At 34.9% G+C, this 57,671-nt stretch carries 48 protein-coding genes, 1 pseudogene and 1 riboswitch (2 of these 50 running past the window's edge); of the genes and pseudogenes, 46 read left to right on the top strand and 3 right to left on the bottom strand.

The features are described 5' to 3' along the window. The 9 genes from F7O84_RS06860 to F7O84_RS06820 form a co-directional block, all read left to right on the top strand. Positions 1-1,965 carry the 3' portion of a beta-galactosidase gene (locus F7O84_RS06860; RefSeq protein ID WP_192451680.1) on the top strand. It extends 96 nt beyond the left edge of the window, so the window shows 1,965 of its 2,061 coding nt (coding positions 97-2,061); the start codon falls outside the window, past its left edge; its stop codon occupies positions 1,963-1,965. 83 nt (positions 1,966-2,048) lie between these two features. After that, positions 2,049-2,957, top strand: coding sequence for an amidohydrolase family protein (locus F7O84_RS06855; protein ID WP_151143370.1), 909 nt, complete (start codon positions 2,049-2,051; stop codon positions 2,955-2,957). 73 nt (positions 2,958-3,030) lie between these two features. Further along, entirely contained in the window at positions 3,031-4,293 is a 1,263-nt protein-coding gene (locus F7O84_RS06850; protein WP_151143367.1) for a D-alanyl-D-alanine carboxypeptidase family protein, read from the top strand. Positions 4,294-4,370: 77 nt separating this feature from the next. Beyond that, the gene (locus F7O84_RS06845; protein ID WP_151143364.1) at positions 4,371-4,991 is read left to right on the top strand and encodes a hypothetical protein; all 621 of its coding nucleotides are present in this window, start codon (positions 4,371-4,373) and stop codon (positions 4,989-4,991) included. Between the two features lie 182 nt (positions 4,992-5,173). Next, positions 5,174-6,025 (top strand): metallophosphoesterase, encoded by an 852-nt coding sequence (locus F7O84_RS06840; protein ID WP_151143362.1) that lies wholly within the window; start codon positions 5,174-5,176, stop codon positions 6,023-6,025. A gap of 22 nt (positions 6,026-6,047) precedes the next feature. Beyond that, the gene (locus tag F7O84_RS06835; protein ID WP_151143359.1) at positions 6,048-6,788 is read left to right on the top strand and encodes a segregation and condensation protein A; all 741 of its coding nucleotides are present in this window, start codon (positions 6,048-6,050) and stop codon (positions 6,786-6,788) included. 23 nt (positions 6,789-6,811) lie between these two features. Further along, positions 6,812-7,381, top strand: coding sequence for an SMC-Scp complex subunit ScpB (gene scpB / locus F7O84_RS06830; protein ID WP_151143357.1), 570 nt, complete (start codon positions 6,812-6,814; stop codon positions 7,379-7,381). A 100-nt stretch (positions 7,382-7,481) separates the two neighbouring features. Further along, the gene (locus F7O84_RS06825) at positions 7,482-8,390 is read left to right on the top strand and encodes a carbohydrate kinase family protein (protein WP_151143353.1); all 909 of its coding nucleotides are present in this window, start codon (positions 7,482-7,484) and stop codon (positions 8,388-8,390) included. Between the two features lie 165 nt (positions 8,391-8,555). Then, positions 8,556-9,875 carry an aspartate kinase gene (locus tag F7O84_RS06820; RefSeq protein ID WP_151143351.1) on the top strand — a complete coding sequence of 440 codons (1,320 nt, stop codon included), beginning with the start codon at positions 8,556-8,558 and terminating at the stop codon, positions 9,873-9,875. Positions 9,876-9,934: 59 nt separating this feature from the next. Here F7O84_RS06820 and F7O84_RS06815 read toward each other — a convergent pair whose 3' ends face one another. Continuing rightward, entirely contained in the window at positions 9,935-10,609 is a 675-nt protein-coding gene (locus F7O84_RS06815; protein ID WP_151143349.1) for a rhamnogalacturonan acetylesterase, read from the bottom strand. Between the two features lie 195 nt (positions 10,610-10,804). Here F7O84_RS06815 and F7O84_RS06810 point away from each other — a divergent pair, with 195 nt between their 5' ends. The 33 genes from F7O84_RS06810 to F7O84_RS06655 all read left to right on the top strand — a co-directional run bounded on the left by F7O84_RS06810 (position 10,805) and on the right by F7O84_RS06655 (position 49,331). Further along, complete coding sequence (locus F7O84_RS06810; RefSeq protein WP_192451679.1) at positions 10,805-13,168, top strand: helix-turn-helix domain-containing protein; 2,364 nt, start codon at positions 10,805-10,807, stop codon at positions 13,166-13,168. Between the two features lie 363 nt (positions 13,169-13,531). Further along, positions 13,532-14,482, top strand: coding sequence for an ABC transporter permease (locus tag F7O84_RS06805; RefSeq protein WP_151143342.1), 951 nt, complete (start codon positions 13,532-13,534; stop codon positions 14,480-14,482). 16 nt (positions 14,483-14,498) lie between these two features. Continuing rightward, on the top strand, positions 14,499-15,428 hold the full coding sequence (locus tag F7O84_RS06800) for a carbohydrate ABC transporter permease (RefSeq protein ID WP_151143338.1): 930 nt from the start codon (positions 14,499-14,501) through the stop codon (positions 15,426-15,428). Between the two features lie 43 nt (positions 15,429-15,471). Next, on the top strand, positions 15,472-17,037 hold the full coding sequence (locus F7O84_RS06795) for an extracellular solute-binding protein (RefSeq protein WP_151143335.1): 1,566 nt from the start codon (positions 15,472-15,474) through the stop codon (positions 17,035-17,037). A gap of 87 nt (positions 17,038-17,124) precedes the next feature. After that, positions 17,125-19,554, top strand: coding sequence for a rhamnogalacturonan lyase (locus F7O84_RS06790; RefSeq protein ID WP_192451678.1), 2,430 nt, complete (start codon positions 17,125-17,127; stop codon positions 19,552-19,554). A gap of 9 nt (positions 19,555-19,563) precedes the next feature. After that, positions 19,564-20,373, top strand: a complete 810-nt coding sequence (locus tag F7O84_RS06785; protein ID WP_151143330.1) for a polysaccharide deacetylase family protein — start codon at positions 19,564-19,566, stop codon at positions 20,371-20,373. Between the two features lie 69 nt (positions 20,374-20,442). Next, positions 20,443-23,037: an exo-rhamnogalacturonan lyase family protein gene (locus F7O84_RS06780; protein ID WP_151143328.1), complete on the top strand. Its 2,595-nt coding sequence runs from the start codon at positions 20,443-20,445 to the stop codon at positions 23,035-23,037. A gap of 179 nt (positions 23,038-23,216) precedes the next feature. Continuing rightward, positions 23,217-24,230, top strand: coding sequence for a LacI family DNA-binding transcriptional regulator (locus F7O84_RS06775; RefSeq protein WP_243140829.1), 1,014 nt, complete (start codon positions 23,217-23,219; stop codon positions 24,228-24,230). Positions 24,231-24,515: 285 nt separating this feature from the next. Beyond that, a complete protein-coding gene (locus F7O84_RS06770) occupies positions 24,516-25,880 on the top strand; it encodes an ABC transporter substrate-binding protein (RefSeq protein WP_151143325.1) in 1,365 nt (454 codons plus the stop codon). Positions 25,881-25,990: 110 nt separating this feature from the next. Next, entirely contained in the window at positions 25,991-26,917 is a 927-nt protein-coding gene (locus F7O84_RS06765) for a carbohydrate ABC transporter permease (RefSeq protein ID WP_243140828.1), read from the top strand. 2 nt (positions 26,918-26,919) lie between these two features. Next, positions 26,920-27,771: a carbohydrate ABC transporter permease gene (locus F7O84_RS06760; RefSeq protein WP_151143323.1), complete on the top strand. Its 852-nt coding sequence runs from the start codon at positions 26,920-26,922 to the stop codon at positions 27,769-27,771. Between the two features lie 13 nt (positions 27,772-27,784). Next, entirely contained in the window at positions 27,785-28,810 is a 1,026-nt protein-coding gene (locus F7O84_RS06755; protein WP_151143317.1) for a glycoside hydrolase family 130 protein, read from the top strand. 36 nt (positions 28,811-28,846) lie between these two features. After that, on the top strand, positions 28,847-29,962 hold the full coding sequence (locus F7O84_RS06750) for an SGNH/GDSL hydrolase family protein (protein ID WP_151143314.1): 1,116 nt from the start codon (positions 28,847-28,849) through the stop codon (positions 29,960-29,962). Positions 29,963-30,042: 80 nt separating this feature from the next. Continuing rightward, positions 30,043-30,984 carry a mannose-6-phosphate isomerase, class I gene (gene manA, locus F7O84_RS06745; protein WP_151143310.1) on the top strand — a complete coding sequence of 314 codons (942 nt, stop codon included), beginning with the start codon at positions 30,043-30,045 and terminating at the stop codon, positions 30,982-30,984. A gap of 124 nt (positions 30,985-31,108) precedes the next feature. Continuing rightward, a complete protein-coding gene (locus tag F7O84_RS06740) occupies positions 31,109-31,291 on the top strand; it encodes a FeoB-associated Cys-rich membrane protein (protein ID WP_151143307.1) in 183 nt (60 codons plus the stop codon). An 89-nt stretch (positions 31,292-31,380) separates the two neighbouring features. After that, positions 31,381-31,827 (top strand): TspO/MBR family protein, encoded by a 447-nt coding sequence (locus tag F7O84_RS06735; protein ID WP_243140827.1) that lies wholly within the window; start codon positions 31,381-31,383, stop codon positions 31,825-31,827. A 75-nt stretch (positions 31,828-31,902) separates the two neighbouring features. Continuing rightward, on the top strand, positions 31,903-32,679 hold the full coding sequence (locus tag F7O84_RS06730) for a ZIP family metal transporter (RefSeq protein WP_151143302.1): 777 nt from the start codon (positions 31,903-31,905) through the stop codon (positions 32,677-32,679). 113 nt (positions 32,680-32,792) lie between these two features. Then, entirely contained in the window at positions 32,793-34,124 is a 1,332-nt protein-coding gene (locus F7O84_RS06725; RefSeq protein ID WP_243140826.1) for a D-alanyl-D-alanine carboxypeptidase family protein, read from the top strand. A 63-nt stretch (positions 34,125-34,187) separates the two neighbouring features. Continuing rightward, positions 34,188-34,628, top strand: coding sequence for a hypothetical protein (locus F7O84_RS06720; RefSeq protein WP_243140825.1), 441 nt, complete (start codon positions 34,188-34,190; stop codon positions 34,626-34,628). 172 nt (positions 34,629-34,800) lie between these two features. Then, positions 34,801-35,451: a hypothetical protein gene (locus tag F7O84_RS06715; RefSeq protein ID WP_151143296.1), complete on the top strand. Its 651-nt coding sequence runs from the start codon at positions 34,801-34,803 to the stop codon at positions 35,449-35,451. 12 nt (positions 35,452-35,463) lie between these two features. Next, on the top strand, positions 35,464-36,576 hold the full coding sequence (locus tag F7O84_RS06710; RefSeq protein WP_151143293.1) for an aldo/keto reductase: 1,113 nt from the start codon (positions 35,464-35,466) through the stop codon (positions 36,574-36,576). Between the two features lie 79 nt (positions 36,577-36,655). After that, a riboswitch (cobalamin riboswitch) is annotated at positions 36,656-36,852 on the top strand. Between the two features lie 149 nt (positions 36,853-37,001). Beyond that, positions 37,002-37,751, top strand: coding sequence for an energy-coupling factor ABC transporter permease (locus tag F7O84_RS06705; RefSeq protein ID WP_151143290.1), 750 nt, complete (start codon positions 37,002-37,004; stop codon positions 37,749-37,751). 1 nt (position 37,752) lies between these two features. Then, positions 37,753-38,061 (top strand): energy-coupling factor ABC transporter substrate-binding protein, encoded by a 309-nt coding sequence (locus tag F7O84_RS06700; RefSeq protein WP_151143287.1) that lies wholly within the window; start codon positions 37,753-37,755, stop codon positions 38,059-38,061. 6 nt (positions 38,062-38,067) lie between these two features. Further along, the gene (gene cbiQ, locus F7O84_RS06695) at positions 38,068-38,880 is read left to right on the top strand and encodes a cobalt ECF transporter T component CbiQ (RefSeq protein WP_151143284.1); all 813 of its coding nucleotides are present in this window, start codon (positions 38,068-38,070) and stop codon (positions 38,878-38,880) included. Continuing rightward, the gene (locus F7O84_RS06690) at positions 38,877-39,650 is read left to right on the top strand and encodes an energy-coupling factor ABC transporter ATP-binding protein (protein ID WP_192451677.1); all 774 of its coding nucleotides are present in this window, start codon (positions 38,877-38,879) and stop codon (positions 39,648-39,650) included. Before cbiQ ends, F7O84_RS06690 begins: the two co-directional genes overlap by 4 nt. Before the next feature lie 157 nt (positions 39,651-39,807). Beyond that, positions 39,808-41,601, top strand: coding sequence for a heme NO-binding domain-containing protein (locus F7O84_RS06685; protein WP_151143278.1), 1,794 nt, complete (start codon positions 39,808-39,810; stop codon positions 41,599-41,601). Positions 41,602-41,786: 185 nt separating this feature from the next. After that, positions 41,787-42,740 (top strand): glycoside hydrolase family 43 protein, encoded by a 954-nt coding sequence (locus F7O84_RS06680; RefSeq protein WP_151143275.1) that lies wholly within the window; start codon positions 41,787-41,789, stop codon positions 42,738-42,740. 33 nt (positions 42,741-42,773) lie between these two features. Further along, a complete protein-coding gene (locus tag F7O84_RS06675; protein ID WP_151143272.1) occupies positions 42,774-44,276 on the top strand; it encodes an alpha-N-arabinofuranosidase in 1,503 nt (500 codons plus the stop codon). 202 nt (positions 44,277-44,478) lie between these two features. Continuing rightward, a complete protein-coding gene (locus F7O84_RS06670) occupies positions 44,479-45,165 on the top strand; it encodes a response regulator transcription factor (RefSeq protein WP_151143269.1) in 687 nt (228 codons plus the stop codon). Next, positions 45,152-45,412, top strand: coding sequence for a hypothetical protein (locus F7O84_RS19570; protein WP_330578735.1), 261 nt, complete (start codon positions 45,152-45,154; stop codon positions 45,410-45,412). Before F7O84_RS06670 ends, F7O84_RS19570 begins: the two co-directional genes overlap by 14 nt. Then, complete coding sequence (locus F7O84_RS06665; RefSeq protein ID WP_330578734.1) at positions 45,375-46,211, top strand: sensor histidine kinase; 837 nt, start codon at positions 45,375-45,377, stop codon at positions 46,209-46,211. The genes F7O84_RS19570 and F7O84_RS06665 overlap by 38 nt, the downstream gene beginning before the upstream one ends. 110 nt (positions 46,212-46,321) lie before the next feature. After that, positions 46,322-47,017 carry an ABC transporter ATP-binding protein gene (locus F7O84_RS06660; RefSeq protein WP_151143264.1) on the top strand — a complete coding sequence of 232 codons (696 nt, stop codon included), beginning with the start codon at positions 46,322-46,324 and terminating at the stop codon, positions 47,015-47,017. Then, on the top strand, positions 47,001-49,331 hold the full coding sequence (locus tag F7O84_RS06655) for an ABC transporter permease (RefSeq protein WP_151143262.1): 2,331 nt from the start codon (positions 47,001-47,003) through the stop codon (positions 49,329-49,331). Before F7O84_RS06660 ends, F7O84_RS06655 begins: the two co-directional genes overlap by 17 nt. A gap of 65 nt (positions 49,332-49,396) precedes the next feature. Here F7O84_RS06655 and F7O84_RS06650 read toward each other — a convergent pair whose 3' ends face one another. Continuing rightward, complete coding sequence (locus F7O84_RS06650) at positions 49,397-50,257, bottom strand: HDOD domain-containing protein (protein WP_207708040.1); 861 nt, start codon at positions 50,255-50,257, stop codon at positions 49,397-49,399. A 399-nt stretch (positions 50,258-50,656) separates the two neighbouring features. On the opposite strand from F7O84_RS06650, the gene F7O84_RS06645 reads away from it, so the two are divergent. Both F7O84_RS06645 and F7O84_RS06640 read left to right on the top strand, forming a co-directional pair. Beyond that, positions 50,657-52,378 carry an ABC transporter ATP-binding protein gene (locus tag F7O84_RS06645; protein WP_151143260.1) on the top strand — a complete coding sequence of 574 codons (1,722 nt, stop codon included), beginning with the start codon at positions 50,657-50,659 and terminating at the stop codon, positions 52,376-52,378. A gap of 12 nt (positions 52,379-52,390) precedes the next feature. After that, a complete protein-coding gene (locus F7O84_RS06640) occupies positions 52,391-54,169 on the top strand; it encodes an ABC transporter ATP-binding protein (protein ID WP_151143258.1) in 1,779 nt (592 codons plus the stop codon). 10 nt (positions 54,170-54,179) lie between these two features. Here the strand turns inward: F7O84_RS06640 and treR are convergent, their stop codons facing one another. Then, a complete protein-coding gene (gene treR, locus F7O84_RS06635) occupies positions 54,180-54,911 on the bottom strand; it encodes a trehalose operon repressor (RefSeq protein ID WP_151143256.1) in 732 nt (243 codons plus the stop codon). Between the two features lie 171 nt (positions 54,912-55,082). Between treR and treP the strand changes: the two are divergent. Continuing rightward, positions 55,083-56,486 (top strand): annotated as a pseudogene (gene treP / locus F7O84_RS06630) (PTS system trehalose-specific EIIBC component); the annotation flags it as partial. 54 nt (positions 56,487-56,540) lie between these two features. Continuing rightward, on the top strand, positions 56,541-57,671 hold the 5' portion of the coding sequence (treC, locus tag F7O84_RS06625; protein ID WP_151143252.1) for an alpha,alpha-phosphotrehalase. The gene runs 513 nt beyond the window's last position; 1,131 of the gene's 1,644 nt are visible here — the first part of the coding sequence; it begins with the start codon at positions 56,541-56,543; its stop codon lies beyond the right edge, outside the window.

Genomic DNA, 57,671 nt, shown 5'->3' with positions numbered 1-57,671 from the left:
AATGAATGGGATGAGTATTTATACAAAATGAAAACAAGCAATGTTTTTGTTGTGTCAACTTATTGTATCTGGATTCATCATGAAGAAATAGAAGGTAGATATGATTTTGAAGGGAATAAAGATGTAAGAGAGTTTCTCAATCGTTGTAAAAATGCAAACTTAAAGGTTTTCCTTCGTATCGGACCATGGTGCCATGGTGAGGTACGAAATGGTGGATTTCCAGACTGGCTTTTAAAAAAGCCCTTTCCCCTTCGTGAAAATAACGAGATGTATTTTGAAACTGTACATGAGTTCTATGCAAAGATTTATGAACAAGTAGATGGGATGCTTTTTAAACAAGGTGGTCCAATTATAGGGATTCAGATTGAAAATGAATACGGGCATGCAGGTGGTTTGACAGGTGAAGCTGGTGAAGAACACATGAAAAGACTTACTTTGATTGCCAAAGAAGTAGGGTTTGATGTCCCATATTATACAGCAACTGGATGGGGAGGAGCCATTACCGCAGGGCTTATACCTGTGATGGGTGGTTATTGCGATGCACCATGGGATGCAAGAATGACTGAGATTGAACCAAGTGGAAATTTTATATTTACACATGAAAGAAATGACCACAACATTGGAAGTGATTATGGCTTAGGACATGGAATTACCTTTGATATCAATGCTTTTCCATTTCTAACCGCGGAATTAGGAGGAGGTCTTCAAGTTACAAAGCATAGAAGACCAAGAGTAACAAGTAAAGATATTGGCGCAATGTCTTTGGCAAAGCTTGGAAGTGGAGTTAATCTTTTGGGATACTATATGTATGCAGGAGGAACGAACCCAGTCGGTATTCTTTCTACATTACAGGAATCAAGGGATACGGGATACCCAAATGATTTACCAGAATTATCTTATGATTTTCAGGCGCCGATTGGAGAATATGGGCAAATATCAGATAGTTATAGAGAAATTAAATTACTGACACTGTTTTTACGAGACTTTGGTGAAATGCTGTGTGATATGCCTGCTATCATTCCAGAAGAAAATCCGAATACACCGTTTGATATGACGAATCTAAGGTATTCGTATCGACATAATGGTGAAAGTGGATTTGTTTTTATTAATAATTATCAGAGACATCAGATTATGAAGGAGCATAAAAAGGTGAAGCTCTCCATTCAACTAGAAAAAGAGCTGCTTCAATTGCCTGATTTTGACGTTAAGAATGAAGAATACTTTTTCCTACCATTTAACATGAAGATTGGAGGCGCAACATTAAAAACAGCACTTGCCACGCCATTATGTATATTAAATAATAAAAGCTTTGTTTTTTACACAGATAAGAATCCTTCTTATATGATAGAAGGAGACTTAGAAGATAAGGAAATTATTACAATAAGCAGAAAAGAAGCAAAGCATGCATGGAAAATATTAGGTGAACAAGAGTACTTAATCATAAGTGAGGACACAGTAATTCAAAGAAATGATTCTATTGAGGTGATTTTTAATGGAAAGGCAAAGTTACTTGTTTATCCAGAAATCAATAAGGGAGTGAACGGGTTTGAAAAGGTTGGAAAACAGGGTATCTTTACGATCTATGAAAGCGTTGAAAGCAATTCAATTGTAGATGTAAAGCATTGTTTTGAAGGGAAAGATGACAAAAAGACTACTTATACAATTGAGATTTCCTATGAGGATGATGCAATGGATTATTTCTTAAGGTTAGATTATCTAGGAGAAAGTGCAAAACTTTATATAGATGGAAAAATGGTTGCAGATCACTTTTATTATGGTGATGCATGGGAAATTGGATTGCGACGTCTAGGATTTCCAAAGTCAGTCACATTAGAAGTGTATTTACTTACCAAAGATACAAAAGTTTATCTGGAGTCTTGGCCAGACATGGGAGCGGAAGGTATTATGCACCTGCAAAAGGTTGAGGTGGAACAACAAAGAAGACAATCGTTTCTATTGCGTTAGATTATAAAAATAAGGCTCATGTATTTACGTATCATTCATTTTCCCTTACAATATGAGTGATAACATAGAAAGGGAAGGAAAAAATGAAAATAATTGATGCACATGTTCATTTGGTTCAATATATTGCTGGTACTGGTTCTGGTGGAGAAATGAGAAGTATTGGAAATGGAAAAGCGCAGTATGCCAGTGGAGAGATTTATCAAATGATTCCAAAAGAATTTAATGATGATAAAGTTACACCAGAAAAAATAATTGAGCTAATGGACGAAAATCAGGTCGAAAAGGCAGTTTTGTTGCAAGGGAATTTTTTTGGATTTCAAAATTTATATACGCATGAGGCGGTATTAAAATATCCCAATCGTTTTGTTGGAGCGGCTTCTTATGATCCATTTTCTAGAAAAAAAGATCAAATACGTCAGCATTTATTTGATCAGCTAAATTTTAAAATCGTAAAGTTTGAATGCAGTACTGGTTCAGGCTTAATGGCAAATCACCCTACAATAGCATTAAATGGAGAAGTCATGGACGAGTGCTATTCCTATTCAAATCAAATGGGACATACTTTTGTGATTGATATTGGAAAGTGTGGTTCAGAAAGTTGGCAGATAGAGAATCTACGAGAAGCCATCAAAAGATATCCTGATATGAAATTTGTGGTATGCCATTTACTTGCTGCCAATATGCAGCAGGAAGAGTTAATGAAAGATGGTTTGAGACGATTAAATCTTCCAAATGTTTGGTTTGATTTGGCGGCAGTTCACCATAATTGTGGACCAGATACCTATCCTTATACAAATGCAAGGTATTTCTTAAATCAGGCAAAGCAAATTGTAGGAGCACAAAGGTTGATATATGGGTCGGATATTCCATCTGTATTAACAAAGGATTCGTACCGTCATCTGATTGATTATATTATGGAGGATTCAAATTTTACTTTGCAAGAGAAAGAAAGAATCTTTTATCAAAATGCAAAGCAGGTGTACTTTGAATAGAAAAGATTTATTCAAGCATATTTTAACAAATTAAACATATGATAGTAATAATCAACATAGTCGGAGTAATGCTATGAAAAAGCTTAAGACGTGGGTCGTCGTCATTTTATTATTCTTTACTTATACTTTATGTCCAATTTTACATACTTATGCCACTGAGTTAGATACGTCAGGAGAGCAAGATACGCAAAGCGAAGAATCCGATATGCAAGAAGGAGCAGAAAATACAGATAGTACTGCCTTATTTGATAATGCAGGTATCGAAATTTCGGCTCCTTCTGCCATTTTAATGGAAGCATCTACAGGTACTATCATTTATGAAAAAAACTCGAAAGAACAGTTAAGACCAGCCAGTATTACGAAAATCATGACATTGATTATCATTTTTGATGCGCTAGAAGCAGGAAAGATATCGTTAGAGGATGAGGTTACAGTTTCTGAATATGCTGCAAGCATGGGAGGTTCCCAAGTATTTCTAGAGCCAGGTGAAGTACAAACGGTCGACACCATGATAAAATGTATTGCAGTTGCAAGCGCAAATGATGCGTGTGTAGCAATGGCAGAATACATATATGGAAGTGAAGCTGAATTTGTAAATCAAATGAATGAGAGAGCAAAGGGACTTGGAATGAGTTCCACTCATTTTGTCAATTGTAACGGATTAGATGTGGATGGGCATATGACAAGTGCATATGATGTTGCATTAATGTCAAGAGAGTTGATTGTAAAATATCCACAAATACATAATTATTCTACGATTTGGATGGAGAATATTACACACGTAACAAAGAAAGGTTCTACTGAGTTTGGTTTAACGAATACGAATAAGCTAATTAGACAGTATGAATATGCAACTGGGCTTAAAACAGGTTCCACTAGTCTTGCAAAATACTGCGTATCCGCCACTGCGTCTAAAAATAATATTGAGCTAATTGCCGTCATTATGGCGGCACCCGATTATAAAATTCGATTTGCAGATGCCACTACACTACTTAACTTTGGATATGGGAAATGTCAAGTATATGCAGACGATTCAAAAGAGCCTTTACCAGAGTTGGCAGTAAAAAAAGGAAAAGAACGAAGTGTTGGATGCGAGTATGCAGATAACTTTAAATACTTAGATGTTACAGGTGCTGATTTATCAACAATTGAAAAGGAAACACAACTATCGGAAAGTGTTGATGCACCAGTTAATAAGGGAGATGTAGCAGGAAAAGTAGTTTACAAACTCAATGGAAAAGAGATTGGTTACACAAAAATCCTATTTACGAACTCTGTAGAGGAAGCAAAATACATGGATTATTTTATGCGTACTCTTAAATTATTTACGTTGTGAATGAAATAGTATTTACAAAATTTGACATTTATTTCACGATTTGTTAATATATGAAGATAAATCGAGAGGGGAAAATTATGAAAAAACAAAAGATAATATTTTTATTAGTAGTACTGTTAACACTTTTAAGTGGCTGTAAAAGTCGAACTGAATTTACCTTAGGGGAATGGAAAGAGAATCAATATGAGAACAGTTGGATTAATATGAGATTTGAAGTTCCAACTGATTGGAAAATTGCAACACAAGAAGAGATTAACGAACTAGTTGGAGTAGGTGCAGAAACACTTAACGTCGAAGGAACTAGTGAAGAACAACTGAAAGCTATGGCTAAACTAAAAGCTGCTTATCCTTTTTTAGTTAGTAATCCAAGTAATACAATTAATGTTCAACTTGTATTTGAAAATCTGGCAATGACAATAGGTGGAACAAAATATACGGTATCTGAATACATGAATCAACTATCTGATATGTTGTTACAGCAAGAGGCTTTTCAGTATGAGTTATTGAATCAAGATACAGTTGAGTTGGCTGGTAAACAATTCGAAATGATTCGACTTTCAGCCTATGGAGGAGCGATGCATCAAGAATACTATGCTCACAAAATGGGAAAATATATGGCTTCCATTATTATTAGTTATGCATCAGATGCTGAGGACGAAAAAAATGATTTCATAAATAAAATATCAGCGATAAAATAAAATATGATACAAAAACAGCCAGAGGTTTCATTTCCTCTGGCGTTTGTTTTTATATGGACATTCCTTACAAGATTATGGTATTATATAGGTTGCAATAAAGCAAAACGTTTGGATGATAACATAAAAATTAGTATTACAACTGAAATTATAAAATAAATCCTGTAAAAAAAGCAAGGAGATATATGTTAAAATATATAGTTTTAATTTTATTTATTATTTATATTATTTATGAAAATCATGTTTTTAAAGTTACTAGATATCACATAGAATCAAAAAAATTAAAAGGCTTAAAAGAAGAAATTAATATAGTCGTACTAGCGGATTTGCACAATCATGTATATGGAAAGCAAAATGAAAAATTAATAAAGGCGATTGAAGAAGAAGCACCAGATATCATTTTAATAGCGGGTGATATGATTGTGGCCAAACCACGTGAGAGTATGGAAGTATCAATTGATTTGCTACAGCAACTAGCAAAAAAGTATCCGATTTATTATGGAATGGGAAATCATGAATATCGAATGAAGATTTATCCAGAACAATACGTTGGAATGTATGAGGCTTATTTAAAAGAAATACAACACGACAATGTGATTATTTTAGACAATAAATCAGTAAGAATAACTATAAAAGGTACAACGTTAAACATTCATGGACTTGAGATAGAAAAAGAGTATTATAAAAGGTTTCAAAAAGCTAAGCTTGCAGATGATTATTTGAATGCATTATTAGGAAATCCGAATAAAGAGGAGTATAATATTTTGCTCGCACATAATCCTGAATATTTTGAAGCGTATGCCAAATGGGGCGCTGATATGACCTTGGCAGGGCACATTCATGGAGGATTGATTAGACTTCCATATTTGGGTGGACTTGCTTCTCCGCAGGTGGAGTTTTTCCCAAAATATGATGGGGGCCAGTTTTATGAAGGCGAGCGTACTATGATATTAAGTCGAGGATTAGGAACGCATACCATTAATATACGTGTCAATAATCGCGCAGAATTAATCAGTATAAGATTATCCCAAAAGTAAAATAAAATAAAGGAATGAGAAAATGGGAATACCAGTTAAACTACAGGCATTTGAAGGACCTTTGGATTTGCTTTTACATTTGATTGACAAGAATAAAGTAAATATATATGATATTCCTATTGTTGAAATAACAAGGCAATATCTGGACTATATACAACAAATGGAAAAAGAAGACTTAAATATTATGAGTGAATTCCTTGTGATGGCTGCTACTTTGATTGATATTAAATCAAAAATGTTATTACCAAGAGAAGTCAATGAAGAAGGAGATGAAACAGATCCTAGACAAGAATTAGTGGAAAAACTTATTGAGTATAAGATGTATAAATACATGGCATATGAACTAAAGGACAGGCAAATAGATGCAGAAAAGGTGTTGTTCAAAGAACCAACGATACCAAAAGAAATAGAAGAATATAGTGAACCAGTAAATGTGGAAGAATTACTTGATGGATTGTCACTTGCCAGATTACATAGTATATTTAAGTCGATTATTAGAAAGCAGGAAAATAAAATTGATCCAATACGAAGTCGTTTTGGGAAAATTGAAAAGGAGGAAGTAAGCCTTTCAGAAAAAATTGAGTACATCAAGGTGTTTGCTACTGAAAACAATAAGTTCAGTTTTCGAAAACTTTTAGAAGAACAATGCAGTAAAATGGAAGTAATTGTAACGTTTCTTGCGATTTTGGAGTTAATGAAGACGGGACTGATAGCAATATCGCAGGAAAAAATATTCGATGATATTCTGATTATTACTACTTAAAGTATGTAAAGAGAGGGTTTACAGTGGAGATACAAAAATTGGAAGCAATTATTGAAGCAATTTTATTCACAATGGGAGAATCTGTTGAATTAAGTAAGATTGCAGCAGCCATTGAACACGATGAAGAGACAACAAAAAAATTAATACATAATATGATGGATCGTTACGAGAAAGAGGACAGAGGAATTAAAATTGTTGAATTAGAGAATTCTTATCAGATGTGTACCAAAAAAGAAATGTATGAGTATCTGATAAGAATTGCAAGACAGCCTAAAAAACATAATCTATCAGAGGTATTATTAGAAACACTATCAATCATTGCCTATAAGCAACCCATTACCAAATTAGAAATTGAAAAGATACGTGGTGTAAAAAGTGATCATGCAGTGAATAAATTAGTAGAGTACAATCTAATTCATGAACTAGGAAGATTAGATGCACCAGGACGACCTCTTTTGTTTGGAACAACGGAAGAATTCTTGCGTGCCTTTGGCGTGCAATCAATTGACGAGTTACCACTCATTAATCAAGAGCAAGTAGAAGGATTTAAGGCTGAGGCAGAGGAGGAAGTCCAATTAAAACTAGATGTATAGTAAAAAAGTAATAAAATAATGGATATATATTGAGAAAATCTCCCAAATGTTGCATAATAAAAGTAGGAATGTAACAAAATTTAGACGGGAGGTATGATATATGAGCAAAATATTAGTAATGGGACCGATTTATGCTGAGACAACGGTAAAAGTTTCAAGTATTCCGCTACCAGATAATCGTTTAATCGATAATAATTTTGGTATTATAACTGGTTTTTCTGGGCATGGTTACAACGTATCCCGTGCATTAAAAAAACTTGGTGACTCTGTTCGTTTTTTATCTTTTTGTGGAAATGACTCTTTTAAATTAATGTTAGATGATGAACTTGCAAAAACAGGTATATCAAATGAGTATGTAATACCTTGTTTAGATGCCACACCTCATACCATTGTATTATTTTCAGATGAAAAAAACAGGCAAATCATAAATGACTTAAAAGAAAGCAACGAGGTGGCATACGATGAATCAATCTATGAAAAGGCAATCATAGATTGTGATACGGTTGTATTTTGTAATTCCAATTATGCAAGACCATTTTTGAAAAAGGCAAAAGATGCGGGAAAAATGATTGTGACGGATGTTCATGACATAAAAGATATGGATGATGAATATAACAAAGAATTTATGCAGTATGCAGATGTATTATGCTTGAATCATGCGAACCTAAAAGAGCCTTACGAAGATTTTATAAAAGAAATAGAAAATAAATATCATAATGAAATAATTATCCTTGGCATGGGTGAAAAGGGTGCAATCTTATATGTTAAAAAGGATAATTTTATTGGAACGTTTCCAACTGTTCGTACCCGTAAAATTGTGAATACACTAGGAGCAGGTGATTCTCAATTGTCTGCATTTGTTCATTTTTATAAAAAAACAGGAAATCCCTATTATTCCTTAAAAGCAGCTATTTTATTTGCCTCCTATAAGATAGGAAATCCAAGTGCAGCACATGGGTTCTTGACAGAGGAGCAAGTTGAGATTTTTTATAATACCATTTGGAAATAAGTTGACGAATAAAAAAAGAGTCTTCATTGAAAGGCTCTTTTTTTCTGTGAATAGAATTCGTATTCTTTTTTTAGGAAGTTAAAAAAAACACTTGCAAAACAGACAGAAATGTGGGATTTTATTATAAGACGCATTTTTGTGTAAAGGATATGGAGGAAGTACAATATGAAAAAAGTAGTTAAGTTTGGTGGAAGTTCATTAGCAAGTGCTCAGCAGTTTAAAAAAGTTGCAGATATTATTCATGCAGACTTGGATAGAAAATATGTAATTCCATCAGCACCAGGAAAACGTTATGCAGAAGATATAAAAGTTACGGATATGCTTTATGATTGCTATAAAGCAGTAATTGAAGAAAAACCGTATGAAGAAAAGCTTGCAAACATTAAAGCGCGTTATGATGAAATTATCGAAGGTCTATCCCTAGACTTATCTTTAGATAAAGAATTCGAAATCATTCAAAAAGAATTTGAGAAAAAAGCAGGCAGTGACTATGCAGCTTCCCGTGGAGAATACCTAAATGGCATCATCATGGCAAATTATTTAGGATATGAATTTATTGATAGCGCAGAAGTTATCTTTTTTGATGAAGATGCTAGTTTTGATGCGGATAAGACCAATGAAATACTTTCAAAAAGACTTTCTACTTTAGAAAGAGCTGTAATACCAGGTTTTTATGGTGCGCTTCCAGATGGTAAGGTAAAGACTTTTTCCAGAGGCGGTTCTGATATAACAGGTTCCATAGTAGCAAAAGCCGTTCGTGCTGATTTATATGAGAATTGGACGGATGTTTCAGGATTCTTAATCGCAGACCCAAGAATTATTGAGGGAGCGGAAGTAATTGAGACAATTACATACCGAGAATTAAGAGAGCTGTCTTATATGGGGGCTACTGTTTTACATGAAGACGCGATTTTTCCAGTAAGAAAAGAAGGAATTCCAATTAATATTAAAAATACAAATGCTCCACAAGATAGTGGAACTATGATTGTTGAAAGTACTTGTAGACAACCTAAATATACAATTACAGGAATTGCTGGTAAAAAAGGTTTTGTAGCTATTAATATAGAAAAAGATATGATGAATTCAGAAATTGGCTTTGGAAGAAAAGTGCTGGAAGCGTTTGAAAAGCATGATATTTCATTTGAACATGTACCATCAGGCATTGATACAATGACAGTCTTTGTTCATCAACCAGAATTTGAAGGAAAAGAACAGCTAGTCTTATCTGATATTCATCGATTAGCAGAGCCTGATTCCGTTGATATGGAGACAGATTTGGCATTAATTGCTGTTGTTGGTCGCGGTATGAGAGCAACAAGAGGGACTGCAGGAAGAATTTTCTCAGCCTTAGCACATGCAAATATCAATGTTAAGATGATTGACCAAGGTTCGAGTGAATTAAATATAATCATTGGTGTGAAAAATAGTGATTTTGAAGCTGCAATTAAAGCAATTTATGATATCTTTGTAATAATACAATTATAAAAAGAAAGGCATTCGCTTGAACTTTGAGCAAATGCCTTTTTATTATGGAACTTATGGAACTAACGAATCAATTCTGCATAAATAGAACCTAATTCTTTCAAACCGTCTGCAATTAGCTTTGCAAAAACGACGGCGCCTTCGTGCTGTAAATGTGCATCGTCTTTTATGCCATCTGGATAGGCCACATATCGACCTTTTGTTAGATTCATAAACCAACCCTTTGATACCTCAAGGTCAGTTTTCAGTAGGAGCGTTTCACTTTTTTTACAAAGATCTATGTAGGGTACGTTTTGTTCAAAGGCAAGGGCAATCATTGCAGCAGGGTAGTCAAAATGAACATTTTCTTTTAATGATTGTCTCTCATCTAAAAACCGACAATAAAGAGGAGTGATTAACACAGGATAAGCTTTTTTACTTCTTGCCACATCAATCATTTGTAGAAGGTTACGCTGGTAATCACCAAAAGGTTGAGTATGTCTATTTGGATCTTCATTCCAATCATTATGGCCAAATTCAATAAAAAGGAAATCGTTTTCTTGTATTTCATTTTTTATACGATCAAGACGACCCTCGGCAATAAAATTCTTCGTACTTCTTGCATTTTCAGCGTGGTTTAAAATAACAACATCTGGTTTTACATACAGACGTAGTCCTTGTGCAATTCCAGTGCGTGGATAGGTATCAATATAGTTATCTTTGACGGTAGAATCTCCTGCCCAAAATATTCTTTTCATCTTATGTGCCTCCAAGTAAGCTTTGACATTTTATACGAACACTACTATAATACCGAATGAGAAGCTATTATGCAATACTCCCATAAAAATATATAAATATGGAATTAAGCTTTCTTTTTTTTCATAAATTAGATATAATAGACAAGTATGTGCATAATAATGCAGTTAATTTGCCATATAGATTGGGGATATGCGATGTTAGAGAAGATAAAACAGAAAGAGTGGATGAGCATTTTTTTTGGAAAAATAAATTATAGAAATAGGATTTTATGGTATTTACTCGTGATTGTTTTTGCCCCTATTATAATTTTAGGACTCTTTTCCTATCGTACCTATGTAACCGAAGTCACTAGAAATGTGAATTTATCTACGCAAGCAACGGCAAATCAAGTTAAAAACCAAGTAGATAGCGTATTAATTAATATTAAAAAGAGTTATTTGGAAGTAGAAGATACAGACGAGGTGAAATGGTTGCTAAATACCTTTATTAGTTATTCTGATTATACAGAACTTGTAAAGGCAATTGATGTATTAGATGGGTCAACTTATTTATCTGAATATATTGATGGATTCACCTTTATTAACTTTAATACGGGGTGGATATTAAGCAATCGTGGTCTTTATGAATATAAAGATGTTGAAAATAAAGAAGATATCGATATGCTTTATCGATACGAAGCAAATACATTGGTGCGTAATTTTTGGTTAAATCGAATTGGTTTCACTCAACCTATCAAAATGAAACGAGAAATAGTTAATTTAAATAATTTGTCGTTCATCTGTAAGTTACCAGCTAAGAGCAAAGAACCATATTCGTTAATGATTATAAATATTGACCAAGCTAAGTTACAAAAGATGATTGGAGATAATTTAGGCAATAACGATATAACCGTATTGGATAGTAATGACAGTTTGATTTATACGACCAATCAAGAGATATATAAATATTGTGAACAAAGAGGTGAAAATCTTAGTAGTGAAAAGGTACAAACCATAAAACTTGAGAATGGTCAGGTTTATAATGTTGCAGTTGCAGCCTCGGATGAAATGGGCTGGAAATATGTTGTCAGCTATGATACGAACAACATAAAGAATGCGGCTGATAAAATTTTGTCTTTTTCAATTGTAATGATAGCGATCGTAATCTTAGGGTTTGGAATGGCAATTCTTGCAACAAAAAGAATCTATGAGCCAGTGTTAGATTTAACGGATCATGTGCATGAAATGGCAAATGTAAATCGAACGAAAAAGAAAGAAAATGAATTTGAGTTTATCACAAAAAGCATTGATAATCTTGTAGGAAAGAACAATGCCTTAGAAAAGTTAATGGAGGGCCAGCAAGGTCAACTAAGAGAATTTTTCCATTTAAGGTTAGTGAGAAATGAGATTAAGAAAAATCAGCTAGAACAATATTTAACCAGATTAAAATTAAGGCCTCAAAAGTATCTTGGAGTAATTTCGATTAATATACGTTCACAAGACGCTTTTGAAGAGTATGACGAGACGAAGCAAGATGCCGTAAGAATCGCAGTGATTGAGAATATGCCAGAAGAAATTTTAGAGCAGCTATTTATGTCACCTATTTGCAGTGCGAAAGTGATGGTAATGTCAGTTACGCATGATAATAAAGAGGAACTTGAGGCAAATATACTTAGAATTTTTGACAGCTTTGCTAAGTATGTAAAGCAGCACTATCATATGGAGATTAATTTTGGTGTAAGTAAGATTTTCAAAGATCTCTACCTTTATCAAGCGGCATATCATGAAAGCTTAGAAGCATTAAAGAATAGTGAAGTATTTTGTGATAAACAAGAAGATCAGAAATTAAATGAATTCGAAGCAGACAGTCAAATCATGTTTTACTCCGATATTACGAATAATGCAAATCGATTTGTCTATAATACCGCTTTTGAGGGAGAAATAAAAGAGGCAGTTGATTTATGTGATAGAGAGAGGGCTTTTCGTACAGTCGATAAATTTATCGAAGAGTTAACAAGTAAGAAAATCACATCGAATGAATGCTCCTTTTATATGCATCGTTTTTTGATTTCTATCATATTAATTGCAAGTAACGCTGGATTAGTCATTAATGATATTTTTGGACAAGAAGCAAATAATATATTTTTAAACTTTAATCAGCTTTATGATATGGATAAAATGACCAGCTTTTTTAAATATAAAGTAGTGACTCCTATAATTTTAGAATTGAGTAAGTTTAGAACGAATCGAACGACTGAAATAATGGAGAATATACAAAGGCTTGTCGAAGAAACAAAAGGAGATATTACACTTGCGGAATGTGCAGAAAGATTAGGTTATCATCCTAGTTACATATGGAAAATAATGAAACTAGAAAAAAATATTACATTTAGTGATTATATTGCTGAATACAAAGTTTTAGAAGCAAAGAGAATGTTAACAACTACCAGTCTAACCGTTGCAGATATTGCAGCAACTCTAAATTACACCAATACACAAAACTTTATAAGGTTTTTTAGTAAGCATGTAGGAACAACGCCAGGCAAATTCAGACAAGATTATAATAAAGTATTAGATTAGTGGAAGAGAATTGAATTTTAGATTGGTAAAAAGTGATATCTTAAAAATCTATTCTACCGTATACTCAGTCAATTTTATGAGTATACGGTTTTTTTGTACGCTTGTATTCGTGAAGTTGAATAATCATTTTATTTTTTGATACAAAAAAGCAAGAAAGAGAATGATTACTTCATAATGCATTTACTGTAAATACTATATTTTAATATCGATATGGACAATCCTTTTCCATATAAAGTATACGAAATGATTATTGCTGTAATACATATGTGATAGTATAGTTGCACTAGAAACATAAAGTTACATGTGATTTGATATACAAATTACACAAACAAAGTTTCGGTACTAAAATCAAGGAGGTCATTTATGAATAAGGTTGCAAATGTACATGTACATAAACCGACAAAAAACAAAGGTGAATTTATAAAATATTTTAATCAGCATAAATGGTTATATATTATGTTAATTCCCGGAGCATTATACTTCATATTATTTCGTTACATTCCAATGGGAGGGATTATCATTGCCTTTCAACAATATAGTCCATTCACAGGAATTATGGGAAGTAAATGGGTTGGTGTTACTCATTTTAAGAATTTCTTTAGCGGTGCAGATTTCTGGATGTTATTAAAAAATACATTAGGTATCTCAATACTAAACCTAATGTTCTTTTTCCCAGCACCAATTATATTATCTCTTTTATTAAATGAAATAAGACATGATAAATATAAAAGACTAATACAGACTTTCATCTATATACCACATTTTATTTCTTGGGTTATAGTAGCAAGTCTTACCTATACATTGTTCAATATTAATGATGGTATTGTAAATCAAATCATCAATTCAATAACAGGACACACAATTAATTTTCTTGGATTACCACAATATTTTAGAGGTCTGATTGTTGGTCAAAGTATCTGGAAGGAAACAGGGTATGGAACGATTATTTTCTTAGCGGCTTTATCAGGAGTAGATACACAATTATATGAAGCTGCAAAAGTAGACGGTGCTGGAAGATGGAGACTTATGTGGCACATTACATTACCAGCAATTAAAGGCACTATCATCATAATGTTAATTTTGAAAGTGGGAGCTATTTTAAATACAGGATATGAACAAATTTTCTTAATGCGTAATTCTTTAAACGTATCAACATCAGAGGTTTTTGATACTTATATTTATTACAAAGGTATCACCAATGCACAATATTCATACAGTACTGCTTCAGGATTATTCAAATCAGTAGTAGGTTTGATTATGGTTCTTGGATCAAATTGGTTGGCAAAACGTGCTGGTGAGAGTGGAATTTATTAGAAAGGAGGATGATGTAATGGCAGATTTAGCTAGTTATAATAATACAAAAAATAAAGTTACAGGAAACAACAAGATAAAATCAAGTACAGGAGATCGGATTGTTCAGATATTAATTTATCTAATCGCTGGTATCGTCGGAATTGCTACATTACTTCCCTTCCTCTATGTATTAGCAGGCTCTTTTGCAACAGAAAGGGAATTAACAGAAAAGGCATTCTTTATCATACCAACAGAAATTTCTTTTAATGCGTATCAATATATCGTAAAGACGGGTGAAGTTTTCAAAGGATTAAAAAATTCTATTTTTTTAACCATAGTAGGGACATTTATTCAAATGTTTTTTACTACAACATTTGCCTATCCGCTGTCAAAAAAACATTTTAAAGGAAGAAATTTAGTTTTGAATCTAGTAATTGTAACCATGCTATTTTCAGGTGGCATGATACCAACCTTTTTATGGATTAAGCAGTTGGGGCTATATAATTCATTTTGGGCGTTAATGCTTATGGGAGCCATTAGTCCATTTAATATGATAATAGTGAAAAAATTCTTTGAAGATTTACCAGGAGAACTGGATGAGGCAGCAAGAATCGACGGTGCAAATGATTTAGAAATTTTTTATAAAGTTGCACTTCCTTTATCAAAGCCTGTTATTGCTTCCATCTCTTTGTTTTACGCTGTAGGACATTGGAATGACTATTTTAATGCCATGATTTATTTAAACAATCCAGCAAAAGAAACGGTTCAGATTGTACTTAGAAGAATTGTTTTATTAACAGGTAAAATTGAAGCAGAAATGATGACCTATAATACAAATGGAGCACCTCCGGATAAAGCTGTTAAAATGGCTGCTACCGTAGTTGCAACTGTTCCAATTATAATGATTTATCCATTTGTTCAACAGTATTTCGCACAGGGTGTTATGGTTGGTGCCGTAAAAGGCTAAGACCGTTATACTATAAATTATTAATTTTTTAAGGAGGATAAGTATGAAATTGAAAAAAGTTACAGCATTAATGCTTACGCTTGCAATTGCAGTGGGAAGTTTAGCTGGTTGTGGAGGTTCTGCCGCTACAAGTACAACAAAAACAGAGGAAGGAACAAAAACGACAGATTCTGGGACTTTTGAAAAAGCAAATATTACAATGATGACCTATGATTATTCAGGTAGTCCTGTATCAGGCGAGCATTCCGATGAAGTTCTTGCTCAGATGGAGGAATACACCAATACTAAGGTGGATTTTACATGGGTGCCAGATGATAATTATGAAGATAAATTAAGCTTAACATTGGCTTCTGCTGATGATATGCCAATGATCATTTCAGTAAGTAAAATGTCAGCGGTAATCGTTGGTGCTGCAAAAGCAGGTGCCTTCTGGGATCTAAAAGATTATATGTTTGACGCACAGAAGTATCCAAATTTATCACAAGCGAACGAATCTGTAAACGAAGGTGTTACCATTGATGGACAATTAATCGGTGTGTATAAAGCTAGACCAATCGGAAGAAATGGTTTGGGATATCGCGCAGATTGGGCGGAAAAATTAGGCCTTAGTGCTCCTACAACAATTGAAGATGTCTATAATATGATGTATCAGTTTACCTATGGTGATCCAGATGGAAATGGTGTAGATGATACGTATGGTTTAGCTCTTTGTAAATATACAGGTCCATTTGATATTATGCAAACATGGTTTGGAGTAGGAAATCAGTGGGTAGAAAAAGATGGTAAATTAGTACCTACATTCCAAACAGAAGAATATATGGAAGCATTAAAATGGATTAAAAAAATGTATGATGATGGTTTAGTCTATGAAGACTGGGCAGTACGTGATACAGCTACATGGGCAGACAGTGTAAAAAATGGTGAATGTGGAATGTTCATTGATGTTTTAGATGGGGCAAGAAAAATCTGGGATTACTTTGAAGATCAAAAGGTTCCATCTGTAGTAGATGCAAGTAAACCAGCTTCTATGAATTTAATTGGAAGTATTGAAGGTAAAACACTTGCTACATCAGGAAACAATGGTTTCTTTGTAATTACAAAAGCGGCAGATACAGAAGAAAAATTAGCTGCATGCTTGAATTATTTAGACAAAATGTGCTCTGACGAAATGATTACCTTAGCAACCTATGGGATAAAAGATGTACATTGGAATCTGGATGAAGAGGGCTATTTAATTGACCTTGATGCAGGTGATGAGGTGTCGACAAAAGCATATCAAGCTTTAAATCAGACAATTCCATTTATTCCTAACTTAAAAGCTTTAAGTCCAGTTGTAAAGACAAATGAAAGAATTGAATTAGAAGAAAAGGTAAAGAAAGAAAATGAGGCAGTAGCAGTATTTAATCCTGCAATTTCATACTTAAATAATTCAGATACCTATTCATTAAGTGGAAGTACATTAGATAAAATTATCGATGACGCAAGAACACAATATATTTGTGGACAGATTGATGAGGCTGGCCTTCAGGCAGCTTGGGACAACTGGTTGACACAAGGCGGTAAGAATGTAATTGAAGAAGTTAACGCACAGTACACTGCAACAAAATAATCAGAAAGAAAGAAGGGGGTTATTTGCCCCCTTTCTTTCAAATCAAACGTTTCAAAGGGAAATGATTTGGTAAACGGAGGAAGTATCATGATAAGTAATCTGAAAGTGAAAGCACTGAATGATTCAAATGTAGTTATAGGTTGGGATAGTATAAAAGAAGCACAATGCTATCGCGTGTATTGGGCAGATAAAAATATTCCAACTATGAAATTTAAATGCCTAACAGAAACAAAGGAAACAGAGTATCAGCTTAATAAAAGTACTCATGTTCCACATTTTCTAAAAGTGGCACCTGTCATGAATGGAGTGGAACAAGAAGAATCCAAGATACTAAAGACAGATGTAAAAAAAGTATTTCATGAACAACGAGAAAAATTATCCAGAGGCTTAATTGCTGCCAAAACAAAAAAAGGTGTGTTTTTAAGTTGGAGATTGATGATAGATGAAGTGGATGGATATTCAGATACAGGGTTAACTGGAGCAGACTTTATAATATATAAAAATGAAAAAAGGTTGGCATTGGTTACCGATAGTACGAATTATCTTGATGAAGAAGGAAGTGAAGCGGATACTTATCAAGTTGCGGCTATATTTAATGAGGTAGAACATGACAAGTCGGATAAAGTAACTTGTTTTGCTTCAAATGAAAACTATATTGATATACCCATGCAAATTCCAGAAGGCGGGGTAACACCAGTCGGAGAAGAATATGAATATCATGTGAATGACATGAGCATCGGAGATGTGGATGGAGACGGAGAATATGAATATATTGTCAAATGGGACCCAACAAATTCACATGATGTGTCTATTAAAGGCTATACTGGTAATTGCTATATTGATTGCTATAAATTAGATGGAACGTTGTTATGGCGTCTTGATATGGGGGTCAATATTCGCTCTGGTGCTCATTATACGCAATTTATGGTATATGATTTTGATAATGACGGGAAGGCAGAGATGGCTGTAAAGACTGCACCTGGTACAAAAATGACGTTGTACAATAAGGATGGAAGTATTAAAGCAGAAAAATACATAACAATGCCCAAAGAAGATATAAATAAGGGGTATCGCCACTTTGATAATTATGTTTGTAGCTCAAAAGATTATGTAGATCACTTAGTTGAGGTATTTATGAATTGGCATAATCACGAAGAAGTAAGAAATGGTAATTGGCCAAAAACCTTAGAAGAGTGTTTTGGGATCGAACAAAAATATGAATATCCATTGTCAAAAGAAGATGCCAGTCAATTGGTGTATTATTTTATTCATGTGTTTGCAAAAGAAAAAAGTCCCAAGAATGAATTGGATAAATTTGAAGGGTTTATCTATGAAGGTCCAGAATATCTGACCATGTTTGCGGGAGATGGAAAGGAAATTGAAACAATTCCTTTTAAATACGGCCGTGTCGATGATGGATTAATGTGGGGAGATTATGCTATGAATCGAATCGAACCATGTAATAGGGTTGACAGATTCTTATCAGGAGTAGCATACTTAGATGGAGAGCGTCCATACTTGATTATTTGCAGAGGATATTATACAAGAACGACTATCGTTGCATATAGTTTCTTTGAACGAAAATTAAAAGAGTATTTTAGTATTGATTCTGGTTTTGTTCCAATGAAAAATCCATTTCAGGATAATCCGCATATGGGAGTGGGAACAAACAGTGAGTATGGAATATTAGCAGGGCAAGGAAATCATAGCTTGTCGACAGCAGATGTAGATGGTGACGGGTTTCAAGAAATCATATATGGCGGTGCTGTGATTGACCATGATGGAAGTATCTTATATAGCAGTTATGGATATCTGCCAGATGGAACCTATGCAAAGTTAGGCCATGGAGATGCCATGCATGTTGCAAATATTGATCCAGATAAACCAGGTCTTGAAATATTCCAAGTCTTTGAAGGAGCAAGATATGCTCCATACGGTTTTGCACTAAGGGATGCACAAACTGGTGAAGTAATCTTTGGAGAATATGCAGAAACAGATTTGGGACGATGTATGATAGGAGATATCAACCCACAAGTCAGAGGATTACAAGTATGGGTATATGATGTAAGAAGTTGTACGGGAGAGATTCTTTCTGACAAGCTTCTTGGTACGAATCAAAGCATTCGTTGGGCTGCTGATTTGACAACGCAGATATTAGATGGAACGGATTTATTTGCAAAACATCAAGGTGTAATTAATGATAATATTCACGGCAGTATGTTAATTCCAGAGCAAATGGCTACCAATAATGGTACCAAAGGAAACCCATGTTTGATCGCGGACATTTTTGGAGATTTTAGAGAAGAACTAATTCTTCGAAAAGCTGACAATAGTGCCATACGCATATATACAAATACGGATATTACAACACACAAATTATTTACTTTGATGCATGATATACAATATCGAACGGGAGTAGCATGGCAAAACAATTGCTACAATCAGCCATGTTATACAAAGTTTTATTATGCATCCGATATGGAGTGGGAATATGTCTTGCCCCAATTGCTAAAATAGGAGGAGAAAATGAGTCGATTATTAAAAAATATTTACACTTGTTTCCCAGAGGGAAAGCACAAAGTTCTAACATTTAGTTATGATGATGGGAAGGAAGAAGATCGTAGATTAGTAGCATTATTGAATCATTATGGAATGAAAGGAACCTTTAACTTAAATGGTGGAATTGATTGGGATGACAAGCGAATTCCTCTTAGTGAATACAAAGAGTTATATGCAGGACATGAGGTGGCGTGTCATACCTATACCCATCCGACCATTGAAAGGTGTCCAATCGATCAAGTGATTGCTCAAGTAATTGAAGATAGAAAAGTATTGGAAAAAACAATGGGCTATACAGTAAGAGGAATGGCTTATCCAAATGGCTCCTATACAAAGGAAATTCAAGAGATTCTACCAAAGCTTGGAATTAAATATGCAAGAGTGGTTGGAAATTCTGATAATTTTGGTATGCCAACTGATTATACAGCATGGAAATCTACTTGCCATCATAACCATAATCTATTAGAACTTGGTCAGCAGTTTGTTGATTTATTTAAGAAGCAATATCTCTATATGATGTATGTATGGGGACATAGTTATGAGTTTACCGATAGAGATAATTGGGATGTTATAGAGAACTTTTGTAAACTAGCAAGTCATAAAGATGATATATGGTATGCTACTAACATTGAAATCTACGACTATATGGAGGCAGCAAGTAGATTGCAATATGCAGCAGATGCTAGCTTTGTTTATAATCCGTCTGCAATGTCTGTATGGATTAGTGTGGATGAGAAAATAATCGAAATTCCTTCTGGAAAACAAATAGAAATCTAGAAATAGAACATAGGAAGGGAAAGCGGTGAAAGAAATGTATTTCACCGCTTTTTAAGTGGAAAAGAGACAATGGAAAAAATAAAAATGCATTTTTTAGAAAATAGAAAACAGTATGGTTATGTAAATTTTGGAAGTGTATGGGAAAAAGGTAAAGTAAATAGAAGCGATAGCTTTGTACTAAAAGTAAATGAAGAAAAGTGCGAGTTGCAGTCAAGAGTCACCGCTTATTGGCCAGATGGGAGTGTCAAATGGGCAGCTCACTGTGCAAATATAAAAAAAGAGGCACAACAAATTACATTGGAAGCCAGTACGAAACAAATGGAACCCAAATCTTTCATTCAATTAACAAAGACGCAAGGGGCAATTGTGATAGATACAGGTAAAATGAAAGTTGCATTTGCAAACCAAGGCAACTATTTGATACAAGAGATGGATCTGGATGGAAAAAAAAGTGCTTGTCAGGGACAATTGATTGCCATACTTGAGGAGAGAAGTGAAGATGAGGAGATTATAATAAAGAAAGAAGTACCTTATCAATCGATTATTAAAGAAACGATGATTGAAGAGGAAGGGAGTCAAAAGATTGTAATTAGAATAAGCGGCGTTCATAAAAATGAGGTGACGCAAAGAGAAGTGCTTCCTTTTATTGTACGTTTTACACTATATTATCATTCCGATGAAATACATATGACACATACCTTTTTCTATGACGGTATACCAGAATTTGATTTCTTAAAAGGAATTGGATTTCAAATAAATTGTCCACTAGAAGGCAAACTATATAATCGCCATGTTAAAATCCTTGGAGAAAATGGGGTGTTTCATGAAGCAATGCAATTACTTCTTAGCTGGAGGCCCCCTATTGCAGATTCAATCTATCAAAAACAATTAGAGGGTACTTTTTTGCATTTCGATCATGAAGGAGATAATAAAACATTAGAAGCAATCGAGGATATGACAATATGGAGTAGCTATCGAGTGATTCAAAATAGTGTCAACCATTACTTGATTCAAAAGAGTACAGAGAAAAAGAACTGCTGCTATATTTCTTGTGTAGATGGAGAAAAGGCAAAAGGAGTTGCTGGTGTATTTGGTGAAAATGGTGGTCTTATGGTTGGAATGAGAAATTTTTGGGAGAAATATCCTTCTTCAATCTGGATAGATGAAATGAAGGAAGATTCCTGTAAAATTACTACGTGGATTTGGTCACCAGAGCATGAAGCAATGGATTTTAGACATTATGATGATATAGGACATGCAAATGCTTATTATGAGGGATTTCATGAATTAGGCGCAACCCCTTATGGAATAGCCAATACAAATGAAATCATATTAAAGGGGGTTACAAACCGTGTAGCAACGGATATTGAATTGGATGAATTGTACGAAACAATTCAAAAGCCAGCAGTACTTATAGCAAGCCCTAAGTATTATTATGAGAAAAAGGCTTTTGGACTATGGAGTTTGCCTTCCTATGAAACAACATCGCAAAAGTGGCTTGAAAAGCAAATGGATTTGGCAATTGAATTTTACAAAAACGAAGTAAAACAAAGAAGTTGGTATGGTCTGTTTCATTATGGAGATTTTATGCATACTTATGATAGGAATAGGCACTGTTGGAGGTATGATATGGGGGGATATGCATGGCAAAACACAGAATTGGTCCCAACGTATTGGCTTTGGTATGCATTCTTAAGAACAGGAAGAGAAGATATTTATTCACTAGCAGAAGCGATGGCAAGACATTGCTCGGAAGTAGATGTGTATCATTTAGGTGAGTACAGAGGAATTGGTTCCAGACATAATGTAATTCATTGGGGGTGTTCTTGTAAGGAGCCAAGAATTGCGATGGCAGGACATCACAGATTTTTCTATTATTTAACTGGGGATCATCGAATGGAAGATATCTTTGAAGATGTAAAAGATGCAGACTTTTCCTCCCTACATATGGATCCTTTACGCTTTTTTTATGATAAGGATAAAATGGTATTTAAAACGCATGCAAGGTCTGGGCCTGATTGGTCTAGCTATGTTGCCAACTGGATGACACAGTGGGAACGAAAGGAAGATGAGCATTATAAAAATAAAATTTTAGTAGGCATCGAAGATTTAAAAAAAGCACCGCTTCAATTAACGTCTGGCTCTGATTATGAATACGATCCAGAAAGTGGTCATTTGCGTTACATAGGAGAATTTGCAACAGGAGGGTCGCATCTGGCACTTTGTATGGGGGCGGCTCAAATATGGATGGAACTTGCAGATATAATTGAAGATGAAGAGTGGGAGAAAATGATAGCGGATTTTGGAGTTTTTTACTTTGATACTCCAAAGGAAAAAGAACGAAAAAGTAAAGGGATAACACAAAGCAGAGAGTTTGATCATGGATACATGGCTGCATCCATGGCTGCATATGGAGCTCATTATTATAAGGATAGTACGTTAGCGAACAAGGTATGGAAATCTTTGTTTGATGTGATTTATACGTTTAGTGATAAAAAGGGATTTGAACCTGTTACAGTACAAGAAAATATTTTTTCAAAAGGATTGCTAGAAATCCCATGGATTAGCACAAATGTTACTGCACAGTGGTGTTTAAATATTATAGTTGCCTTGGAGTTAATCAAACAAGAGCTTAAAAAAAATCCATTTGATTATTTTGAATAGTTTTTAAAAATTAAGTAAAAAAATATCCTGTAACTTAAAAATATGATATACTATTACCTATCAGATAAATGTAAGGAAATACGGAAAGGAAAATATGAATAGGAAAGATACCACAATGTGCGTAACGAATCACGGGTATCAGGGGGAAAATCATTTGACCCCTAATATTTATATCATATATGAAAAGTATGGGAAAAAGTATAACAATGAGAGACATCGCAAAAGCGCTGGAGGTAAGTACAGTAACGGTATCTAAGGCTCTCTCTGATAAAGAAGGCGTAAGTGACGAAGTAAGGGCAAAAATAAAACAAAAAGCACAAGAGATGGGATATCGCTATAACTCATTAGCAAAAGCGATGAAAGAAGGTAGCAGCTATAATATAGGAATATTGGTATCAGAGAAATTTTTTTCAAGTAATTCCTTTTATTCGGATTTATATAAGAAGATTATTATGGAATTAACTAGAATCAAATATTCTGGGATATTAGAAATCATTTCATATGAAGATGAAGTAGAACTTAATATGCCAAATATGGTAGTAAATAATAAGGTAGATGGAATTATACTAATGGGGCAAATAAGTACAGGTTACATTGAGCATATGGATGAGATGGGAATACCCTATATTTTTCTTGACTTTTATGATGAGCATTCACAGATTGGAGCGATTGTAAGTGATAATGTTTATGGCAGTTATCTATTGACGAATTATCTGATATCAATGGGGCATACGCAAATCGCTTTTATAGGAAATATTACTGCAACAAGCAGTATATTAGATCGTTATCTGGGGTATTACAAGTCCCTTTTATTTCATAATATAGAAATGAAAAAAGAATGGCTCATAAGTGATCGAGATGAATCAGGCAAATATATTAATATTGAATTTCCAGAAGAAATGCCAACTGCGTTTGTGTGCAACTGCGATCAAGTTGCTTATCATGTAATGGAGCAATTAAAAGAACGAGGATATTTAATACCAGAGGATATATCGATTGTTGGCTTTGATGACTATATTTATTCTACGATATGCTCTCCGCAATTAACTACATTTCGTGTGGACATGGAGGCAATGGGAGAAATCGCTGTAGATGCAATTTCTAAAAAAATTGTCAACGAAGAATATTTGATGGGGCGAAAAGTAGTAAGTGGGAATTTAATTATAAGGGAATCTGTGAAAAGAATTAAGTAAAATTAGGTAAAGGAAGATGTATTTTACATCTTCCTTTTTTGTACCCAAAATACGTTAGCTTTCTTTAAGAGGACTTTATAGCGTTCTACAATCAAAAGCATTTGAATACGATTATTCATATACAACAAAATAATAGAAGAAAAATTGTTTAATACTACCAAATATAAAAAGTATATTGACATAAAATATAACAAATCATATAATTAAAATATAAGTTATCGATAACTTAAATAAAACCTAAATAACTTAATGTCAAAAGTGTTTTGGTTAAATGGAGGGTAAGCAATGGGAAGGAAATTAGTAAGTGTTTTATTAACTGCTGCTATGACAACTGCTTTATTTTCAGGGTGCACAACAGATAAGGAAACAGCGGTGACAAAGTCAGAAGATGAACAAACTGCTACTTCAGATTCAAGCGGGGAAGTAAAATCAAAAACTTCGGAGTTTAGCGGAGACTTAACGGTATTGACACATCGTACTGATTTGATTGACACAAAGTTTGCAGACTACAAAAAGGAATTTGAAGCAAGATATCCTGATGTAACAATTAAGTTTGAGGCAATAACGGATTACGAAGGTGACGTAGCAATTAGAATGGGAACCAAAGATTATGGAGACGTATTAATGCTGCCAGGTTCTGTTCCAAGTAATGAGTTTGCAGATTATTTTGAACCATTGGGAAGTGTTGAGGAATTGTCAAATAAGTATAAAGAAGAATTTTTAAATGCGAAAATTAGTCAAGGGCAGGTTTATGGCTTACCTTCTTGTGCAAATGCCCAAGGTGTTGTATACAACAAGAGGATTTTTAAAGAGGCAGGTATTACACAAACGCCCAAAACACCAGAAGAATTCTTAAATGCATTACAAAAAATAAAAGATAATACAGATGCCATTCCATACTATACAAACTATGCGGCTGGTTGGACCTTGACTGCATGGGAAGATCATGCTTGGGGTTCTGTAACAGGAGATGCCAATTATCATAACAATGTGATTATTCATGAAAAAGATCCATTTAGAGAAGGTACTTCTCATTATACTGTTTATAAGCTTTTATATGATATTGTTTCAAAAGGTTTATGCGAAAAAGATCCTGTAACAACCGATTGGGAACAGTCAAAGGTTATGCTAAATAACGGTGAAATCGGATGTATGATGCTTGGTTCTTGGTCGATTTCTCAGATGAAGGGAGCTGGCAGCAATGGCGATGATATAGGCTATATGCCATTCCCTACGAATATAAATGGAGTACAATATGCAACGGCTGGTGCGGATTATTGCTTTGGTATCAACGTAAACAGCCAACAAAAGGCGCTTGCAAGAGCTTGGATTGATTTTATGGTTGATGAATCTGGTTTTGCGCTTAGTGAAGGTAGTATTTCCATATTAAAAAATGATCCTTTGCCAGAAACCTTAAAAGATTTTTCAGAAGTTACCTTCATTGTAGATGAACCTGCCACTGCACAAAATGAGGGATTATTCGATGAATTGAGTAATACGTCAGAAGTAAGTCTTAACACAGATGTAGAAAAGAAACGAATTGTGGAAGCTGCAATGGGTAACACGAATGAAAGCTTTGATGATATTATGAACGATTGGAATGAAAAATGGGCGACAGGGCAAAAAGAATTAGGTTTAGAAGTCGAATAATGCACATTTTATATCAAAACTAGTTATATAATCTTTGAAAATACAGGTTTCTTATAATTTGTAATGTGTTTATGCAAATGTTTGAAGCCTGTATATTTAGGAGGAATGGTATGGATGACGTAACAGATAGCAAATTGACTTTTCATGAAATGGGAAAGAAAAGATTTTCATCAAGAAAGGTTCAAAAAAATGTTGTTATTATTTTATTTTTATTTGCACCTTTGCTTTTATTGATTGTTTTTACCTACATGCCTTTTACGGACATGGTAAGATATAGCTTCTTTAAATGGAACGGAACGAGTAAAACCATGAAATGCATAGGAGTAAAAAATTATATCGAAGTCTTTACAAGACCTGAATATTTTGGCGTACTGAAAACCAGTTTGTATTATTTGGTGGGTTCTTTTGTTCAAATTGGGTTGGCACTTTATTTTGCTACCATACTTAATTTTAAAGTACGCTTTTCCAATTTTTTTAAAGGAGCCATATTTTTTCCTTATTTGATCAATGGAGTTGCGATTGGTTTTGTATTTTTATATTTTTTTAAAAGTGGTGGTACTTTGAATTCCATTCTTACGGCTTTTGGAGTGGCAGAAGAAAAAATACCGTTATGGTTAAATAATAGAAGTTTGATTAACGTATCCTTAGCCTTTGTTTCTGTGTGGAGGTACATGGGGCAAAATATGGTTATGTTTAGTGGTGCGATGGCTTCTGTAAATAGTGATTTATATGAAGCCTCTGAGTTAGATGGTGCAAATAGGTGGCAGCAATTTCGCTATATCATTTTACCAAATATTAAGTTGGTAGTAAGTCTGAATATGATATTAGCGGTAAAAGGTGCGATTAGTGTATTTGAGATTCCATATATTATGACAAATGGAGGAAATGGCTCTGCTACCTTTGTTACTAAGACATTAGAAACTGCTTTCACAATGAAAAAAGTTGGCCTGGCATCTGCTATGGGTGTTGTATTACTAATATTTATCCTTATCATCACGTTGATTCAAAAAAAATTCTTTGAAGGCAAGGAGGCGTAAGAATGGAACTTAGTATTCACCACAAAATCTCTAAAGTAGTTGTAGTTTTTATGAAATACGTTTCTCTGCTTTTTGCCGCTCTGATTGCAATTGTACCTCTAATGGTTGTATTTTTAGGTTCCTTTAAAACAAAGGAGGAATTTAGCACGACAAAGGTATTAGAATTGCCACATAATTTTTTGAATTTTGATAACTACATAAGGGCTTTTGTAGAGGGGAAGATGTTGCTTGGTTTTGCAAATACCTTATTTATTTTATTCTTTTCCATTTTGGCAACTCTGTTAACAGGTACTATGACAGCTTATATATTAAGTCGGTTTGATTTTAAGTTAAAAAAATTGGTTCAGGCGGCATTTTTAATTGCGTCTCTAATACCAAGTATTACCATGCAGATGAGTACGTTTCAAATTATTTCTAGATTAGGGATTTTTAATACGAGAATGTCAACAATCATATTATTTGCGGGGACGGATATTATTTCAATTTATATCTTTTTACAGTTTTTAAATAACATTTCAAGATCTTTGGATGAGTCAGCTATTATGGACGGAGCATCTTATTTAACCATATTTTTTCGAATATTAATTCCGTTAATGAAACCAGCAATTGTCACTGTACTAATTATTAAAGGGGTTAATTTCTATAATGAATTTTACACACCATTTCTTTATATGCCAAGTACGGATTTGGCGGTGATTTCTACGGCATTATTTAAGTTCAAAGGGCCATATGGAACGCAGTGGGAAGTGATTTGTGCAGGTGTTATCATTACAATTATACCTACACTACTTATATTTTTATTACTTCAAAAACAGATATACAGTGGACTTACACAAGGTTCCGTAAAGGAATAACAGGAGGTTAAAAATGAGTAAGATAAAAATAGTAGCAAGAGATAGTTTACCAAATATTCCATGGCAAGATAAAAAAGAAGGTACGAACCATACACCAATATGGAGATATGAACACAATCCAATCATAGACCGAAATCCTTTAGAAAATGTTGCACGAATTTTTAATAGTGCAGTGGTAGCATATAAGGATGCATTTATAGGTGTTTTTCGTGGTGAACAGGTAAATGGTGTTCCTTATATCTATTTAGGCTATAGCAAAGATGGGATTAAGTGGGACTTTGAAAAGGAAAAAGTTCATTTTATAGACGAACAGGGAAAGGAATTTGAGCCTCACTATGCATATGATCCTAGACTTGTGAAAGTGGAAGAGGCATATTATCTCATATGGTGTACAGATTTTTATGGGGCAGCGATTGGTTTAGCAAAGACGACTGATTTTAAGACATTTGTACGATTAGAAAACCCCTTCATTCCATTTAATCGAAATGCAGTTTTGTTTCCAAGAAGAATAAATGGAAATTATATACTGCTTTCAAGACCAAGTGATAGTGGGCATACACCGTTTGGAGATATTTTCTTAAGTGAAAGTCCAGATATGACCTATTGGGGAAAACACAGACATGTAATGGGAAGAGGACAAAGCTGGTGGGAATCCGTTAAAATTGGAGGTGGAGCAGCACCGATTGAAACTAGCGTTGGTTGGCTTTTATTCTATCATGGAGTAAGTGGAACCTGTAATGGTTTTGTTTATAGTATTGGCGGTGCAATCCTTGATATTGATAACCCTTCTAAAGTAATCTATCGTTGTGAAAACTTTTTACTCACACCAGAGGAATGGTACGAAGAAAGAGGCTTTGTTAATAATGTGGTATTTCCTTGTGCAACGCTTACTGATTCGGATACGGGAAGAATTGCCATTTATTATGGTGCGGCAGATAGTTATGTCGGATTAGCCTTTACGACGGTAGATGAGGTGGTGTCTTACATAATGAAACATAGTGTAGTAACTGACAATGATTTGGAGATAGGGATTCGTTAAAATCCATTGATGAAGCTACTAAAATAAGGAGGGCCTATGAGAGAAATCAATGAACTTGTGAAGGATGCTATCGTTCAAAGGGGAAATTTAGAAAATATAAAAAAGGTAATGCGAAATGGTGAAAATGGAAAACCAATTACGATAGGTTTTATTGGAGGATCTATTACACAAGGCTCTTTAGCTAGCTCGCCAAAGACTTGCTATGCTTACCTTGTATACCAGTGGTGGGTTAGTAAGTTTCCAAAGGCGTCTGTAAAATATAGAAACGCTGGAATTGGTGCAACTACATCTCATTTTGGTTGCGCACGGGTAGAACAGGATTTGCTTAGGTTTGAACCTAATATATTGATTATAGATTTTAGTGTTAACGATAACATAAATACATTAAATGAGGAGACGTTTGAAGGTCTAATTCGAAAAATATTAGATTATAATATAGGGACAGGGATAATCGTAATAAATCATGTGAATTATGAAAGTGGAGAAAACACGCAGTTTAGTCACAACAAAATCGCCAAGCACTATGGACTACCTTGTATCAGCTTAAAAAATAGCTTATATCCTTGTGTGAAATCGAAATTGTTGTTAAAAGAAGATATCACTCCCGATGATTTACATCCAAACGATTTGGGACATAAACTAGTATCTGATATTGTAAATGGAGTGTTAGAGCATATTTATCTAGAAAGAAATGAAAAAGAAGATAAGATAGATCTACCAAAGCCATTCACAAGAAATGCATATGAAAAAGCAAGGATTTATCAAAATAGCAATAGCAATTTTATAGCAAAAGGATTTATCTGTGATTCGTCCAAGAAAGAAGACCTGCAAGACATTTTCAAATCTGGATGGTTTGGAGAAAGAAAAGGAGATACATTAACCTTTTATCTAGAAGGAACTGAAATAGCAATACAATACAAAAAGACGATTCAAAGGCCTGCACCTAAAGCGAAAGTATTCGTTAACGAAAAAGAAACAGATATTATCTTGGATGCTAATTTTGAAGAAAACTGGGGCGATTGTTTATATACCCAGCCAATAATAATTCATGGAGAAGAGCATGTATATCAAATAAAAATACAAATAATAGAAAGCTCGAATAATGGGTTACAACCTCTATACATCAGTTCTATTATAACCTCCTATGAATAATTCATTTAATTTTAAAACGTAATGTGATATAGTATTACTTACAAAATAAATAAGCGACTGTAAATGTTAGGAGAAATATCATGTCAGTAAACAAAGAAATTTTATTTATCAAGCCAATTTTCAAAGAGAACATATGGGGCGGCAGCCGATTGAATACCGAGTATGGTTACCAGATTCCTAGTAATACGACAGGAGAATGCTGGGCAGTCAGTGCACATGAAAATGGTGATTGCTTGGTATCAAATGGGCAGTTTGCAGGTGAGAGCCTGGCAAAATTATGGAAAGAACAGCAAGCTTTATTTGGAAATATAGGTGGAGACAAATTTCCTTTACTTATTAAAATTATAGATGCAAAAGATGACTTAAGTATTCAAGTTCACCCTGATGATACCTATGCAAAAGAGCACGAGAATGGTTCACTTGGAAAAACAGAATGCTGGTATATTCTTGATTGCAAAGAAGATCAAGAAATAGTAATCGGTCACAATGCAAAGTCAAAAGAAGAATTAGTTTCCTTAATTGAACAAAAAAAGTGGAATCAACTCATTCGAACTCATTCTATTAAAAAGGGAGATTTTTTCCAGATTAACCCTGGTACAGTACATGCTATAAAAGGTGGTACGTTGATATTAGAAACACAGCAAAACAGTGATATAACCTACCGTGTTTATGATTATGACCGCTTGACGGATGGACAGCCAAGGCAACTACATATTGATAAGAGTATTGATGTAATTCATGTACCTTTTGTAGAAGAAAAGTATCAGGAAGATAAAGACGTAAAATCACAGTGCAAAAAGCTTATTGCTTGCAATTACTATGAAGTATACAAATTCGAAATTACGAAAGAAGAAGAATTCCTTCAGGATAAAGCATTTCAGATAATGAGTGTAGTAGAAGGTGAGGGGAGTATAAATGGAACCAACATCAAAAAAGGCGACCATTTTATATTGCCATATCAATTTGGAACGTATAAGTTAGATGGAAATATGACGATAATAGCTTCCAATCCTACTATATAAGGTTGATATTTCATTGTTCTAGCATTGACATTCAATAAAAATTGGAATATACTTATAAAAGAAAATGATAATCACTTTCATTATCGATTCAATTGAAAGCCTTATTTGAAAAGGAGGATGTTTTATGCTACAATTTATAATATCGAATTTAGCGACTATTATTATTAGTTTATTGCTAATAACAATGGTAACCATGATAATCCGAAAGATGATAAAAGATAAAAAACAAGGAAAGAGTTGTTGCAGTGGAGGCTCTGGGTGTGATGGATGCAGCCATGCTTCGACACAGAATTCGTGTCATCATTAGATTAGATAAATAGGTTATAAACCAGTCTCATTTTTCATAAAATAGAAAAAAAGAGATGGTGTATCATGTGCCTTAAATGGAAAGAACTGATGATAAGTATAGCAATTAGTTTGGGAGTAGGAACACTGGCAGGATTTTTAACGCGAAACAGTGTAGCTATTTATAGTGAGCTTGAAAAACCTCCCTTATCACCACCACAATGGCTATTTCCTGTGGTGTGGACGTTGCTTTACATACTAATGGGGATTTCGGCCTATTTGGTATATCAATCGGATGCTGACACAAAGGAAAAGAAAGACGCACTAAGAGTATATGGTATACAGCTATTACTTAATTTTGTTTGGTCTTTGGTGTTTTTTAATATGCAAGCGTACTTACTGGCATTTATCATTTTAATATTATTATGGTTTGCTATTTACATTATGATTGAAAGATTTAGTGCAATTTATATGACCGCTGGAAAATTACAAATTCCGTATTTACTGTGGGTCATGTTTGCAGGTTATTTAAATCTTGCAATTATTTGTTTGAATTAACAATAATTAGCAAATAAGAAAATTGTTTTTGGTGTATCCTAACACTTAATACGAGAATATATTGGAGATGATAAAATGTATATTACACTTGGAATTTTAATACCATTTATTGGTACAGCACTTGGAGCTGGTTGTGTATTATTTTTAAGAGATCAAATATCCCCGCTGATTCAAAAATGTTTGCTTGGTTTTGCATCAGGTGTGATGATAGCAGCCTCTGTATGGTCGTTGCTGATACCAGCGATTGATATGTCAGAACCTATGGGTAAATTTTCTTTTGTACCAGCGGTTGTAGGATTTGCAATCGGAATTGCATTTTTGCTATTAATGGATAAGATTATACCACATTTGCATTTGAGTAGTGATGAGCCAGAAGGAATTAAGAGCTCACTAAAAAAGAGTACAATGTTAGTGCTTGCTGTTACGCTACACAATATTCCAGAAGGAATGGCAGTTGGTGTTGTATTTGCAGGAGTAATGACAGGAAATAGTAATATTACATTAGCGGGTGCATTTGCACTAGCAATCGGTATTGCCATTCAGAACTTTCCAGAGGGAGCAATTATTTCTCTTCCATTAAAAACAGAAGGAAAAAGCAAAGGAAAAGCTTTTTTATATGGAATTTTGTCTGGTGTTGTGGAGCCTGTTGGGGCATTTATAACGATATTACTTACCAGTTATGTTGTGCCATTGTTACCATATTTGTTGTCATTTGCGGCGGGCGCAATGGTATATGTGGTAGTAGAAGAATTAATACCTGAATCTTCACAAGGAGAACATTCTAATATTGGAACGATTGGTTTTGCAATTGGTTTCTTAATTATGATGACTCTTGATGTTGCGTTAGGTTAAGAATTAAGAACATGAGGAATTTTCTTCATGTTCTTTTGTTTTGCACATTTGATACATAAAAACTTTTTTTCTGTCATAAATAATAACTAATAAGTGCTTTTATAGAGGTCCCATTGAAGAAAATATTTTTATGCATTTTTATATTATACTTAGTAATATGGAATGTTACCTCAGTATATGCAGTAGAGCAAGATACCTCAACACAACAAGAGGAGATAGGTAGTCTTTATGCGAAAGCAGCAGTACTTATGGATGCTGATACAGGTAGAGTTTTATTTGAAAAAAATGGAACACAACAGCTTCCTATGGCAAGTACAACTAAAATAATGACATTGATTGTAACGTTAGAAAATACCAATACCGATGATTTGGTTACCTTTTCAAAATATGCATCGTCTATGCCAGATGTACAGCTAAATGCTTTAGCAGGGGAACAATTCTATTTAAGAGATTTGTTATATTCATTAATGCTAGAATCACATAATGACAGTGCGACGGCAATTGCAGAGTATGTGGGATCAACTGCATTTACAGACCGAGTGGATGCAAAAGATGCTACAAAGGAACAAAGCAAAGAATATATCAAGGCTTTTGCCAAGATGATGAATCAAAAAGCGAGAGATATTGGTTGCTTTAATACATATTTTATTACTCCTAATGGCTTAGATGCCCAAATGAATATGGAGGATGGAAGTATAGCAGTTCATTCTACAACAGCCAAAGACCTGGCAAGAATCATGTCGTACTGCATAAATGAATCGCCAAAGAAAGAGCAGTTTCTTGAGATTACAAGAACAGCAAATTACAGCTTTCATAATATGGTAACAAAAGAAGATGGAACGACAGAAAATGGAAGCAGATCGTTTTCTTGTAATAATCACAATGCCTTTTTAAATATGATGGACGGAGCGTTATCAGGAAAAACTGGATTTACAAACAATGCAGGATATTGTTATGTAGGAGCTTTGAAAAAAGACGGAAAAACGTTTGTTGTAGCATTACTCGCATGTGGATGGCCTAATAATAAAAGCTATAAGTGGAGTGATACAAAAAAGCTAATGAGTTATGGACTTGAAAATTATTCGTTTCACTATTTTGATGAGGCGGTTGTTGATGAAACAAAGTTTGAACCTATATTGATAAAGAACGGGCAGACGAAGTATATAGGTGGTAAGGCTTATAGCGGGCTACGTGTTCTAGAACTTACTTCTGATAAAGATAAGCAGGAGGGCTTACTTCTTCGAGACGATGAAAAGATAGAGGTGCAATATGATATAACGAAAGAATTAGAAGCACCCGTAAAGGTTGGCGATCAAGTGGGGACGGTTAAATATTTATTAAACGGAGAAGTATGGAAGATAAAGAATGTAGTACTAACAGACAGTGTGAATCGAATTGATTTTATGTGGTGCTTTCAACAGGTATTCCAAAAATTCGCAATTTAGAATGTATAATGATTCTCAAAAATCAGATACTAATTGTTAAAGAAAAATTCAAAGTGCGAAAGGATGAATTCAATGAATGAAGATACCATTTGTCTTTTAAAGGAATGCAATGCAGGCTGTAAAATGGCAACAGACAGCATGGAACAGGTAATGGAATATGTTGAAAACGATGAACTGCGTAAACTAATTGATCGTTATAACGAGCCTCATATTGCGTTAGGAGAAGAGTGTACTCGATTATTAAAAGAGGAAAAGAAAGAAGATAAGGACCCAACCCCTATGGCAAAAACTTTTTCATGGATTAGTACAGAAGTAAAATTAATGATGAATGATAGTTCTGATAAAATAGCCAAAATCATGATGGATGGTTGCAATATGGGGATTCAATCACTGAGTGAGTATGTCAATCAATATGTAAATGCTTCAAAAGAAGTAGTGGATTTAGCAAATCGATTGATTCGAATTGAACAAGATTTTATGAATGACCTACGTGCATTTTTGTAATGAACCACAAGGTAGAATAATAGCAGGTAAAAGTTTAAATGTTTTGCTTTTGCCTGTTATTTTAATTCTTTATAGAAAAATCTTTACAGATATTGTAATATAGCATAAAATTTAAAGAGAAGAATTTAATTACGAGTAAAATACGTGATACCTAGACATAAGCGGAGGACATATGAAAGATACGATATATCGATATCACTATAGAGGTCATCGAAACACAAGCGTTTCGATTGATTTGGAGAAAATCATAAATGATACAAAGCAAATCATTCATCAATACATCAAAAAGGAAAAGATAATGACAGCATGTATGTATGAGCATGAGAATATGTTGTTTGCTTATTATGAGTCAATTGGTGAAGAAATAAAACCAGAGGAACTTTTTGCCCCCTTTTCTAGTTCTTTGTTGAAATGGCCAGGAGAAAAGTACATGCGTGATTGGGTACAAATGAATCATGTGTTTTACCATGCCATTCCAGAAGGAATAACGGATTGGAAAAGAGAACGAAAACCAGAACTTCAAAGAGGTAGAATTGCTTTTTTAAAACCAGATAAATTATTTGACTATGTGTATTACCATGTGGCGATTACCAAAGAAGGACTTTTACATGGAGACAAATACCAATCCATTGCTTTACATGAAAATATTTTATTTTCATATTTTGAGGAACCAAGAACGGAGATTAACATAGTTAGGGATTTGTCAAAAAATTCAAAGGTGATTGAAGATTGGCTGCAGGTAATACCAGAATCACATTTTATAAAAGGGCCTCAACAATCAAATTTTACATTTATAAATTCACTTATTACAATGGGTCAATAGGAGGAAAAGATGATGAATTATAGGAAATTTGGAAATGTTGTCAATGAAATATCTGCACTAGGTTTTGGTGCAATGAGACTCCCTGTAGAAGATAATCATATTAATGAAAAGGAAGCCATTAAAATGATTCGCCATGCGATAGATGCAGGGGTTAATTATGTAGACACTGCCTATCCATATCATCAAGGAGAAAGTGAAATTGTTGTAGGAAAAGCATTAAAAGATGGATATCGTGAAAAAACATATCTTGCAACCAAATGTCCAGTATGGGAAATTAATAAAGAAGAGGATTTTGAACGATTACTAGACGAACAGCTAGATAAACTTCAAGTTGAAAAAATTGATTTTTACTTACTACATGCACTAGATAAAGATAGGTTTGAAAATAAAATTAAGAAATTTAATTTAATTAAGCACATGGAAGAGGCTAGAGAGGCTGGGAAAATATCTTATATTGGTTTCTCTTTTCATGATGAATTACCTGTATTCAAAGAAATTATTGACTATTATGAGAATTGGGATTTTTGCCAAATTCAGTTTAATTACATAAACACAGACTATCAAGCTGGTCTGGAAGGTCTTAAATACGCCTATGAAAAAGGAATTGGTGTGATTATAATGGAGCCACTTCTTGGTGGTAAATTAGCAAACCCATACGAAAATGTGGCAAGTGTACTTTCAAAAGAGAAGTCACCAGTGGAATGGGCACTTGATTATATATGGAATCATAAAGAAGTGGCTCTTTTATTAAGTGGAATGAGTACGATGGAGCAAGTGGAGCAAAATTTATTATATGCTTCAAGAAGCAGCGTAGGAATGTTAAGCGAAGAAAATATTGCGATGTTAAAAAAGGCGAAAGAAGTATTTGATACAAAGGCTTTGGTTCGATGTACAAAATGTGAATATTGTTTGCCATGTCCAGCAGGGATAAATATTCCTGAGGTTTTTGAGGTATATAATAAGAGCGCAGTTCTTGGCGAAGAAAAGGCGAAGGAATTATATGAGGAGTTAGAAATAAAAGCAAGCGAGTGTATGTCATGTAGACATTGTGAAGGCGAATGTCCGCAACACATCATAATCAGTGAGGTTATGAAGGATGTCTCAGAAGCTTTGCAAACGGCGTAAATTGTTTGACGTTTACATACTTTCATGTTATATTCATCAATAGAATTGAATAATAATAACAAATGAAGTTGTTTTGCTTCATGTTGTTGGTGCAAAAGGTGCCTAATCTATCCGAGTATAGGATTAGGATAATAGGGAAATGGGTGAGAATCCCATACGGTCCCGCCGCTGTAAAGAAGGAGCTACATTTTGATAAGCCACTGCGTGTAAACGTGGGAAGGTAAGATGTGGTGTTGATAGCTGAGTCAGAAGACCTGCCTTTTGATACGTGATTATAAAAGCTGCGGAGCACAGCATTTTATAATAGATAGCACCGTAAGGTGCCCCCTATTTTGGCTAGGAGTCTATTTACTGTCACGTGATGTGCTGATGGTAAATAGATTTTTTTGATTTTCGGGGTAATACATACGTTTAAGGAGGAAGTAATGAGAAAAAAGGAAAAAAATTTATTTATTGCCCTTTTGGGCTTTGCTCTTATCTTTAGTAAGATTCCTACAGTAAATGCCATGCATATTATGGAGGGGTATTTACAACCAGGCTATTGTGTGGCTTGGGGAGTACTTTGTATTCCATTCTTGGCACTGGGAATCATCAAAATTAACAAAGTGGTAGGGGAACACAGAAAGACGTTATTGATACTTGCTATGGTAGGTGCTTACACTTTTGTGCTCTCATCTTTGAAATTCCCTAGTGTAACTGGTTCTTCTAGTCACCCGACAGGAACTGGACTAGGTGCGATGATATTTGGACCAAATGTAATGGCGGTAATCGGAATTATAGTACTTTTATTCCAAGCGATTTTGTTGGCACATGGCGGTCTTACAACACTTGGAGCCAATACGTTTAGCATGGCGATTGCAGGTCCTATTGTAAGCTTTGGTATTTATAAGCTGGGTACAAAGCTGAAATGGAATAGAAAAGTAACTGTATTTTTAGCTGCTTCACTCGGTAATTTATTTACCTATTGTGTTACAAGTGTACAGCTTGGTATTGCTCACCCAAGTGTAACAGAAGGAATTGGCGGTGCGATTGGCGAATTTTTAGGGATTTTCGCTCTGACTCAGATTCCGCTTGCAATCATCGAAGGTTTGTTAACAGTTGCTGTTTTTATCGGACTTGAAGTCTATGCAAAACCAGAGCTTTCTGAAATTGGATTTTTAAAGGAGGCAAAGTAATATGAGTAAAAATACAAAAATAATTGTTGCTTTAATTTTAGTATGTGTGGTAATGACCGTGATACCGTTTGTTATTTCATCAGGCTCAAAGTTTGGTGGAGCTGACGATGCAGCAGGAGCTATTGTGGAAGAACTTTCACCAGGATATGAGCCTTGGGCTGCGCCAATTCTAGAAACAATATTAGGCGGAGAACTTCCAGGAGAGACGGAGAGCTTATTGTTTTGCCTTCAAGCTGCAATCGGCTCAGGTATCTTGTTTTACTGTTTTGGATTCTTAGTAGCTAGAAAAAAGTACTTAAAAGAAGGATAAATAAAGATGCATCATTATCACAACAAAAAGCATCACAACCACCGAACACTTGCTTTTTATCATTATGCAATGAAATCAGGATTAGCTTATGTTAATCCTGATTTAAAATTGTGGGTAGGAATCATTTCATTGGTTCTTTGCTTATTATCTTGCGGTTTTACTTCAATCGTTATTGCTGTAATTATGATAGGTGTTATTCTTTTCTTTGGTAAGGTAAATGTCAAGGAATATTGGCATTTACTGCGTATACCATTTACCTTTATATTGCTAAGCGGCATTGTGCTTTTGGTTGACATTTCAAGGATAGAGGAAGGGATTGTATTCATTTCTATTTTACATAGATATCTTATTATCACGAGGGAATCACTTTTTACAGCGTCTAAAATCAGTGTAAAAGCAATGTGTAGTGTGACTTGCCTTTATATGATTAGCTTATCTACACCCATGCATGAGATTATAAAAGTGCTTCGAAAATGGAAGCTACCAGAAATTATGATTGAACTGATGTTTTTGATTTATCGCTTTATCTTTGTATTGCTTGAGGTGTACTACAACATGAAAACCGCTGCAAAAACAAGACTTGGATACGTAAATTTAAGAAGGTCCTATCAATCCTTCTTTGGAATTTGCACCAACCTTTTTGTCATTGCCTTTCAAAAGGCATCCAAAAATTTTGATGCGATGGAGGCGAGAGGGTATGACGGAAATCTCAGGTTTTTGGAGAGTGAAAAGCCTGCCACAAAAAAGCAATTGGGATTATGCGGGGGGTATTTTCTAGTGATAATTATCTTGCTTGGCGTAGAAAGGATATTAATATGAGTATGACAAAACATGTTTTGAAGGTAGAGCATGCGTATTTTTCCTACGAAGAAGGACGCTATGCACTCCATGACATTAACGTGTCTATAAACAAAGGAGAGAAAATAGCTGTCATAGGCAGTAACGGGGCTGGAAAATCGACTTTTTTTCTGACGTTAAATGGTGTTGTAAAGCTGTTAGAAGGTGAGCTGTATTTTCATGGAGAGAAACTAGATTATTCACGAAATCATCTTGTAAAGCTACGTAAAAGTGTTGGAATGGTGTTTCAAAATCCTGATGATCAGATTATTGCGTCAACGGTTGAAGGTGAGATTTCCTTTGGTCTTTTTAACATCGGGATGAAAACAAAGGAGGTGCGTACGAAAGTGAATGGCGTGATGCAAGAGATGAATCTTACAGAGTATGCAAAGCGTCCGCCTCATTTCTTAAGCGGTGGGGAGAAAAAGCGTGTCACAATAGCTGATGTGGTGGTGATGGAACCAGAAATCATTTTGTTTGATGAACCAATGGCCAGTCTTGACTGTAAAAATACAGCTCTTTTTCGTGAACAGATTGATAAGCTGCATAAGAGGGGTGTGACCTTACTTATCTCTACCCATGATATGAACTTTGTATGGGAATGGGCCGAGAGGGTAATCGTCTTTGCAGATGGAGAGATTGTTGCAGACGATATACCCACTGTGATATTTGAAAATGATGAAATCATAAGCAGGGCATCACTACAAAAGCCTCTATTGTTTGAGAGTGAGAAATATCGAAACAAAGTGTAATAAGCACAAGAAAATACATTATAATTATGTCCTAACGTAGATTATAACTTGTATAACCTGCTTATGGCCTTTGTCGAATTAGGTTGCTAATCAAAAATAATTGCGATATAATACTAATTATGTTATTCACAATTATTATTGGATAAGGAGCAAAATTATGAAAGGTACAGTAGTTTCAACTTGGGTGCAATCTAGCAGAAGGTTGTTCGGAGATAAAGTGGTAGATGATGCACTAGTTGCGAATGGTTTGTCAAAAGATTATATATTTTCACCATTGGAAGATGTAAAAGATGACATTGCAAAAGGCATTGTTGTAAAAATAGGAAGCAATGTTGGAAAAGAGCCGAAAGAGATTTGGAAAATAGTAGGCGAGCAAAATATTAAGACGTTTAGTACTAACTATCCTGGATTTTTTAGACATGATACGGCATATGAGTTTTTAAAATCCATGAATGATGTTCATGTGATTGTTATGAAACGTTTCAAAGGAGCAGTTCCGCCAATCCTTGATGTAACACCGATATCCTCACATGAGATAATCTTTACTTATCGATCCAAACGTGGGATGGGCGATTACTTAACTGGTTTAATCAGTGGAGTATCAAATTATTTTAACGAAAAGATAGATGTTGCATTCCTCAGTCAAAATGGAGATGAACTACAGCTTAAGTTAACATTTGAAAAAGAAATACAGGTAAAGAAAAAGTTTCATTTAAATCTCTTATTTTCCTTTGGTGTGCTAAAGGACATATCGATGAAAACAGCACTGTTTAACTCGATTTTGGTAATTGTGGCAGGACTTATTATGCCAGTAAATAACCTGTATGCTGTTATACTTGGTGCAGTTTCTTTTGTTTCATCGATGGTAGGAAGTAAATTACTTAACAGACCGATGAAGATTGTTGTAGAAGAGATTAAAAAACTAAAGGAACGAAAATATACAGAGGCGGTTATTTTGCAATCCAAGGATATCTATGAAGATATTATGGGCGAGATTAATGAGTTAAAGGGCGGCGTTCAAAAGGATTTCATGGGCTTTAATGCTATCGTGGATGAAATGAATATGTTCAATCATGCGATAGAAAATATTGCAAATACCATGCAAAGTGCGTCAAACGATATTACAGATGTATTAGATGAAGTGGCAATGGCTGCAACCAGTCAAGCTGAAGATACAGGAAAAGCAATTTCTGTGCTCAGTGTAAGTATTGAAAATGTGACGGATATTTCAAACCAAAGTCAGGATAACAAAGATAAAATTGAGGATGTAGTGGTTAGCATTGAAGAAAGCTTTGGGAATGTAAAGCAAACGGCATCTGAATTAGATGTTGTATTACATAAATTCAATGATATACGAAGAAGCGGTAATGAATTAAAGGATAATGCAACCAATATTACGAAAATTGTTTCCATTGTATCAGCAATTGCACATCAGATTAATTTACTGGCGCTAAATGCTTCCATAGAAGCAGCAAGAGCTGGCGAATCAGGAAAAGGCTTTGCAGTGGTTGCCGATGAGGTTAAGAAACTTTCAGAAGAAACCAATCAAGCAGTGGAACAGATTAATAGTAGTTTAACGAATTTTATTTCCAGTATTGGTAATGTGGTAGAAGCAATTGATGTACAATATGAAGTATTAGAACAGCAAAATACCAATCTTACAGATGCAGTAGGAACATCAATGTTATCAAATGATAGACTAAAACAGGTAGCAAACCTTATGATTAAGTCTTCACAAGACTTAAAGCTAGAAGCAGATAATATTACAGAAGTATTTGATGGAATTCAAAATCTTGCTGCTATCGCAGAGGAAAATTCAGCGGCAACCGAAGAAGCTAGTTCAAATGTAGCGATTTATGTTGACCAGATTACAGAATTAACACAACAGATTGTTGTATTTGATAAAATGATTAAGAATTTCCAAGAGGATTTAAGTAAATATAGAATTTAATATAAAGCAAAATCTTTGAAACCTAATGAAGGTGCAGTTCATGCACATTTCATTAGGTTTTTTGCTATTACAAAATAAAAAAGCTTTTATAAATAAATGTTTGAAATATAGATTGTTATGTATTATAATTTAGATATACATAAAATAATTTAAATAAAAGTAAATGAGACGGTTTGGAGGAAGAAATGAATAGTCAAGAACTTAAGTATAATGAGCCATGGATATTGCAAAGAGCAGATCCTTATGTTTTAAAACATTCAGACGGGTATTATTATTTTACTGCAAGTGTACCAGCTTATGATAGAATTATCATTAGGCGATCTAAGACGTTGGCAGGATTAAAAGAGGCGAGTGAACATACAATATGGATAAAGCATGAAAAAGGAAATATGGGGAGTCACATTTGGGCTCCAGAGATTCATTATATAAAGAATCGTTGGTATATCTATTTCGCAGCAGGAGATGCAGATGATGTGTGGCGAATTAGACCCTATGTTTTAACTTGTAAGGACCAAGATCCAGTAACTGGACAATGGGAAGAACTTGGAATGATGCAAAGTGCAGATGGAGATCCTTTTTCTTTTGAAGGATTTTCATTGGATGCAACAGTATTTGAGCATAAGGAAGAGTTATACTTTGTATGGGCTGAGAAAGTTGGAGTAAAGAGTCAGATTTCCAATCTCTACATCGCGAAAATGGAACACCCATGGAAATTAAAAACAGTGCAAGTACTTTTAACAACGCCAGATTATGAATGGGAAAGAGTAGGATTTTGGGTAAATGAAGGTCCATTTGTAATAAAAAAAGAAAATAAAATATTTTTAACGTTTTCTGCAAGTGCCACGGGAGCTTGTTATTGTATTGGAATGTTAGAGGCAGATGGCAACTTGGATTTGTTAGATCCTTTATCTTGGATGAAATATCAAGAACCAGTATTGCAATCGAATCCAGCAAAAAAGATATTTGGTCCTGGTCATAATTGTTTTACAGTGGATGAAGAGGGAAATGATATTATGGTCTATCATGCAAGAGTAACGGATCAGATAGTAGGAGATCCATTAAATGATCCCAATCGGCATACGATGTTTATGAAACTAAAATGGGATAAAGAAAACAAACCCATTTTTGATTTTAATTAAAAGAGTGCATAGCACACGAAATGGAGGTTAAATATGGCAAAATTATTTATCAATGAGAACAAACAGGCGGGGCATATTAACGCAGAAATCTATGGGCATTTTGCAGAACATTTGGGAAGATGTATCTATGGTGGAATCTATGTAGGGGAAGATAAAGCCATACCAAATACCAATGGTATGAGAAATGATGTTATTGCGGCGTTAAAAGAAATCAATGTACCAGTACTTCGCTGGCCAGGAGGATGTTTTGCGGATGAATATCATTGGAAGGATGGTATTGGACCAAAAGAAAAGCGTAAAAAAATGATAAATACACATTGGGGCGGTGTAGTAGAAGATAATAGCTTTGGAACACATGAATTTATGGAGTTATGCAAACAACTTGGTTGTAAGACCTATGTTAATGGGAATCTTGGAAGTGGTACGGTGCAAGAAATGTCTGAGTGGGTGGAATATATGACGTTTGATGGAGTATCACCTATGGCAGACTTAAGAAAAGAGAACGGGCAAGAAGAGGCATGGAAGGTTGATTATTTTGGCGTTGGCAATGAAAATTGGGGTTGTGGAGGCAACATGAGGCCAGAATACTATGCAGACGAGTATAGAAGATATCAAACCTATGTTAGAAACTATAAAGCAGGGGATGAGATTAAAAAGATTTGCTGTGGTGCTAATTCAGGCGATTATGATTGGACAGACAAAGTACTTAAGGTGACACATGAAAATACCCCACCACATCTTCATGGTTTTATGGACGGACTCTCATTGCATTATTATACGGTTCCAAACAACTGGACGACAAAAGGAAGTGCAACAGATTTTACGAAGGAAATGTGGTATCAAACTCTAAACAAAGCTCTTTTTATGGAAACGTTAGTAAGCAGACATGAAGCAATTATGGACCAATATGATCCTGAAAGAAAGATTGCTATGGTAGTAGATGAGTGGGGATGTTGGTATGATGTAGAACCTGGTACGAATCCAGGATTTTTGTATCAGCAAAATACGATGAGGGATGCTTTAGTTGCTGGAATCACACTGAATATATTTAACAAGCATTGTAACAGAGTCAAAATGGCTAATCTTGCACAGATGGTGAATGTATTGCAATCAGTTATCTTAACAGAAGGAGAGAAAATGATACTTACCCCAACGTATCATATTTTTCATATGTATCGTTGCCATCAAGAGGCAACTTTATTAGAAAGTTATATCAAAACAACTGAAATAGGAATCGAGGAAGAATATAAAGTACCAAACTTACATGAGTCTGTTTCAAAAGATAAAGATGGTGTTATTCATATAACGTTAAATAATTTATCACTTACAGAGTCCTATGATATTGAAACGATACTGACTGAAAAGAATATTATAGATGTAAAGGCAGATATATTAACAAATGATATGGCGGCGCATAATACATTTTCTAATCCAAATCAAGTAAAAATTCAACCATTTACAGAGATTGAGATTACAGGTAGAGAAATTACTTTTCAAATTCCACCTTGCAGTGTAATGAAAATCTCAATTCATTAATCAGTAGCAGTCACACGCATTGTAACAAAAGCGTATGACTGCTTTTATAATTAGTAACGGTAACGGCAATCTTGCATTGTTGAAACAAAGGAATTATAATGTACCCAGTGGTGGATTATTGTGCTGTGAAGATGACAATTGAGCCAAAGAATGCTAAAAAGCTTGTTAAATAGTCAAGCGAAACAGGGAAAGGAATTAAAGCATGAGTAACATATTACTTCTCGAAGATGATTTAAGTTTGATTAACGGACTTTCTTTTGCTTTCAAAAAGCAGGGATTTGAATTGGACGTTGCCAGAACACTCAAAGAGGCGGATGCTTTGTGGGCTGATGGTAAATATAATCTGCTGGTTTTGGATGTAGCGTTGCCTGATGGGTCTGGTTTTGAATTTTGCAAGAAGGTGCGGCAGGTTTCCAAGGTGCCAATTATTTTTTTAACAGCTTCCGATGAAGAAATGAACATTATTATGGGGCTAGATATAGGCGGTGATGATTATATCACAAAGCCGTTTAAGCTGGGAGTACTTGTATCAAGAATCAACGCCTTGCTTCGCAGGGCAAAGGACTTTGGCTCAGAAGACACGATACTGCAATCAAACGGTATCAAGGTGCTTTTGTTACAGGGACAGGCGCTTAAGAACGAGGAGCTGTTGGATTTGACCGCGGCAGAATATAAGTTATTGTGCCTGTTCATGCAAAATCCGAATATGGTACTTTCTAAGAATCAAATATTAGATAAGCTGTGGGATAGTGAGGGCAACTATATTGATAGCAGTACGCTTACAGTGTATATGCGTAGATTGAGAATGAAGGTTGAGGACAATCCAAGTGAACCGCAAATGCTTTTGACTGTTCGTGGCATGGGCTATAAATGGAATGTCGTGGACTGAGGTAGCTTATGAAAATATTTGCAAACAAAGACATAAAACACTTTTTCCTTGTTCTAACGGTTATTTTATTGGCTTTCCTTTTACTGACAGAAGGCATTGTCTGGCTGCTGTATCAGAAGGTTTTCTTTTGGCTGTTGTTGCTTTCTTTGTTGACAACAATCGCAATATGGGGAGTCTCTTATTGGTTTTTTTGTCGGCAAAACAAGATCATGGAGAATGCGGTATCGCAAATCAACGCCTACCTTGACGGTAATGAGAATGCCCGTATTGAATGTGATGAAGAGGGCGAGTTGTATAGACTGTTCCATTCCATAAACTCACTGGCTGCAATCTTAAATGCCCATGCGGCAAATGAATTGCGGGAAAAGGATTTTTTGAAAAATACCATCTCTGATATTTCTCATCAACTAAAAACGCCGCTCGCAGCTCTAAACATTTATAATGGACTACTGCAAGACGAAGCAGAGGAAATGCCTGTGGTAAAAGAATTTGTCACATTGTCAGAGCAGGAACTTGACCGCATTGAGACGTTGGTACAAAACTTGTTAAAAATCACAAAACTAGATGCTGGTTCTATTATCATTGAAAAGAGCATGGAGAACATAGCGGACATAATGCGAGACATCGAACTACATTTTGCGTATAGGGCAAGACAGGAGCAAAAAGAAATCGTTTTGTCTGGCTCAGATAATATTTCACTCTTATGTGACCGTGATTGGCTAATCGAGGGCATTGACAATATTGTGAAAAATGCGCTGGATCATACAGAAAAAGGCGACAAGGTTTGCATTGAATGGAAAGCCTTATCCAGTGCCATTCAGATTACGGTAAAAGATAATGGCAAAGGTATCCATCCAGAGGACTTGCATCATATTTTCAAACGATTTTACCGTAGTCGTTTTTCGAAGGATAAGCAAGGGATTGGGTTGGGACTTCCTATGGCAAAGGCCATTATTGAAGCGCATAGTGGCACCATAGAGGTTGACAGTGAATTAGGTAAGGGAACGACCTTTACAATGAATTTTTTAATTCCTACAAAATTGTAGGCTGATTGTAGCCTTGCAGTAATATTCATGTGCTATTCTTTCAACACAGGCAGGATAGACAAAGAAATCTGCCTGTGTAGCAAAATCATTAAGAAAGAGGTATTTGCACTATGAACTTATTAGAGGTTAATAACATTTGTAAGACATATGGCAGCGGTGAAACTGCTGTAAACGCACTAAAAAATGTCAGCTTTTCTGTCCCAAAGGGCGAATATGTGGCGATTGTCGGAGAATCGGGTTCCGGCAAAAGTACGCTCTTAAACATGATTGGAGCGCTGGATATTCCTACATCGGGCAAGGTAAAGATTGACGGCAAGGATATTTTTTCGATGAATGACCGAAAGCTCACCGTTTTTCGGCGAAGGAACATAGGCTTTATTTTTCAGGCGTTTAATCTTGTACCAGAACTCACCGTAGAGCAAAATATTATATTTCCGATGCTCCTTGATTATCAAAAACCTGACAAGAAGTATCTGGAAGAACTTCTCACAGTGCTAAATCTGAAAGAGCGCCGTAATCACTTGCCAAGCCAGTTATCTGGTGGCCAGCAGCAAAGAGTGGCAATTGGACGTGCGCTAATCACCCGTCCAGCACTGATTCTGGCTGACGAGCCGACTGGTAATTTGGATTCGCAAAACAGTAGCGAGGTCATTGCATTACTTAGAGAGGCATCTAAAAAATACGAGCAGACGATTATTATGATTACCCACAACCGAAGTATTGCGCAGACCGCTGATCGGGTATTTTTAGTATCAGACGGGGTTCTAACTGATTTGGGAGGTGTTGCGAATGAGAAGCTATCTTAGCCTTATTCCGATTTGTGCAAAGGTGAGAAAACGACAAAATCGCATGACAATTATGTGTATTATTATTTCGGTACTACTTGTGACAACGATTTTCAGCGTGGCGGACATGATGATTCGAACGAAAAGTGAAGATATGAAAAACAATCATGGAAACTGGCACATTCAACTGGAAAATATTTCTTTTGACATTGCAACAGAAATAAGTGGGCGTCCTGATGTTACGGCAATTGGCTGGTCAGAGGCATTCAATTCAAATGCAGATCAACCATACTATATCGGAGAGAAAAAAGCCGTTTTATATGGTACAGACAATATATATATGACCAGGCTTGCCAGTGCTATTGAAGAAGGAGATTTTCCAAAAAGCGATAATGAGGTCTTACTTAGTCTCAATGCTAAGCTTGCTTTGGATGTACAAATCGGTGACCGTGTAACTTTGAAAACCCCTGCTGGTGATACTGATGTTACAGTATCAGGCTTTGGAGCGGATGACAAAGAGTATTATAAAGATCAAACATATTTGGTTGCTGTGTATATGACACAAACAGCTTTTGCAACACTTATGGAGCAAAATGATATTTCTAGTAGCCCAATCTGCTATGTGCAGTTTCAAAATGCTTCAAAGGCTTCCAAAGCAATTTCACAAATCAAACAGCAGTATGATTTGAAGGAAGGAAGCATTAAGGAAAATACTGCTATCATGGGTATTTCGGGGCAAAGTAGCAATGAATCGATGAAAAATGTTTATGGAATGGCGGCTATTTTGTTTGTTCTGGTACTGCTTGCTGGTGTGCTGATGATATCTGGCAGTATGAACAGCAACGTAGCCCAACGGACAAAATTCTTTGGTATGATGCGCTGTATTGGTGCAAGTCGCCAGCAAATCATTCAGTATGTAAGGTTGGAAGCATTGAATTGGTGTAAAACGGCGGTGCCATTTGGCTTGATTTTGGGGACAGCAATCAGTTGGAGTGTTTGTGCGCTGTTACATTACGGGATTGGTGGTGAATTTACTAACACCCCTGTATTTGCTCTTAGCCCCGTCGGACTTGTTAGTGGTGCAGCAGTTGGGGTTGCAACTGTATTGTTGGCAGCACAGGCTCCTGCCAAACGGGCAGCTAAGATTTCTCCGATGGCAGCAGTTTCAGGTAATACGCAGACCGTATCATCGATACGGCATGCTTCAAAGTTAAGTTTTGGTAAGATTGAAAAGACGTTAGGTGTCCATCATGCAACATCGTCAAAGAAAAACTGGTTTCTGATGACAGCCAGCTTCTCCCTTAGTATCATTTTGTTTCTTTGTTTCTCGGTAGGGCTTGATTTTGCACGCGAATTGGTGCCATCTTTACGGTCATGGCAGCCAGATATTACACTCAACGGTTATGCGAATGAACGGGTACTAAGTCAAAGGTTGAGTGATACGATTGGTTCAATTTCAGGTGTGGATTATGTTTTTGGAAGCTCCTATATTCAAAATGTTCCAGTAACTTCTTCACGACAAGAAATTGACCATGTTAATCTGGTGGCTTATAGTGACTATCTGCTTGAAAATACAAAAGATAGTATGGTTCAAGGGGATTTGTTAGAAATCTATGGAGATAGCGATAAAGTTATGACAATCATCAATAAAGACAATCCACTAAAAGTTGGAGATATCATTTGGATTGCAGGGCAAGAGGTTGAAATTACGTGCGTTGCATCTAATGGTTTATATCCCAGTGAATACAGTATCATTTGCTCCATGGAAACTTTAAAGCGGCTGACGGGAGAACAAAATTATAGCTTGCTTGGCATACAACTAGGCAAAGATGCGACCGATGAAACGATACAGCAAATTAACAGTCTTGTTGAAAGCAATGTGATTTATAGTGATGCGCGCAAAAGAAATCAAGAAGATGCAAGTACCTATTTGGCTACACAATTTGTTATATATAGTTTTTTGGCAATTATAGCTATGATTACGATGTTTAATATGATCAACAGCATTTCGATGAGCGTGAGCGCACGAATAAAACAGTATGGTGCTATGCGGGCTGTTGGTATGGACGGTAGACAGCTTCTCCAGATGATAGCCGCAGAAGCCTTTACTTACGCTATTTCAGGCCTTGTGGTTGGTTGTGGAGTGGGAATTGCACTGAGTAGATTTTTGCATATCAAGCTTTTAACGCGATACTTTGGAACTACATGGAGCTTACCGATAGTGTTGCTTGTCATTGTTGTTGTGTTTGATTTTGTTTGTGCTGTCGCTGCGGTATATGCCCCGGCAAAACGGATACGCAATATGGCGATTACTGCAACCATCAATGATTTGTGAAAGCTTTGACCCTTATTTTCTCCCGCAAGGGAAAAGATAAGGGAAAGTCACAATTTACGATTTAGTTACACCACAATTTTGTAAAGACGTTCAATTTCTTGTGGAAGAGTATGTATGATTTCTTTCATAAAATCTTCATCAATGCCCAGTGACTCCATGATTTTTTTTGAGTAAATGAAAGTAGATTCACATCCAAGTAAGGATTCATAATAAGTGGTACTAATGCTATCTGCAAGATGTATAATCATTACATCTGTTTTATGTCGTGTGGCTAGCAAAGGAGTGTGGTGATTGGCTATGATGGTTTGCATTTCATCAGGTAAATTCCATTCAAAGCAAAGCCATGAGCCGATCTCTGCATGTGTAATTCCTTGTAATACAAGTTTTTCAGCTGCTATTTGATGAACTCCTTTTTTTTGTAACTGATGAATCTGATCCATTTCATCAGGGAGGCATATATCTAAAACAGTAACACCAATATCGTGAACCAGACCGTAAATAAACATTTTATCTTTATCCGACAAATTTGATTTTTCTGCAATTTTGTATGCAGCAATCGAAGTCCCAAGACAATGTTTCCAATATTTTTTATTATTGAATACTTTTGCTCTACCTTTTTCTATAGGAACTAATAGATTAGTGATATAAGAAATTGCTACTATCTTTGCATTGCGAGCACCAAGATATGTAATGGCATCTCTGATAGTTAAAAATTTGCGATTTAAATTAGAATTGTAATCCAAAGAATGTATCATAATTTTTTCAAGCTGGGGATATTTTATGAATTTATCAATGCATTCGTCTAAATCATATTCATATGGATCTAATAGCATGTCTAATATTTCGCCAAAAGCTTTTGGTATTTTTGGTAAATGCCCAGATTCTTTGATTTGTGTTATGACTTTGTTATGTTGCATATGTTCCATAGATTTAAACCTCCCTTATCTTATGTTTGTTATTCATTATAACGGAAAGAGAGTGTGTTTTCCATAATAATTCAGTGAAATTTTATTCAATACTTAAAATAATTTGAGGTATTGTATTTAGAAAAAGTAAGATATTATGAAATTGGTTGACAAAGTGTTTGTCCAAAGGATATAATAACAAAAGTGAAATAAAAATATAAAGAAAGAGAGGTAAAAAATATGTCTATAATTGGAATTGTTTTAAGAAATATCAACTTAATAAAGAATTATGAATGTAAGATTACCTCTATTGCATCACATTAAATTTATGTTTTTTTTATTTAAATTAATGTTAAGGCCGTAGCATCTTGCTATGGCTTTTTTGTGCTTTGGAGAGGAAAAGATTGGAAAGGGGAAAAAATGAAAAAAATTTCAAGCTATATACTAGAGCATTGGTATTTTTATTTCATTGCAATTATTTGCATGGTATTTCAGGTTGGATTAGATATGCTTTCGCCGCAGTTGACAAAGAAAATCATTGATGATGTGATTGGAAACGGACAAATAGGAATATTAACCCAGCTACTACTAATGATTTTTCTCATCGGTGCGGGGCGATGTGTGTTTGGATATATAAAAGAATATATATTTGATAAAATAAGCGCAAGTATCGCTTCTGATATGAGAAAGCGATTGTTTCACCATATTCAAGGATTATCCATTGGATTTTTTAATGAAAATAACACAGGTGAAATAATGGCAAGAGTTAAGGATGACGTGGATAAAATCTGGTCAGCTCTTGGATATATCAGTATGCTAATTATAGAAGTTGTCATACATACGACCATTATATTATTTTGTATGTTTCATTTGAATTTTAAATTATTTATGATTCCAGTCATTGCAATGCCAGTTGTAGGATTTCTGGCTATTTTGATGGAAAATAAATTGGGTGGAGTATACGAAGAAATTAGTGAAGAAAATGCTGTGTTAAATACCGTAGCACAAGAAAATCTAGCAGGAGTGAGAACGGTCAAAGCATTTGCAAGAGAGAAATTTGAGATTACAAAATTTTTATCGCATAACAAAAGATACTATGATCTTAATATGAGACAATCAAAGGTATTGGTAAAGTATCAACCTATGTTTCAAATGATAACAAAGCTTTTACCAATAGTTGCGATAGTTTATGGAGGAGTTCTTGTCATTAATGGTGAGATTACGCTTGGTACACTAGGAGCGGCGGCAGAATACTGTAATAATATTGTATGGCCGATGGAAATGCTTGGCTGGTTATTTAATGACCTTGCCAGCGCAATCGCATCAAATAAAAAGATTAAGACCATTTATAATCAAAAGCCTCAAATTGTAGAAGAAGAAAATCCTATCACATTAGGAGAGGTTAAAGGAAATGTAAAATTTGAACAGGTATCCCTTCAAATTGATAAAAAGTACATATTAAAGGACATTTCGTTTGAGGTAGAGGCAGGAAAAACGATTGGTATTATGGGTGCAACAGGTACAGGAAAAACCTCTATTATCAATTTGTTACAGCGTTTTTATGATGTATCAGAAGGAAAGATCTTATTAGATGGTGTAGATATTCGAAAATTAAGTCTAAAGGAATTAAGAAAGAATATTACACTTGTTATGCAGGATGTATTCTTGTTTTCCGATACGATTAATTCAAATGTAAAGCTTGGTAAGAAAAACAGAGTTCGAAATGATGAAGTAAGAGAGGCACTTAGAGAATCTCATGCCACGAACTTTATTGAAAAAATGGAAAATCAGTATGAAACATTAATCGGAGAACGTGGGGTTGGTTTATCAGGAGGGCAAAAACAAAGAATCAGTATCGCAAGGGCACTTGCAAAGAGAATGCCAATCCTTGTATTAGACGATTCTACATCTGCACTTGATATGGAGACAGAATATAAGATACAAAATAACTTAAATGAATTAGACAATGTAACAAAAATAATCATTGCCCATCGAATTTCAGCGGTACGTAATGCAGATGAAATCATTGTTTTAGAAAAAGGAAAAATAGCAGAACGTGGTAAACATGATGAGTTACTGGCAATGAAAGGATTATATTATAAGACGTTTCATGCACAATACAAAGAAGTAATGCGTGCATAGAAGGAGGAAAAAGTGGCAATTAATTCAGTAAAAGAAGATGAGCTTTTAGAGTCGCATTCCAGAAAAGTCACATTAATCAGGCTGTTTCGATATTTACTGGCTTATAAAAAGAAGATTATATTTGTACTACTGATTATGTTTTGTTGTGTAACAATTACGTTAGTCAATCCTCTTATTATAGAAAGAGCCATTGATGTCTATATAAAGCAAAAGGATAGAATTGGTCTTTTACGATTAGGTGCATTTGCGGCGGGCATTAATATTATTTTAGTAATATTGATTAAAACTAGAATGTATATTATGGCAGAAGTGTCAAATAAGGTATTATTAACCATACGAGAAGAACTATACACACACATTCAGACCTTAAGCTTTCAGTTTTTTGATAGCAGACCAACAGGTAAGATATTGGCAAGAATTATTGGAGATGTAAACTCGTTAAAGGAAGTATTGTCAAATAGTGTAACAACTTTGATTCCAGATTTCATTACGATATCATCCGTAGTTCTCATTATGTTTATAAAGAATTGGAGATTGGCAATTGCCGCATTAAGTAGCCTTCCGTTCATGATAATTGGTGTATTCATCATCCAAAGAAAGGCACATGTGAAATGGCAAATATTTCGTAAGAAAGGCTCGAATGTAAATGCATTTGTGCATGAAGATATTTCGGGTATGTATATTATTCAAAGCTTTGGAGCAGAAGAGGAGACACAAGAGACGTTTGAAGAGCTCCTTACGGAGCATAAGAATTCCTTTATGGCAGCAGTAAAATATGCAGATGCATTTGGACCTATTGTTGATTTTTGTTGGGGAATTGGTACATTAATGCTTTATTATGTTGGTGTTAAAATGATAGGTGCAGATAAAGTACCAGTAGGAACACTAATCGCATTTGGAACATATATCTCAATGTTTTGGCGCCCTGTTTTAAATCTTAGTAATTTTTATAACCAATTGATTACGAATGTTGCAGGGGCAGAGCGTATCTTTGAAATCATGGATACCAAAGCAGATATCACAGATGAAAAAGATGTTGCAACGCTTCCAGAAATCAAAGGAGAGGTAGAATTTCAAAATGTTTCCTTTGAATACGATGCAAATAGTAAAGTGCTAAATGATGTTAGCTTTAAAGTAAAGCCAGGTGAAACAATTGCTTTGGTAGGTCCAACAGGAGCTGGAAAATCAACGATTGTGAATTTGATTAGTCGATTTTACGATATCCAAAAAGGAAGAATTACCGTAGATGGTTATGACGTAAAGAAGATTACGATAGAGAGCTTAAGACAACAAATGGGGATTATGACGCAGGATAATTTCTTATTCTCTGGAACGATAAAAGAAAATATCAAATATGGTAAATTAGATGCAACCGATGAAGAGGTGATTCAAGCGGCTAAAGCAGTAAATGCACATGAATTTATAATGGAAATGGAAAAAGGGTATGACACGGTACTAAAAGAACGTGGGGCAGGATTATCTGTGGGGCAAAAACAATTATTGGCTTTTGCAAGAACCATGGTTTCAAACCCAAAGATTCTTATACTAGATGAAGCAACTTCAAGTATAGATACCCATACTGAAATATTAGTGCAAGAAGGAATCGAAGCTTTATTAAAAAACAGAACTTCTTTTGTCATTGCACATCGATTGTCAACCATTCAAAATGCTGACCGAATATTTGTTATTGATGATGGGATCATTGTGGAAGAAGGCAATGCAACAAAACTTATGGCAAAAAAAGGCTTTTATTATGAACTTTATATGGCACAGTTTGCAAATATTGTGTAGTTTTAAGGTTTTAAGAGCTTGTACGTTTTCTGGTAGCAGTATCTTGAAAACAAAAATAGTCAGGACGATGTCTGGATTTGGTGTATTCAAATAAAATACCATCCGAATTGTAAGTTTGATTGCTGATTACTGCTAGGCAGTTATAGTCGTTTAGCTCCAAGTATTTTTCATCAATTTCAGTAATTCTTTCTACGGTCACTTTTCTTTTACTTGTGACAATAGACATACCAAGTTCATTTTCCAGGTATTCATAAATGGACTTTTCGGCAATTTGTTTTGTAAGATTTGGAATCAAAGATTTTAAAAACATATTAATATCTAATATAAGCGGCTTTCCATCAAGGTAACGAACGCGTTGTATGTAATACAATTCGGTGCCAATTGGAAAGCCGCTATGTTTTGCAATTCTTTCATCTACGATTAATTCTGTAAATTGTATTACTTTCGTTTTCGATTCTCTATGATTTCTGGCGGCAGATTCTTGAAAGGACTCAATACCTCCTATCGTAAAGGTATTTTGATCCACTGGCTGATAAATAACTCTTACACCTATTCCATGCATGGTCTGAACATAACCTTCGCTGACTAAGGATTGGATGGCTCGTCTTATTGTATTTCTAGTACATTTATAATTTCTAGATAAAGTATTTTCTGATGGTAATAAATCTTGATAATTGTATTCCTGTGATTCTATTTTTCTCTTGATATCTATATAAATTAATTCAAATTTACTTTTTGGCATAATGACTCCTTCTAACTTGTTTAAACAATCTTATTTCATTATAAATGGGAAAAGTATTAGAGTCAATGTAAAAAAAGGAGCAGAAATGAAAATAGAGATTGACTTGTTTAAACAAGCATGATATAAATAAAATATAGAACTTGTTTAAACAAGTATAAGAGGAGGAACACTATGGGTAAATATGAAAAGGATGCAAAGGAACTTTTGGAACTAATAGGTGGTAAGTCCAATATCAATGCAGTATCTCATTGCGTGACAAGAATGAGGTTTGTCTTAAATGACCCTTCGGTGGCAGACATTAAAAAGATTGAAGAAATGAAAGTTGTCAAAGGTACCTTTACACAAGCAGGACAATTTCAGGTGATTATAGGTAATTCTGTGGGGGAATTTTATAATGATTTTGTTGCGCTAGCAGGAGTAGAAGGCGTATCAAAAGATGAAGTAAAGCAAGCAGCAAAGAAGAATCAAAATGTGATGCAACGAGCGGTAACAGCAATAGCAGAAATATTTGCACCTTTGATACCAGCCATTATTGTTGGAGGTTTGATATTAGGTTTTCGAAATTGTATTGATAGTTTATACGTATTTGAAAATGGAACAAAGACACTTGTTGATATAAGTCAGTTTTGGGCAGGGGTTGATAGCTTTTTATGGCTAATTGGTGAAGCAGTGTTTCATATGTTACCAGTCGGAATATGCTGGTCGGTAACAAAGAAGATGGGTACAACTCAAATGCTTGGAATCATACTTGGTTTAACCTTGGTGTCTGGTCAATTGCTAAATGCTTATGGAGTAGCTGGCACAGCGGCAGCAGACATACCGTTTTGGAATTTTGGTTTTTTTAAAATTAATATGATTGGGTATCAAGCTCAAGTAATACCAGCGATTTTAGCAGCGTTTACATTGGTGTATCTAGAGAAGTTTTTCCGCAAAATTACGCCACAGGTAGTTTCAATGATTGTTGTACCATTTTGCAGTCTCTTATTATCAGTAATAGCAGCACACTTTATATTAGGACCAATTGGTTGGAAAATCGGCTCTGTTATATCGAGTGTTGTGTATGCTGGAATTACAGGACCAGTAAAAGTTATATTTGCAGCTATTTTTGGATTTGTGTATGCACCTCTTGTAATTACAGGATTGCACCATATGACAAATGCAATTGATTTACAATTGATTGCAGATTATGGCGGAACTATGTTATGGCCGATGATTGCCTTATCAAATATAGCACAAGGCTCAGCCGTATTGGGTATGAGTTATTTGCAAAAGAAAAATGCTAAGGCGCAAGAAGTCAATATACCAGCAATTATCTCTTGCTATCTTGGTGTAACAGAACCAGCTATGTTTGGTGTTAATCTAAAATACGCGTTTCCATTCGTGTGTGGTATGATAGGTTCGGCAATCGCAGCAATTGTATGTGTCGGCGGAAGTGTTACAGCCAATGCAATTGGAGTAGGTGGAATACCTGGTGTTTTATCCATACAACCTGTGTATATGCTTTTGTTTACCATATGCATGCTAATAGCGATTATTGTACCTTTTGTACTAACCGTAATCGTAGGAAAGAAGAAGGGAATGTAATTACAGCGTAAGTGATAGGGTTTTGGCAAACTGGAGGAAAAAGAATTGTCAGATTTTAAAGATAAGGTAATATACCAAATATATCCAAGATCTTTTAAAGATTCCAATCAAGATGGAATTGGAGATTTAAAAGGGATAATTCAACAATTGGATTATTTACAAGAATTAGGAATTGACTATATCTGGATTACACCATTTTTTGTATCTCCTCAAAGAGATAACGGATATGATATTGCAGATTATTTCAATATCGATCCTTTGTTTGGTAGTATGAAAGATTTAGAGCAATTGATAGATGAAGCAGATCAACGTAACATTGGCATTATGCTTGATATGGTATTTAATCATACTTCAACAAAACATGATTGGTTTAAGCGTGCCCTAAATGGTGAAAAGGAGTATCAGGATTACTATATATTCAAAGAAGGAAGCAAAGATACGCCTCCTACCAACTGGGAGTCAAAGTTTGGAGGCTCAGCGTGGGAATATGTGCCACACCTTGGTAAATGGTACTTACATTTATTTGATGTGACGCAAGCTGACTTGAACTGGAATAATAAATGCGTTCGAGATGCACTAAAGCAAGTAATTTTATTTTGGAAATCAAAAGGCATCAAAGGATTTCGATTTGATGTGATTAACTTAATCTCAAAGCCTGAAGTGTTAGAAGATGATATGCTTGGTGACGGGAGAAGATTATATACAGACGGTCCAAATGTGCATGAGTACTTAAAAGAGTTAGTGAAGGATACTGGGATAGAGGATCTGATGACAGTAGGTGAGATGTCTTCTACTACACTTGAAAACTGCATTCGCTATTCCAAGCCAGAAGAGAAAGAGCTCACCATGTGCTTTAATTTTCATCATCTTAAAGTAGATTATCTAAATGGGGATAAATGGGAGGTTACCAAACCAGACATTCCCACATTGAAAAAAATACTGATGGATTGGCAGATGGGTATGCAAAAAGAAAATGGATGGAATGCAGTGTTTTGGTGCAATCATGACCAACCCCGTGTTGTTTCACGTTTTGGAGATGATAAGAGGTATTGGAAAGAATCTGCAAAAATGCTTGCAACCAGTATTCATCTTCTTAGAGGAACTCCATATATTTATCAAGGCGAAGAACTTGGTATGACCAATGCTTACTTTGATTCGATTGAGCAGTACCGCGAT

It is taken from the genome of Candidatus Galacturonatibacter soehngenii (assembly GCF_008830185.1).
In the GTDB taxonomy this organism is placed as follows: Bacteria; Bacillota; Clostridia; order Lachnospirales; family Lachnospiraceae; genus Lachnotalea; species Lachnotalea soehngenii.
Note: the sequence above shows the minus strand (reverse complement) of the source record. Positions and strands in the feature narration are given on the sequence as shown.

What these genes read in the sequence shown, in the direction of transcription:
- cbiQ (WP_151143284.1), top strand. Translation starts at nt 38,068, where the DNA reads ATGCATCATTATCACAACAAAAAGCATCACAACCACCGAACACTTGCT.
- F7O84_RS06815 (WP_151143349.1), bottom strand. Translation starts at nt 10,609, where the DNA reads ATGAAAAGAATATTTTGGGCAGGAGATTCTACCGTCAAAGATAACTAT.
- F7O84_RS06730 (WP_151143302.1), top strand. Translation starts at nt 31,903, where the DNA reads ATGTATATTACACTTGGAATTTTAATACCATTTATTGGTACAGCACTT.
- F7O84_RS06660 (WP_151143264.1), top strand. Translation starts at nt 46,322, where the DNA reads ATGAACTTATTAGAGGTTAATAACATTTGTAAGACATATGGCAGCGGT.
- treR (WP_151143256.1), bottom strand. Translation starts at nt 54,911, where the DNA reads ATGCCAAAAAGTAAATTTGAATTAATTTATATAGATATCAAGAGAAAA.
- F7O84_RS06645 (WP_151143260.1), top strand. Translation starts at nt 50,657, where the DNA reads ATGAAAAAAATTTCAAGCTATATACTAGAGCATTGGTATTTTTATTTC.
- F7O84_RS06715 (WP_151143296.1), top strand. Translation starts at nt 34,801, where the DNA reads ATGAAAGATACGATATATCGATATCACTATAGAGGTCATCGAAACACA.
- F7O84_RS06790 (WP_192451678.1), top strand. Translation starts at nt 17,125, where the DNA reads ATGATAAGTAATCTGAAAGTGAAAGCACTGAATGATTCAAATGTAGTT.
- F7O84_RS06810 (WP_192451679.1), top strand. Translation starts at nt 10,805, where the DNA reads ATGTTAGAGAAGATAAAACAGAAAGAGTGGATGAGCATTTTTTTTGGA.
- F7O84_RS06690 (WP_192451677.1), top strand. Translation starts at nt 38,877, where the DNA reads ATGAGTATGACAAAACATGTTTTGAAGGTAGAGCATGCGTATTTTTCC.
- F7O84_RS06680 (WP_151143275.1), top strand. Translation starts at nt 41,787, where the DNA reads ATGAATAGTCAAGAACTTAAGTATAATGAGCCATGGATATTGCAAAGA.
- F7O84_RS06685 (WP_151143278.1), top strand. Translation starts at nt 39,808, where the DNA reads ATGAAAGGTACAGTAGTTTCAACTTGGGTGCAATCTAGCAGAAGGTTG.
- F7O84_RS19570 (WP_330578735.1), top strand. Translation starts at nt 45,152, where the DNA reads ATGTCGTGGACTGAGGTAGCTTATGAAAATATTTGCAAACAAAGACAT.
- F7O84_RS06750 (WP_151143314.1), top strand. Translation starts at nt 28,847, where the DNA reads ATGAGAGAAATCAATGAACTTGTGAAGGATGCTATCGTTCAAAGGGGA.
- F7O84_RS06735 (WP_243140827.1), top strand. Translation starts at nt 31,381, where the DNA reads ATGATAAGTATAGCAATTAGTTTGGGAGTAGGAACACTGGCAGGATTT.
- F7O84_RS06855 (WP_151143370.1), top strand. Translation starts at nt 2,049, where the DNA reads ATGAAAATAATTGATGCACATGTTCATTTGGTTCAATATATTGCTGGT.
- F7O84_RS06765 (WP_243140828.1), top strand. Translation starts at nt 25,991, where the DNA reads ATGGATGACGTAACAGATAGCAAATTGACTTTTCATGAAATGGGAAAG.
- F7O84_RS06650 (WP_207708040.1), bottom strand. Translation starts at nt 50,257, where the DNA reads ATGGAACATATGCAACATAACAAAGTCATAACACAAATCAAAGAATCT.
- F7O84_RS06785 (WP_151143330.1), top strand. Translation starts at nt 19,564, where the DNA reads ATGAGTCGATTATTAAAAAATATTTACACTTGTTTCCCAGAGGGAAAG.
- F7O84_RS06770 (WP_151143325.1), top strand. Translation starts at nt 24,516, where the DNA reads ATGGGAAGGAAATTAGTAAGTGTTTTATTAACTGCTGCTATGACAACT.
- F7O84_RS06655 (WP_151143262.1), top strand. Translation starts at nt 47,001, where the DNA reads ATGAGAAGCTATCTTAGCCTTATTCCGATTTGTGCAAAGGTGAGAAAA.
- F7O84_RS06780 (WP_151143328.1), top strand. Translation starts at nt 20,443, where the DNA reads ATGGAAAAAATAAAAATGCATTTTTTAGAAAATAGAAAACAGTATGGT.
- F7O84_RS06710 (WP_151143293.1), top strand. Translation starts at nt 35,464, where the DNA reads ATGAATTATAGGAAATTTGGAAATGTTGTCAATGAAATATCTGCACTA.
- F7O84_RS06755 (WP_151143317.1), top strand. Translation starts at nt 27,785, where the DNA reads ATGAGTAAGATAAAAATAGTAGCAAGAGATAGTTTACCAAATATTCCA.
- F7O84_RS06850 (WP_151143367.1), top strand. Translation starts at nt 3,031, where the DNA reads ATGAAAAAGCTTAAGACGTGGGTCGTCGTCATTTTATTATTCTTTACT.
- F7O84_RS06705 (WP_151143290.1), top strand. Translation starts at nt 37,002, where the DNA reads ATGAGAAAAAAGGAAAAAAATTTATTTATTGCCCTTTTGGGCTTTGCT.
- F7O84_RS06845 (WP_151143364.1), top strand. Translation starts at nt 4,371, where the DNA reads ATGAAAAAACAAAAGATAATATTTTTATTAGTAGTACTGTTAACACTT.
- manA (WP_151143310.1), top strand. Translation starts at nt 30,043, where the DNA reads ATGTCAGTAAACAAAGAAATTTTATTTATCAAGCCAATTTTCAAAGAG.
- F7O84_RS06720 (WP_243140825.1), top strand. Translation starts at nt 34,188, where the DNA reads ATGAATTCAATGAATGAAGATACCATTTGTCTTTTAAAGGAATGCAAT.
- F7O84_RS06700 (WP_151143287.1), top strand. Translation starts at nt 37,753, where the DNA reads ATGAGTAAAAATACAAAAATAATTGTTGCTTTAATTTTAGTATGTGTG.
- F7O84_RS06800 (WP_151143338.1), top strand. Translation starts at nt 14,499, where the DNA reads ATGGCAGATTTAGCTAGTTATAATAATACAAAAAATAAAGTTACAGGA.
- F7O84_RS06795 (WP_151143335.1), top strand. Translation starts at nt 15,472, where the DNA reads ATGAAATTGAAAAAAGTTACAGCATTAATGCTTACGCTTGCAATTGCA.
- F7O84_RS06835 (WP_151143359.1), top strand. Translation starts at nt 6,048, where the DNA reads ATGGGAATACCAGTTAAACTACAGGCATTTGAAGGACCTTTGGATTTG.
- F7O84_RS06775 (WP_243140829.1), top strand. Translation starts at nt 23,217, where the DNA reads ATGAAAAGTATGGGAAAAAGTATAACAATGAGAGACATCGCAAAAGCG.
- F7O84_RS06675 (WP_151143272.1), top strand. Translation starts at nt 42,774, where the DNA reads ATGGCAAAATTATTTATCAATGAGAACAAACAGGCGGGGCATATTAAC.
- F7O84_RS06665 (WP_330578734.1), top strand. Translation starts at nt 45,375, where the DNA reads ATGGAGAATGCGGTATCGCAAATCAACGCCTACCTTGACGGTAATGAG.
- F7O84_RS06840 (WP_151143362.1), top strand. Translation starts at nt 5,174, where the DNA reads ATGTTAAAATATATAGTTTTAATTTTATTTATTATTTATATTATTTAT.
- F7O84_RS06670 (WP_151143269.1), top strand. Translation starts at nt 44,479, where the DNA reads ATGAGTAACATATTACTTCTCGAAGATGATTTAAGTTTGATTAACGGA.
- F7O84_RS06740 (WP_151143307.1), top strand. Translation starts at nt 31,109, where the DNA reads ATGCTACAATTTATAATATCGAATTTAGCGACTATTATTATTAGTTTA.
- F7O84_RS06760 (WP_151143323.1), top strand. Translation starts at nt 26,920, where the DNA reads ATGGAACTTAGTATTCACCACAAAATCTCTAAAGTAGTTGTAGTTTTT.
- F7O84_RS06825 (WP_151143353.1), top strand. Translation starts at nt 7,482, where the DNA reads ATGAGCAAAATATTAGTAATGGGACCGATTTATGCTGAGACAACGGTA.
- F7O84_RS06820 (WP_151143351.1), top strand. Translation starts at nt 8,556, where the DNA reads ATGAAAAAAGTAGTTAAGTTTGGTGGAAGTTCATTAGCAAGTGCTCAG.
- F7O84_RS06805 (WP_151143342.1), top strand. Translation starts at nt 13,532, where the DNA reads ATGAATAAGGTTGCAAATGTACATGTACATAAACCGACAAAAAACAAA.